A 55640-nucleotide genomic window follows, 5' to 3' on the forward strand; every position below is an offset into this window, starting at 1 on the left:
CTCGGTGGAGACGGCGGCCCGGCTCGTCGCGGCGCTGCGGTGAGTGAGGGTCGGCCACCGCTCGGCTCGTACGCGATGGACATGGGGACGGGGCGGGTCGGTGTGGTGATGGGCCACGAGGGCCCGTACGTACAGCTCCGCCCCCTCGGTGGCGGCCGCGAATGGGACTGCCCGCCCGACCGCCTCCGTACGGCCACCGCGGCGGAGCGGCTCCGGGCGGCGACGGCGCGGGCCAACGCCCGCAGCCGGGGTGAGGTTTTGTAAGCCTGACGGGATGCGACTCCTCAAAACGCGAGCCGCATCCGCTGCCTGGGTTCGCCCGGGCCGAAGTACTCGGGGTCGGGCGCGCCGGACGGCGTGAAGCCGAGGTGGCGGTAGAGGGTCACGGCGGAGTCGTTCGCGGGGTCGACCGTGAGGAGGACCTCGCCCGCCCCCTCCTCGCGGAGCAGCCGCAGCATCTCGGTCATCAGCTCGCGGCCCAGGCCGTTGCCGCGCAGGGCCGGGCTGACGACGAGGCTGAGGATCCAGCTGGAGGCGTGGAGCGGCGGGGTCGCCAGGATGTAGCCGTGGAGGGCGATGCCGTCGTCCACCACGAGCAGGTGGTCGCCCAGGGCGTCGTGGAACTGGCGGAGCGCGAAGTAGGGGTAGGGGTCGTCCGGGAAGGTCTCGCGGTCGAGCCGCAGCACGTCAGGGAGATCCGCTTCCGTGATTTTTCGCAGGAAGCGGTCTCCGTGAAGAGGAATCATTCCGTCCCCTTTCCGGTCCCCCGAGATTCGTGCGATATCCGCACTGATGCGACAGTATGCAGCCGCATCCGAGGTGTGATCGGTGCGGCTTCTCCCATGGTTACCCGCTGTTTTTCGGTCATCCAAGTAGAGATCCGGACCAAATGTGGTTGACTGTGTCACGCGAGCGAAATCGCGCGCAGTTCCGATATTGATCTTACCTCGCCCGTTGATGATTTTTGCGTGGCGTGGGTTTCGCTGTGCTCTCATGCTGCTACGCTGAGTTAATGACCTCGGGATCGCCTGCTGGCGTGAAGAAGCTGAATGGTGATGTCGCGTGGGAGGATTTCGACCCCCAGGCGTACATCGAGCACAATTACCGCGTCCTGCATCCGGATGACGAGGCGATCATCACCGTCGTCCGAGATCATTTCAGCGGGCATTTCGGCGGCTCCGGTTCGGTGGCCTCCGGGATCGACGCCGGAGCGGGTCCCAATATCTATCCGGCGCTCACCATGCTTCCCTGGTGCGACAAGATCACGCTCCTTGAGCGCTCGCCGGCGAACGTCCAGTATCTGAACTCCCAGATCGAGTCGTACGGCCCCCAGTGGGACCAGTTCTGGGACGTGCTGTGCCGTGACGAGGCGTACCCCGAGCGGGTCGAGGACCCGCGCGCGCGGTTCGCGCAGACCGTCCACCCCCGTCAGGGCAACCTCTTCGATCTTGCCAAGGGCGACGAGCGCTGGGCGATGGGCACCATGTTCTTCGTCGCCGAGTCGATGACCACTTCGCCGGAGGAGTTCCGGCAGGCCGTCGGCTGTTTCATGACCGCCCTCGAACCGGGCGCCCCGTTCGCCGCCGCGTTCATGGAACACTCCCGGGGATACCGGGTGGGGGAGAGCGATTTCCCCGCGCTCGACATCGATGAACAGGGAGTTCGTGAGGCACTCGACATTCACGCGTCGAATGTCGATACTCATCGGCTGGGAAAACCGGGTGGCCTGTTGCGCGAGGGCTACACGGGAATGATCATCGCCACGGGTCATCGGAGCGACCGGTAAATGCGGAGATCCATTCACCGTCTTCACCGTCGGGATGACATACCTGTGTGAGGGGCATGGGGATGCAGATCCAACCCAGACAGAATCTGCTGTCGATCTGGCAGGCCGTAGCACGTCACTGTTTCCCCGGTGGAGCCTGGGAATGGGGAGAAGGGGGCGGACAGAGCAGCGTCGCCGACGCCGAGCGACTGCTCTGCCTGCTGTATCCCGCGACCGAGGCTCCCGCATTCCGTCTCGACGCGCCCGACACCACCCAGCCCGACGTGGAGAAATCCCTGCGTTCGGTCGGGGACGCCACGGAGATCCCGGAGACACTGGTCCGGGTGCTCACCGAATTCATGGAGCGCCACCGCGCCGGTGACACCCCCACCTTCTCCGGCGGGAACTACTTCTCCGCCCTCAGCGACGAGGACGAACTGTCCAAGGAGCAGCGGGGCCTCGGCGTCGTCGACGCCTACAGCCTCTCCGTCACCCTGTGTCTGGCCACCCTCGGCTTCCTGAAGGTCTACCAGACCAAGACCGAACGGCCGGGCACGCTCCAGCTGATCGAGTCCCTGCGCCAGGCCACCAACGACCGGCTCACCGCCGCCATGGTCAACCTCCTGCGCGCCTTCACCGTCGACGTGTACACGGTCGACTCCCCGCAGGGCCAGGCGCTGTGCCGACTCCTCGGGCAGGGCCGCACCCCCGACCGCATGGTCCTCCAGCAGTTCCAGGAGCGCTTCCGCGCCCTGCGTGCCGTCATCCGCGAGAGCGTCGTCCTCGGCGTCGACGTCGAGGAACAGCTCGGCAACGAGAACCGCCTCTTCGAATGCGGCTGGGCCTGGAGCGTCGTCCGGGGCGCACCCTTGGTGGAGACCTCCGAGTCCATCGGCGAACAGCCCACCGGCGTCGCCCGCGCCGTGCCGTACCTCTACTTCACCGTCGTCGCCCTCGACGGCATCCAGGACCTGTTCTCCGACCGCACCCTCGTCCTCGGCCTGCTCAACCAGGAACAGCAGAAACTCGCCGAGGCGCTCCGCCTGCGCTGGACCATCACCCAGCAGTACTGGTCCGGCATCGCCCGCTTCGACGACGACCGCTGGCCCCTGGAGGACATCCCCTGGCGCACCACAGGGCAGCGCATGGAGTCCGAGTACTTCTCCCTCTGCGTCGCCTCCATCCTCGTCCACGACCTGGTCCGCCGCCGCGCCACCGAGGACGACCTCAACCGCACCGTCGGCATCATGGAACGCCTCGCCGAGCGCGGCCGCGTCACCGCGAGCATCACCCGCAAGGACTCCGCCGTCCTGCTGCACAACCCCGGACTCGCCCTGCCGCTCGCCTCCGACCACCCGCTCGGGCCGCCCATGCGGTGGACCATGACCGACTTCTCGGCCCAACTCCTCAAGCGCACCATCCAGTTGTGCGCCCTCTCGCGCAACGTCGCCGCCCACACCCGGCTGCTCCAGCTCGCCGAGCGCACCATGGACCATCTGTGGACGCGGCGCATCACCGACGGCGACGGCGTCGGCCTGTGGGACAACGTGCACGCGATCTTCCCCGACTCGGCCGACCGCCAGAACCAGCCGTCCTGGACCATCACCGAACGCATCACCGAGTGCATGGTCGCCGCCCAACAGCTCTACAACCAGTCACCCATCCGCAGCGCCGAACCCACCGCGCTCGCCCACGCCCTCCTCAGCGAGGCCACCCACCTCCTCGGCACCGAGCAGCTGGAACAGCCCGCACCCATCGCCAAGAGCCAGGAAGGGGCGGAACTCAAGGGCATCGAAGCCGACCTGCGCCGCGCCCGCTCCCTGCTCGACACCCAGCCCGGCACGTCCTGCGCGCTCGCCCTGAACGTGCTCAGCCGGCTCGACGACCTCGCCCGCGCCCGCGCGGCCGGGTCCCAGGGGGTATGAGTCGTGCTCGTCTTCGCCGCCTCCGACAAGGGAGGTACCGGACGCTCCGTCACCAGTGCCAACCTCGCCTACCGACGCGCCCTCGACGGCGACGACGTCTGCTACCTCGACTTCGACTTCGGCTCGCCCACCGCCACCGCCGTCTTCGACACCCCCGACGTCATGGAGGAGGCCGAGGGCCGAGGTCTGCACGCCTACCTCAAGGGCAAGACCGGCGAACCCCTGCGCGTCGACGTGTGGAGCCGAACCGAACACCCCGTCCTCAGCGACCGCCCCAGCGGCTCCGGACGCCTCGTCCTCTTCCCCGGCGACCGGGGCGGCGGCGAGTTCGTCACCGACGAGGACAACCTGCACCGCTGCGTCGACCTCTTCCTGCGCCTGCACCGCGAGTTCGACCTCGTCGTGGTCGACCTCAGCGCCGGGCGCAGCTACGCCATGGACCTCGCCCTGACCGCCACCGCCCGCGAGGAACTGCGGCACATCCGCTCCCGCTGGCTGCTCTACCACCGCTGGACCCGGCAGCACGTGATGGCCGCCGCCGAACTCCTCTCCGGCCGCCAGGGCATCCTCGGCTCCGGCATCGCCATGGGCCACGACCGCACCGCGCTCCTCGGCTCCGTCCGCTTCGTCCGGGCCGCCGTACCCGACCTGGAGTCCCCGCAGTGGGCCCAGATGCCCGCCGCGCAGTACGCCTGGATGCGCCAGTGCGACAAACGCCTGGAGGAACTCGCCGCCTCCCTCGGCATCGGCAAGACCCGCGCCCTCGCCTCGATCCCGCTGGAACCCGTGCTCCAGATGCGCGAGCAGCTCATCACCGACGAGGACGTGCTCGACAGCAAGATCGCCAACTTCGCCACCCGGCAGGCCCTGGTGGAACTGGCCGAGCGGCTCACCGACGACAAGCACTGGGGGCAACTGTGACGGAGGCCGCCGCCGTCTTCCGGGAGACCAGCGCCGATCCGGTCACCGCATCCGTGCCGTACTCCCATCTCTCCCTGGAACTCGGCCACTTGTACATGGAGGACTTCGCCGAGGGCGCCGACCGGCTGGTGCGCCACTTCACCGCCGTACGCCCCTGGGCCGACACCGCCCGCGCCTGGGCCGCCACCCTGCCCGACGGCAAACGGCCCCGGATCAGCACCTGTTTCCTCATCGACGACTACTTCAGCCGGCTGTCCACCCCGGCCAAGCTCGTGCCCACCCTGCTGGAGGCCGCCGAGCGGGCCGGGCTCACCATCGACTACCTCGCCCGCGAGTCCGGCTGCGCGCTCGCCGACCCGGCCCGCCCCGACCGGGCCGGACTCGCCGAGTCCGTGATGCACCGGCTCGTCGAGTCGCCCCCGCCCGGCAGCAACGGCTTCCGCCCGCCCGTCAGCCGTACCGGCTGGCTCACCAACGGCCGCCGCGCGCCCACCCGGCGCACCTCCGCCGCCCTCGACGCCGACAGCGCCTGGCAGCCGCCCGCCGAGACCGAGGCGCGCGGCCACTCCGTCTTCGTCGACGTCGAACTCTGGGACGACAACGGCCCCCACCGCACCTGGTCCTGCGCCTTCCTCGCCGCCGTCTGGCAGCTCGCCCGGCTCGGGCTGCTGCGCGACGACGGCCGCGCCGTCCTCACCCCGACCCCCTGGGAACGGGACCTGCCCTTCCCCGACGACTGGGACGCGCTGCCGCCCCTGCTCCGGCTCAACCCGGCCGCGCCGCCCTTCACCGCGTACTACACGTGCAGCGCCCTCCCGGTCCGCTTCCTGCCCGTCGAACACGCCGTACGCGTCATCCTCGGCCAGGTCCACGTCGACGCCGACGCGGTCGGCCAGGCCGTGGAGCGGGCCCGCCAGGAGAAGGTCACCCTCCCCGAGGGCGTCGCGGAACGCACCTCCTACCTCTTCCCGCCGGGGCTCTGACATGGCCGCCACCCCGGCCCTGATGTGCGGCGAGGTCCGCACCTGCCTGCTGCCCACCCGCGACGCGGTGAGCGAGCGCACCGCCGAACGGCTGCTGCGGCTGCGCCCCGACGAACGCGTCCGCCTCTCCCGGCGCCCCAACCCGCACGCCCTCTCCCCGGTCGTGCTCACCGGCGTCGACTGTCGGCTGCCCGCCGTCAACGGCGCCAAGGCCCGCGCCATCGGCACCCTCGCCGCCCGCGCCGCCCTCACCGAGGGCCGGGTGCTCCAGGCCACGGCCCACTTCGCCGCTGCCGCGAGCGGGCCCGACCGGCGCCGTCCCTGGGGGGAGTACCTGGTCCACCCCGGCGTGCTCGTCCCGCTCGGAAAGCTCCCGGTCCGGGCGGTCGCCGACGGCTTCCTGCGCGAGACGCACGCCCCCGACCTGCTCGACGCCGGCTCGGTCGCCGAAGGCATGCTGGCCCGGATCTCCCGCGACCACCGCCTCCTCGACCACGACACCCCGCTGCGCACCCCCACCACCCGGCTCAGGTGGGTCGCCCTGCCCGCCCCCGCCGGGACACCGGCCCGGCTCGTGAGCCTCACCGTCGACGACGCCGACGGGCTGCTGCGCACCGCGGAACTGAGCGTCCCCGAGGACCTGGCACCCGCCGCCGTCGCCGGGTTCTGCGAGGACCTGGCCCTGCACGACTGGCTGCTGACCACCGTCGGCCAGAAACTCGACGGGCTGCCGCTCGCCCGGGCAGACGGCGCCGCCGCCCTCAAGGTGCTGCGTCCGCTCGTCGACCACCTGCTCCACCTCTGGATGCCCATGGCCCGCGTCGACCCGGCGCTCGGCCCGCTCTGGCACACCCTGGAGCAGCACCCCGGCTTCAGCCGCCAGTGGCACAACCTCGTACAGCGCGTCCGCGACCAGATGGCCCTGCGGGCCCTGCTGCACCGGGAGGCCGCCGCCCTGGCCGCCTCCTGACTTCATGGAAGCCCACATGATCCCGACGGGGGGAGAAGCGGGATGACAGGAACGATCACCACGCGCGGCCAGCACGGCCACCATGTCTCCGACACCGGGGGCCGGGAGGACGCGGGCCGCCGTTTATTGCAGAAACTGCTGGTCACGGTCGTGGCGGGCGGCGTGGTGTACGTACTGACCACGGTGCTCGCCCCCACCGCCGAGGACGTGTGGCAGCTGGTGCTTTCGGTGCTGTGCGGGGGCGCGGTACTGATCGTCCAGTTCATGGTGACCTTCGCGCACCAGCTCAACGACCTGAAGAGTTCCGTCGACAAACGCTTCGTGGACATCGGCCGGGCCACCAAGCTCTTCAACGAGGTCGAGAAGCTGCGCGGCGACGCGGTGCCCCGGCTCGCCGAGAGCGCCACCCTGGTCGTCTCGACCGGGCCCGAGATCCTGCACGACTTCGCGCACGAGGAGATCAACCGGCTCGCCCTCCAGATGGACGACCTCACCAACCTCACCGCCGAGTGCCCCGGCGAGAACCACGACTGGCTGCTCAGCCTCACCAAGTGCGCCCAGCGGACCATCGACGCGATCAGCACCTCCGTCGACCAGAACTTCTGGAGCACCGAGCCCGCCGGCCGCTATCTGGAGTCCCAGCGCGAGGCGATCGACGCGCGCGGGATCAAGGTCAGGCGGCTGTTCGTCGTCCGGGCTCCCGAGGACATCCCGCGCCTGTCCGACGTCTTCAAGGAACAGCGGGACGTGCGCATCGAGGTCCGCGTGGTGGCCCTCTCCTCGCTCCCGCTGCACGTCAGGCGCGGCAAGATGATCGACTTCATCATCTTCGACGGGGCCCTGTCCTACGAGATCGGCGCCGACCAGCTCAGCGTGAACTCCTGGACGACCGTGAACGCCCGCGAGGACGACGTACAGCAGCGGATCAGGCGCTTCAACGAACTGTGGAACGCGGGGGAGGGTGGCGAGGGGGGCACACCGGAGCCCGACGCCGCCTGAACCACGGGGACCGGGGTCCTGAACCACGGGGACCGGGCCTGCGCGCCGGGCGCGTGCGCGAGAATGGCCCCATGAGTCTGTTCCGCGACGACGGCATCGTGCTGCGCACCCAGAAGCTCGGTGAGGCGGACCGGATCATCACCCTGCTCACGCGCGGACACGGGCGGGTGCGGGCCGTGGCGCGCGGGGTGCGGCGCACGAAGTCGAAATTCGGGGCCCGCCTGGAACCGTTCTCGCACGTGGACGTGCAGTTCTTCGCACGCGGCAGCGAACTGATCGGGCGCGGCCTGCCGCTGTGCACCCAGAGCGAGACCATCGCGCCGTACGGCGGCGGGATCGTCACCGACTACGCCCGCTACACCGCCGGTACGGCCATGCTGGAGACGGCCGAGCGGTTCACCGACCACGAGGGCGAACCGGCCGTGCAGCAGTATCTGCTCCTCGTCGGCGCCCTGCGCACCCTCGCGCGCGGCGAGCACGCCCCGCATCTCGTCCTCGACGCGTTCCTGCTCCGCTCGCTCGCGGTCAACGGCTACGCGCCCAGCTTCGGGGACTGCGCGCGCTGCGGGATGCCCGGACCGAACCGGTTCTTCTCGGTCGCCGCGGGCGGCTCGGTCTGCGTGGACTGCCGGGTCGCGGGCAGTGTCGTACCGTCCCCGCAGACCCTGGTGCTGCTCGCCGCGCTGCTTACGGGAGACTGGGAGACGGCGGACGCGGCCGAGGCGCGGCACGTCCGCGAGGGGAGCGGCCTGGTGTCCGCCTATCTGCACTGGCATCTGGAGCGTGGGCTGCGCTCCCTTCGATACGTAGAGAAGTAAGCGGCTAGCACGGCTGAGGAGACGAGAAGCATGGTCGTACGCGGATTTCTGGGGCGTCGGCAGCGCGAGTACAAGGCGCCCGAGCCGCACCCCTCGGGCGCGCGTGCGCCGAAGCTTCCCGGTGAGCTGATCCCCGAGCACGTCGCGATCGTCATGGACGGCAACGGGCGCTGGGCCAAGGAGCGCGGGCTGCCGCGCACCGAGGGGCACAAGGTGGGCGCCGAGCGCGTGCTCGACGTGCTCCAGGGCTCCATCGAGGTCGGCGTGCGCAACATCTCCCTGTACGCCTTCTCCACCGAGAACTGGAAGCGGTCGCCCGACGAGGTGCGCTTCCTCATGAACTTCAACCGCGACTTCATCCGCAAGACCCGCGACCAGCTCGACGAACTGGGCATCCGGGTGCGGTGGGTGGGCCGTATGCCCAAGCTGTGGAAGTCGGTCGCCAAGGAGCTCCAGATCGCGCAGGAGCAGACCAAGGACAACGACCTGCTCACCCTGTACTTCTGCATGAACTACGGCGGCCGCGCCGAGATCGCGGACGCCGCCCAGGCCATCGCGGAGGACGTGAAGGCGGGCCGCCTCGACCCGTCCAAGGTCACCGAGAAGACGCTCCAGAAGTACATGTACTTCCCGGACATGCCGGACGTCGACCTCTTCCTGCGGCCCAGCGGCGAGCAGCGCACCTCCAACTACCTTCTCTGGCAGAGCGCCTACGCCGAGCTGGTCTTCCAGGACGTCCTGTGGCCCGACTTCGACCGGCGTGACCTCTGGCGCGCCTGCGTCGAGTTCGCCTCCCGCGACCGCCGCTTCGGGGGCGCCGTCCCGAACGAGGACCTGCTCGCCATGGAGGCGGCGATGCGGGGCGACGACTCGGCCGACGCCTGACCGGCGCCGGGGCGGATACGGACACGGGGGGCGTGATGGAACTGGCGTACCGGCCGGTGCTGGGGGACTTCCTGGCGGCGGCCTGGCGGAGGAAGCGGGTCTGGTGGCTCGTGTTCCTGGGCGCGGCCCAGTGGGCCTACGTGGCGCAGGAGGTCTGGTCGCTGCGGACGGGGCACAGCGGTGATCCGGTGCCCTGGCTCGCCCTGCGGGCCGTCATCGGCACGCTCCTGCTGGCCGCGCCGCTGGTGACGGCCTGGTTCGACTGGCGAGGCGCCGACCGTGACGGCACGATCCGGGTGACGCTCACGGAAACCGGGGTCACGGTGGCGGCCGGCGAGCGGGTGCGGACGTTCAGCTGGGCGACCCGGCCGCGCTGCCGCGAGACCCGCCGCGTCTTCCTCCTGACCGGCGGCAAGCCACCGTCTCCCCGTCTCACGGTCCTCCCGAAGCGCGCCCTCACCCCTTCGGACACCGAGCGCCTGCGCGCGCTTCTGGAACGGCACGCGGGGCTCGGCCGAGCGTCGTAAAGGGCTCGTTTCCGAAGATCATCCAGCCTTACGATCCCCTCGCACAGTCATGGACATGGAGAGGGGTGGGGGCCGTGGAGAAGGAACCGGATACCGTCGGGGATGCCGTGGAGACGGCCGGGGACGTCGTGGAGCTGACGTACCGGCCGGTGGCGGAGGACTTCGCGTCGGCGTTGCGGGCGCGGTTGCGGGTGACTCGCCTGGGGTGGGTGTACCGCTGGCTGCCCGTCGTGCTGGCCTGCATCGTCGTCGCGCAGATCGCGCTGCGCATCGCCGGCGTCGACGAGCACCTGTCGTCGGCCGCGCTCCTGTCGATGCTGATGATCGCGGTGGTGCTCCCGCTGTCGCCCCGGCTGACGGGGCGACGGCTCGCCCGGTACACCGAGCGGCAGGGCGTCTTCCGGGTCACCGTGACGGAGGCCGGGGTCTCGATGGTGACCGACACGGCCGGCGCCTCGGTCACCTGGCAGGCCCAGCCCCGTTACTGCGAGACGGAGCGCGTCTTCGTCCTGGTCAGCGATGACAAGAACGCCACGGGCTTCACGATGCTCCCCAAGCACGGCCTGCCCGACCGCACGGACGTGGACCGCCTGCGCGCGATCCTGGACCGCCACCTCACGCGCTGCTGAGCCGGGGAGGTCCGGGGCAGGCCCCCGTCACCCGGTGCCGTAGCTCAGCAGGGCGTCCCCGCGCAGTCGGCGCAGGTGCCGAAGATCTCCACCGTGTGGGCGACGTTCACGTAGCCGTGTTCCGAGGCGATGGCCTCGGCCCACTTCTCCACCGCCGGGCCCGCCACCTCGACCGCCTTGCCGCAGGTGCGGCAGACGAGGTGGTGGTGGTGTTCGCCGGTGGAGCAGCGGCGGTAGACGGACTCGCCGTCGGAGGTGCGCAGGACGTCGACCTCGCCGGCCTCGGCGAGGGACTGGAGGGTGCGGTAGACGGTGGTGAGGCCCACCGAGTCGCCCTTGTGCTTGAGCATGTCGTGCAGGTCCTGCGCGCTGCGGAACTCGTCGACCTCGTTCAGGGCCGCCGCCACCGCTGCGCGCTGCCGGGTCGCGCGGCCCTTCACGGGCGGTCCAGCGGTCGTCACCGGGTGCCTCCTCATGTCTGCGCCTCTGACCGGGCCATTGTGCCAGCCCGTACCCCACCGGGTCAGACGCCGACCTCGTCCCCGGCCGCCCGCGTGGCCGGAATCGCGCACTCCGCCGGGTCGCCGACGGGCCGCAGCGCGCGGGCGCGTCGGCGGGCCAGCGGGGTGGCCAGCACGGCCAGGACGGCGAACGCGGCGATGGTGAGGAGCACGATCGTGGCACCCGGCGGAACGTCCACGTAGAACGAGGTGACCGTGCCGCCGAGGGACACCGCGACACCGATCGCGACCGCCAGACCGAAGGTCGCCGCGAACCCCCGGGTGAGCTGCTGCGCGGCGGCCACCGGGACGACCATCAGCGCGGAGACCAGGATCAGGCCCACCACCCGCATCGCCACGGTGACCGTGACGGCCGCGGTGACGGCGGTCAGCAGGTTCAGCGCGCGCACCGGCAGCCCGGTGACCCGCGCGAACTCCTCGTCCTGGCTGACGGCGAACAGTTGACGCCGCAGCCCCAGCGTCACCGCGACCACCAGCGCCGCCAGCACCACGATCGCGGTCACGTCGGCGGGTGCGACCGTGGAGAGCGAGCCGAAGAGGTACGTGGAGAGGTTGGCGTTGGAGCCGCCGGGCGCGAGGTTCACCAGCATCACACCGCCCGCCATGCCGCCGTAGAAGAGCATGGCGAGGGCGATGTCGCCGCGGCTGCGGCCGTACCAGCGGATCAGCTCCATGAGGACCGAGCCCGCGACGGAGACCAGCGTGGCCATCCACACCGGCGAGGAGTGCAGCAGGAAACCGAGGCCGACACCGGTCATCGCCACGTGCCCGATGCCGTCGCCCATGAGGGGCTGGCGGCGCTGGACGAGGTAGATGCCGATCGCGGGCGCGGTGATGCCGACCAGGACGGCCGCGAGGAGCGCCCGCTGCATGAAGGCGTAGTTCAGGAGGTCCATCAGCTCAGCAGTCCCGTGCGGATCGGTCCGGCGCCCTCGGGGGCGTGGGGATGTACGTGGTCGTGGCCGGGGAGGGCGTGCTGGCCGACCGCCTTCGGGGGCGGTCCGTCGTGCAGCACGCAGCCGTCGCGCAGGACGACCGCGCGGTCGATCAGCGGCTCCAGCGGGCCCAGTTCGTGCAGCACCAGCAGTACGCTCGCACCGCCCGCGACCTGTTCGCGCAGCGTCGCGGCCAGCACTTCCTGGCTGGCCAGGTCCACGCCCGCCATCGGCTCGTCCATGATCAGCAGCTCGGGTTCGCAGGCCAGCGCCCGCGCGATCAGCACCCGCTGGTGCTGGCCGCCGGAGAGCGTGGTCACCGAGTCCCTCGCGCGGTCCGCCATGCCGACCAGCTCCAGCGCCCGGCGCACCGCTTCCCGGTCGGCCTTGCGGAAGAGCCCGAAGCGGGTCCGCGCCAGCCGCCCGGAGGAGACGACCTCGGTCACGGTGACGGGCACGCCCCCGGCCGCGCTGGTGCGCTGCGGTACGTACCCGACGCGCGCCCACTCGCGGAAGGACTTCAGCGGCGTGCCGAACAGCTCCACCGAGCCCGAGGTGGCGGCCACCTGCCCGATGGCGGTGCGTACGGCGGTGGACTTGCCGGAGCCGTTGGCGCCGAGCAGCGCGACGACCTCGCCGCGGCCCACGGTCACGTCGACACCGCGCAGGACGGGGCGGCCGCCGAGTTCGGCGCGTACGTCGCGCAGGGCAAGCACGGTCTCGTCGGTGGTCATTTCGCCCCCAGCGCCTGCTGGAGGGCCTTGAGGTTGGCCTCCTGGACGGCGAAGTAGTCCTTGCCCCGGGACTTCCCGGTGATGCCCTCGATGGGGTCGAGCACGTCCGTCTTCAGGTGGACGTCCCCGGCGATGGTCTTCGCGGTCCTGTCGCTGACCAGCGTCTCGTAGAACACGGTGGTGACGCCGTCGGCCTTCGCCAGCTTCTGGAGGTCCTTCACGCGCACCGCACTCGGCTCCGACTCGGGGTCGAGGCCGCTGATGGCCTCCTCGGTGAGGCCGTAGCGCTCGGCGAGGTAGCCGAAGGCGGCGTGGGTGGTGATGAAGACCTTGGTCCTGGTGTGGGCGAGGCCGTCCTCGAAGTGGGTGTTCAGCTCGTCGAGCCGCTTGACCAGGGCGTCGGTGTTCTTCTCGTAGTCCGCCCTGTGCTTCGGGTCGGCCTTCGCGAAGGCACTGCCGACGCCCTTGGCGACCTGCGCGTAACGCACCGGGTCGAGCCAGATGTGCGGGTCCTTGCCCGTCTCCTCCTCGTCGCCGTGGCCGCCCTCGGCGTGCTCGGCGGCGTGGCCGCCGACCTCGGTGCCGTGCTCCTCCAGCGTGGTCAGCGTGGCGGCGTCGATCTTGGTCTTGACCGGCGACTCGGCCACGGCCTTGTCCACCGAGGGCTGGAGCCCCTTGAGGTAGAGGACCGCGTCGGAGTCCTGGAGGCCCGCGATCTGCCGCGGGCTGATCTCCAGGTCGTGCGGCTCCTGGCCGGGGGTGGTCAGCGTCGTCACGTGGACGTGGGAGCCGCCGATCTCGTTCGCCAGGAAGGCCATCGGATAGAAGGAGGCGACGACGTCCAGCTTGCCCGTGTTCCCCGCCGCGCTCGCACCGCCCGAGCAGCCGGTGAGGGCGCCGAGGCCCAGCGCTGTGGCAGCCGCGAGCGCGGACCCGGATATGAGGCGTCGCCGTACGTTCATGACAGTCATTTTCAACAAAGATGGAAACCGTTGTCAACAAGCTGTCCGGCGTCTTGCGATGCGGGCGCTCGCGGGAGAAGTTTGGGAAGGGGTTGGGTGACCTTGGGTGATCTTGCGCAGTCCCGGGGCGCCTGCGGGCGGGGGCCGATTTGGCCGAGGGGGAGCCTGCGCCGGTAACCTGAATCATTCGCTGGAAGCATCTCGCTTCAACGCCCGTCGTCGTAATGAAGAGAGCACCGTGGCCGCCGACAAGATCGACACCATCGTCAGCCTGAGCAAGCGCCGTGGCTTCGTTTTCCCGTGCAGTGAGATCTACGGCGGACAGCGTGCCGCCTGGGACTACGGACCGCTGGGTGTCGAGCTCAAGGAGAACATCAAGCGTCAGTGGTGGCGCTACATGGTGACGTCGCGCGAGGACGTGGTCGGTCTCGACTCGTCCGTCATCCTGGCCCCCGAGGTCTGGGTCGCCTCCGGTCACGTCGCCACCTTCACGGACCCGCTGACCGAGTGCACCTCGTGTCACAAGCGGTTCCGTGCGGACCACCTGGAAGAGGCGTACGAGGAGAAGAAGGGCCACGCCCCGACGGGCGGCCTGGCTGACCTCAACTGCCCGAACTGCGGCAACAAGGGCACCTTCACCGAGCCCAAGCAGTTCTCCGGTCTGCTCTCCACCCACCTCGGCCCGACGCAGGACTCCGGCTCCGTCGCCTACCTGCGCCCCGAGACCGCCCAGGGCATCTTCACCAACTTCGCCCAGGTGCAGGTCGCCTCGCGCAAGAAGCCGCCGTTCGGCATCGCGCAGATGGGCAAGTCCTTCCGCAACGAGATCACGCCCGGCAACTTCATCTTCCGCACCCGCGAGTTCGAGCAGATGGAGATGGAGTTCTTCGTCAAGCCGGGCGAGGACGAGGAGTGGCAGGAGTACTGGATGCAGCAGCGCTGGAACTGGTACACCGGTCTCGGCATGCGCGAGGAGAACATGCGCTGGTTCGAGCACCCGAAGGAGAAGCTCTCCCACTACTCCAAGCGCACCGCCGACATCGAGTACCGCTTCTCGTTCGGCGGCTCGGAGTGGGGCGAGCTGGAGGGTGTCGCCAACCGGACCGACTACGACCTCGGTGCGCACTCCAAGGCCTCCGGCCAGGACCTCTCCTTCTTCGACCAGGAGGCCGGCGAGCGCTGGACCCCCTACGTCATCGAGCCCGCCGCCGGTGTCGGCCGCACGATGCTGGCCTTCCTCCTCGACGCCTACACCGAGGACGAGGCGCCGAACGCCAAGGGCAAGATGGAGAAGCGGGTCGTGCTGCGCCTCGACCACCGCCTGGCCCCGGTGAAGGTCGCGGTGCTGCCGCTGTCCCGCAACGCCGAGCTGTCCCCGAAGGCCAAGGGTCTCGCCCAGGCCCTGCGCCAGAACTGGAACATCGAGTTCGACGACGCCGGCGCCATCGGCCGCCGCTACCGCCGTCAGGACGAGATCGGTACGCCGTTCTGCGTGACCGTCGACTTCGACACGCTCGAGGACAACGCGGTGACCGTGCGCGAGCGCGACACGATGAAGCAGGAGCGCGTCTCCCTCGACCAGATCGAGGGCTACCTCGCGGCCCGTCTCATCGGCGCCTGACCTCTGCATTTCCGCCCACCCTCCGGTCCGGTCCTCCGGGCCGGAGGGTGGGCTTTTTCGTGCCCGCGTTCTCGCGCCCGGAGGGCTTCTACCCGCGATCCACTGACAAATAACAGATGACAGATATTGAATTCTGTCAGTCGTCGTGCCAGGCTGGACGCATGACGATCCCCACGCGAAATCTCGGCACCACCGGCCCCCAGGTCTCCGCCCTCGGCCTCGGCTGCATGGGCATGTCCGGTATGTACGGCGAGGCGGACCGCCCGGAGGGCATCGCCACCGTGCACGCCGCCCTGGAGAAGGGCGTCACCCTCCTCGACACCGGCGACTTCTACGGCATGGGGCACAACGAACTCCTGGTCGGCGAAGCCCTCCGCACCGCCCCGGCCCACCTGCGGGACAACGCCGTGCTGAGCGTGAAGTTCGGCGCCCTGCGCGACCCGGACGGCGCCTGGCTCGGCTTCGACGGCCGCCCCGCCGCGGTGAAGACCTTCGCCGCCTACTCCCTCCAGCGCCTCGGCGTGGACCACATCGACATCTACCGCCCCTCCCGGCTCGACCCGGACGTGCCGATCGAGGAGACGGTCGGCGCCGTCGCGGAACTGGTCGAGAAGGGCTGGGTCCGGCACATCGGCCTCAGCGAGGTCGGCCCCGACACCATCCGCCGGGCGGCGGCGACGGCCCCCATCAGCGACCTCCAGATCGAGTACGCGCTGATCTCCCGGGGCCCCGAGCGCGAGATCCTGCCCACCCTGCGCGAACTGGGCATCGGCGTCACGGCGTACGGCGTCCTCTCGCGCGGCCTGCTCTCCAACCACATCACGGCCGACCGCGGCTTCGCGGCCACCGACTTCCGCTCCTTCTCGCCGCGCTTCCAGGGCGAGAACTTCCAGCACAACCTGACCCTGGTCGACGCCCTGCGCAAGATCGCCGAGCAGAAGGGCGCGAGCGTCGCCCAGATCGCCATCGCCTGGGTGCTCTCCCGGGGCGAGGACATCGTGCCGCTGGTCGGCGCCCGCACCCGCGAGCGGCTGTCGGAGGCGCTGGGCGCGCTCGACGTGACCCTGGACGCGGCCGACCTCGCGGCCATCGAGGAGGCCGTACCGGCGGACGCGGCGGCGGGGGAGCGGTACGCCCCGGCCCAGATGGCGATGCTCGACAGCGAGCGGTGAGCCGGGGGCGCGGTGCCCGGCGAAAGGACCCGTCTCCGCCGGTCACGGCCGCCTTCCCGCCAGGTACGGTCTAGGACATGGCAGCGACCGAGACCCTGACCGCCGAGCGCATCCTCGAAGCGACCGAGGAGGTGCTGCGCCGCCACGGCCCGGCCAAGGCCACCGTGGTCGACGTGGCCCGCGCGCTCGGTGTCAGCCACGGCAGCGTCTACCGCCACTTCCGCACCAAGGCCGCCCTGCGCGAGGCGGTGACCAAGCGCTGGCTGGACCGGACGTCGCTCACGCTGGCCGACATCGCCGGAGGCCCCGGCCCCGCCGAGGAGCGGCTGCGCGACTGGCTGGCCGCGCTGTTCGAGGCCAAGCGGCACAAGGCGGGGGACGACCCCGAGCTGTTCGCCACCTACAGCGTCCTGGCCGACGAGAGCGGCGCGACGGTCGGTGAGCACATCACCGACCTCACCGGCCAGCTCGCCACCATCATCGAGGCCGGCGTCGACACGGGCACCTTCCGCCCGGCCGACCCCTCCGCCGAGGCCCGCGCCGTCTTCCAGGCCACGGCCCGCTTCCACGACCCCTGCCACGCGCGCGAGTGGCAGCGGCCGGAGATCGAGACGGACTTCGAGGCGGTCGTGGGGTTGCTGATACGGGGGTTGCGGGCGGAGGGGTAGGCGGGGATCTCTGCGAGGCCGACGGAACATCGACGCCGATATCGCCCGGCGTGCCAGACTTTGCCCATGACGCACGCACTGCATCTGACTGCCGCGGTCACCCACGAGGACGAGTGGTACGTGGCTCGTTGCCTCCAGGTGGAGGTCACCAGCCAGGGCGAGAGCATCGAAGAGGCGCTGTCCAACCTCCGTGAGGCACTGGAGCTGTACTTCGAGGACGCTCCCGTCCCCGCCGTCACCGACGTGATCACCGCGCCGGTCGAGGTCCGCGTCGCATGAGCCCCGCCGTGCCCAACGGCGTGTCCGGCACCGAGATCGTCAAGGCGCTGGAGCGTGCCGGTTTCGGGCATGTCTCCACCCGTGGCAGCCACGCCGAGTACCGCAAAGACGAGCGGACCGTCATCGTGCCCCTGCATCGCTCCCTCGCGCCGGGCACCCTGCGCTCCATCCTCCGCCAAGCCGACTGGACGGTGGACGACCTCACCGAGCACCTCAAGTAGCCGTACGGCTTCAGCTAGGCGGTGATCCGCCAGAAGTCGCGCATCGCCGCGGGCGGGGTGGGGCTCGTCATGGCGACCTGGGTGAGCAGGATGGTGACCTTGGCGGTGGCCGGGATCAGGTGGGCCGTCGTGCCGCTGCCGCCGACCCAGCCGTAGCGGCCGGGGACGGTCCAGGGCTCGGTGCGGGCGACGTCCACCGAGCCGCCGTAGCCCCAGCCCTGGCCCTCCAGGAAGAGGGGGCTGGCCTCGCGCTGGGCCGGGGTCAGGCGGTCGGTGGTCATGCGGGTCACGGCTTCCGGGGAGAGCAGCCGGCGGCCGTCGGGGCTCTCGCCGCGTGCGAGGAGCATCCGGGCGAAGGCCAGCCAGTCGTCGGCGGTGGAGACCAGGCCACCGGCGCCGGAGGGGAAGTCGGGCAGCCGCTTCCAGTCGTCGGCATGGGTGTCCGCGACCTCGGCGGTGCCGTCCTCGCCCGGGCGGAAAGCGGTGGTGAACCGATGCCACTCCCGCTCGGGCACGGAGAACCCGGTGTCCTTCATGCCGAGGGGCTCGAAGATCCGCTCGGCCATGAACTCCGGGAGCGTGCTGCCGGAGGCCCGCGCGATCAGCACGCCCTGGAGGTCGGAGGCGGTGTTGTAGAGCCACGCCTCGCCGGGCTGGTTCAGCAGCGGCACCTTGGCGAGGTCGGCCAGCCACGCGGCCGGGGCCGGGTAGGAGTGCGGGACGAGGCCGTTCTGCAGGGCGAACAGCGCACGGACGGCGGGCAGCGAGAAGTCGGCGGGGAAGCCCCAGCCGGGCCGGGAACTGAGCAGATCCTCCACGGTGATGGACCGCTCGGCGGGCACCACGTCGTCCACCGGACTCTCCGGCGTCCGTACCACCATCGGCGCGGCCAGCTCCGGCAGCCACCGCTCCACCGGGTCCTCCAGAGCGACCCGCCCGTCCTCGACCAGCATCATCAGCGCGGCGGCGACGATCGGCTTGCTGGTGGAGGCGAGCCGGAAGACCGAGTCCCGCGCCATCGGCACGTTCCGGTCGCCGTCCGCGTGTCCGACGGCCACCACCTCGACGTCGTCCCCGTGCGCGACCAGCGCGACGGCGCCGGGGAGGCGGCCGTCCTCGACGTACCGGTGCAGGGTGTCGTGCAGTGCGGTCATGGGGTTCGCCCTCCGGTCGGCGTGGGTGGTCCGTGGGTGGTCACGGGCCGTCAGGTGTTACGACTCCCACGGCCGCGCGGAATCATCGCCGCGCGGGGTCGACGGTCGCCTGATGGGCCTCGGCCAGATGCGCCGCGGCCCTCTCCAGGTGCTCCCCCGCCCTGCCCCACGGCAGGAACCGCGTCCCCTCCCGCCAGCCGCAGGTCCCGCAACTGATCACCCGCCGCAGCCCGTCCTGCCGTACCCCCACCACATGCACCCGCCCGTGCCGATCCCACCGCCGCACACTGCCCGCACCCCTGCTGTCCATGGCCGGAGTGTGCAGCACGGGGGGCGAGGTGGGGGCGGGAATGGAGGACCCACTCGCCGCGAGAGCCCCGCTCCTGGAGCAGATGCGCTGGTCAGAGGCGCAGTGGCACGATGCGTAGGGCCGATAGGGTGACTTGATCATCCCGATGAAAGGCCGCGACGTGACCGAGTCCCGCCCCCACGCCCTGTTCTCCTTCGGCACGCTGCTGGACCAGCGGGTACAGATCGCTCTCTTCGGTCGCACGGTACCGACGACCGCGGCGTCGCTGGCCGGTTACACGACCAGGCCCCTGGCGATCACCGACGAGTCCGTGATCGCCACCAGCGGCCAGGACGTGCACCTGACCCTGGAGCGGAAGTTCGGCGCCACGGTCGAGGGCGCCGTCCTGCGTCTGAGCGACCAGGAGCTGGCCGCCGCCGACGACTACGAGGTGGACGACTACGCCCGGCGGCGCGTGCTCCTCACCTCGGGGGAGACCGTCTGGGCCTATCTGGACGCGCGGGCGCTGCGCGCGGCGGCACGCATCGTGATCGTCGGCGACAGCATCGCCTATGGACGCTGCGACCCTCAGGGAGGCTGGGCCGGACACTTGGCCGCTGCCCACATCGCGGCGAACGAGACCCAGCACCGCGTCTTCAACCTGGCCATCCCCGGCAGCGGTCTGGCGGATGTCGACGAGCAGACACCGCCGCTCCTGGCTCCCCGCCACCCCGACACGCTCGTCGTGGCCGCCGGGATCAACGACTCCGCCCTGCCCCTGGCCGCGTCGGACACCGACCGTGACGCGTTGCCGCACGTCGCCGACCGTCTCGTCTCGCTGGCCGCGACAGCCCGGCGGCACAACGCGCGCATGGTCGTGGTCGGACCGATCTGGGTCGACGAGACACGGCTCGGCGATTTCGAGGGCCTCCGCTTCACCACGGAGCGGGCACTCGTACTGCGTGCCGCCCTGCGGACCTGGTGCGAGGACCACCACGTCGACTTCCTCGACATGTGGGAGCCGCTCCGCGACCAGCCGCACCTGCTCGTCGACGGTCTGCACCCCGGCCCGGAAGGGCACAAGGAGCTCTACCGGCATCTGAGCGCCCTCAGCTGCTGAACACTGAGCTGTGCTGAACACGGAGCTGTGCTGAACACGGAGCTTTGTGGACCGCCGCGCGGAGGAACCGGTGAGTGCCCCCGCTCACTCTCCCCTCACCCCACCTCCCTCGGCAGCCGCAGGCTCAGCAGGCCCGTGACGAGGATGGCTCCCAGCTGGGTGACGAGCGCGGCGAGCAGGGCGTCGCGCATCCCCAGGTGGGGGATCAGGCTGAGGAAGAGAGCGCCCAGGGTGGCCACGCCGAGGGCGAAGGACGCCTGCTGGGTGGTCGTCAGGACGCCGCTGCCCACCCCGGCGCGGGCGGACGGTACCTCGGCCAGGACGATGCGCATCAGGTTCGGCAGCTGGAGGGCCTGACCGGCTCCGGCGACGGCCGCGCCCGGCAGCAGCGCGCCGAGACCCAGGTGCGGCCAGTCGAGCCACACGGCGAGCGCGATGAGCAGGACACCGATCCCCTGCAGTGCGGACCCGGTGGCGACCACCCGCGTGCCGAAGCGGGCGATCAGCCGCGGCCCGATCAGCGAGACGAGCAGGAACGACACGGCCATCGGCGCGAGCGCGAGCCCCGCCGCCACCGGTCCCAGCCCGGCCCCCTGCTGGAGGCTCAGCGCGATCACGAACATGAACCCGCTGAAGCCCAGCGAGAACGGCACGATGATCAGCAGCCCGCGCCGCAGCGACGGCGCCGCGAACAGGCTCGGCGGCAGCAGCGGGGTGTGCCCCAGCCGGTCCGCGCGGCGCTCGACGGCGTAGAACGCCCAGGCCGTGACCGGGAAGACGGCCAGCGACAGCCATGTCCACAGCGGCCAGCCCGTCGCGCGGCCCTCGGTCAGTGGGGCGAGCAGCGCGAGCAGGGCGACGGCCAGCAGGACGGTGCCGGGCACGTCCACGGGCTCCGGGTGCCGGGAGCGGGTGTCGGGGACGCGGCGGACGGCGAGGACCAGGCCGAGGACGACCACGGGCACGTTGACCAGGAAGATCGACCGCCAGCCGGTACCGGCGATGTCGGCGGCGACCAGGACGCCGCCCAGGATCTGCCCGATCACCATGGAGAGCCCCGCCGTCGCGCCGTACAGGCTCATCGCGCGGGCGCGGCGGCCGCCGGTCGTCGTGGCCTGGATGGTGGCGAGCACCTGCGGGAGCATCAGCGCGGCCGACGCGCCCTGCGCGGCCCGCGCCGCGACCAGGCTCCACGCGTCCGGCGCGAGCCCGCACGCGAGCGAGGTGACCCCGAAGGCGGCCATACCGGCGATGAACAGCCGCCGCCGGCCGAAGAGGTCCCCGAGGCGGCCGCCGAGCACGAGCAGCACGGCGTAGGTGACGCCGTATCCGGCGACGACCAGTTCCAGGACGGCCTCGCTCGCGTGGAGGCCGGCGCCGATGGCGGGCAGGGCGACGTTGACGATGAAGAAGTCGACCAGCGGCAGCGCCGCGGCCAGCAGGACGGTCAGCAGGCCCGGCCCGGTGAGGGTGGGTGCCGCCGCCGGGGCGCGCACGGTGGTCGCGCCGGTGAGGGTCTCAGTCATGTCCCCGAGCCTGCGCCGCGCCGCAGACGGGTACCAGAGTGTTCTCATCCTGGTACCGGAACTACCCGCCAATCCCCTCCGTCCGGCCCGGCAGGGCAGGCAACCTGGTACTGATTCCCGCTCGTCCTGGTAGCAGAAGTACCTGGAAACGGGGTGCGGGCGGGCGCATTCTGGAACCATGTCGACCATGGCCCAGGAAAACGCCGCGGGAATCGCCTCGGAAGCCACCGCTCCCGTGTCCAAGAGCGCGGAGATCCGGCGCCATGAGCTGGCCACGTTCCTGCGCAGCCGCCGCGAGCGCATCCCGCCCGAGCAGGTGGGACTGCCCCGGGGCGCGCGGCGCCGTACGCCGGGACTGCGCCGGGAGGAGGTCGCGCACCTCTCCGCCGTGGGCGTCACCTGGTACACCTGGCTGGAGCAGGCCCGCAACATCCAGGTCTCGGTCCAGGTCCTCGACGCCCTCGCCCGCACCCTGCTGCTCGACCCCAGCGAGCGGGCCCACCTCTTCCAGCTGGCCGGGGCCGCCGACCCCACGCCCGCCGCGACCTGCCCGAGTCTCACCCCGGCCCTGCGGGACACGCTGCGCCAGCTGGAGCCGTACCCCGCCGCCGTGCAGAACAGCCGCTACGACATCCTGGCCTACAACCGCGCCTACGCCCGGCTGCTCTGCGACCTGGACGCCGTCCCGCCGGAGGACCGCAACTGCCTCCTCCTCGCCTACACCCACCCCGACTGGCGCTCCTCAATCGTCCACCTCGACGACACCCTCCGCCTGATGGCCGCCCGTCTCCGCGCCTCCCTCGCGGGCCACCTCGGCGAACCCGCCTGGAAGATGCTGCTCAAGCGACTCCAGACCCTCCCCGAATTCCGCGAACACTGGGAGCGGTACGAGGTCGTCGGCAACCGCTCCAAGACGAAGGAGTTCCTCAACCCGTACGTGGGACACCTCACCCTGGAACACACGGACCTGTGGCTCAGCCCGGACCCGGGGCCCCGCATGGTGATCTACACGCCGAAGAACGAGGAGACGCGGGAGCGGCTGGAGCGGTTGTACGAGCTGGCGTGCGCGGCGGGGTGACCTGGTTCCGGTGAAGGCGCGGCGAGAATTCGGAGTACCGGCAGATCGTGTTCCCCATGGCTGACCTCAGCGGCTACGGAGTCAGGGTCGCTTCGTACGCCGAACTGCTCGACATCAGGGACGACCCGAGAAGCGCGTTCTTGAGCGCCCGGCTGGATCGCCTCATCCCCACCGGGCGCGTTGACGAGGGTGCGCAGCACGTCCTCATGCCCCTGCTGGAGAACGGATACCGCGAGGCCGTAGGGGAGAGGACGTTCCGGTGCTACCTCTGGTTTCTCGAATCCGGAGAGAACGCCCGGTCCTGTGTGCTGATCGACGTTCCCGAGAGCCGTCTCTCGGCTCTCAGGAGACTGGGGCAACGCGCGCTGGAGAAGGTGGTCCTGAACCTTCTCGGAGAGCTGTCGATCGAGACGCTGCCATGACGGCTCAGGCCCGCCCCGCCCCCACCGACTCCCGCACCTCAGGCGCCTCGAGCCGTTCCGCCGTGCGCGTGGCCGTACCCCGGGCCCAGCGGCCGCTGGTGACGTAGCCGAGGATCAGGACCGTCGCGCCGCACGCTGTCAGAATCCACCAGCCGGGACGCGCGGCGGAGACGAACGCGTCGCGGTACGGGGAGTCGCCGATGCCGGACGCCAGGACCGCGCCGACCACCGCGACGCCGAGGGTCTGGCCCAGCTGGCGGCTCGTGGAGGCCACCGCCGCTGCCACTCCCGCCTGGGCGCGGGGCATGCCGGAGACCGCCGTGTTGGTGATCGGGGCGTTGACAAAGCCGAAGCCGATGCCGAAGAGGACGTAGCCCGCGAGGAGGGTGAGGTTGGAGGTCTCCGCTTCGAAGGCGGCGAAGAGGACGCCGCTCAGGGTCATCGCGGCGCCCGCGAGGAGGAGCGGGATGCGGGGGCCCCGGCTGCCCACCAGGCGGCCGGAGAGCGGGGCGCACAGGAGGGTCGGGGCTGCCATCGGGAGCATCCAGAGGCCCGCGTGCAACGCGTCCAGGCCGCGGACGTTCTGGAGGTACAGCGTCGACAGGAACAGGAAACCGCCCAGCGCCGCGAAACCGCTCACCGCTATCACCGTCGCCCCGCTGAAGGGCGCCGAGCGGAAGAAGCGCAGGTCGATCAGGGGTTCCGCGCGTCGGGGCTCGTAGATCAGCAGGGCGAGCAGCGCGGCCAGTGCCACCGCGCCGAAGGGGAGCACCGTCGCCGCGCCCGCGTCCGGCGCCTCGATGATCGCGTACGTCAGCGAGCCGAACAGGGCGATCACCAGGAGCTGGCCCACGGGGTCGACGCGGCGCGGCTTCGGCGCGCGGGACTCCGGGACGAAGCGGAGCGTCAGCAGCAGGGCCGCCACGCCCACCGGCAGGTTGACCCAGAAGATCGAGCGCCAGCCGACCGACTCCACCAGCAGCCCGCCGACCAGCGGGCCCGCCGCCATGGAGATGCCGACCACCGCGCCCCACGCGCCGATCGCCCGCGCCCGCTCGCGCGGGTCGGTGAAGGTGTTGGTGATGATCGACATCGCGACCGGGTTGAGCATCGAGCCGCCGACCGCCTGGATCATGCGGAAGACGACGAGCAGTTCCAGGTTCGGCGCCAGCGAGCACAGCAGGGAGCCGAGGGTGAAGACCGTCAGGCCGGTCATGAAGACCCGTTTGCGGCCGATCCGGTCCGCCGTGGAGCCCGCGAGCATCAGCAGCGAGGCGAGTACCAGCGTGTAGGCGTCGATCGTCCACTGGAGGCCGGAGGTGGTCGCGTGCAGGTCGCGCTGCATCGAGGGGAGCGCGACATTCAGGGCGGTGTTGTCGAGGCTCACGATCAGCAGGCTCATGCAGCAGATCGCGAGCACGAGCAGCCGCCGCCGGTGGCTGAGCTCGGGCATGGGCTCCATCGTACGCTCATTTCAATAGTGCGGCTAACTAATTACCAATGCACGGATATCGGTGGAGGAGCGGCCGCTGTCGGTGGAGGAGCGGCCGCGTATCGGTGAAAGGGCGGGCACGCGAGGGACATGGGGGACAATGGACGACGGCCCACGCCCCACCGGCCCCAGCCGCACACCCGACATCCGACCCGGAGCCCCTGATGAACCAGCCCCTCTCCATCGGCCCGCACGCCGTGGCGCCGCCCGTCGTGCTCGCACCCATGGCGGGGATCACCAACGCGCCCTTCCGCACCCTGTGCCGGGAGTTCAGCGGGGGCAAGGGGCTGTTCGTCAGCGAGATGATCACCACCCGGGCGCTGGTCGAGCGCAACGAGAAGACCATGCAGCTGATCAGGTTCGACGCGAGCGAGAAGCCGCGCTCGATCCAGCTGTACGGCGTCGACCCGGCCACCGTCGGCAAGGCCGTCCGCATGATCGCGGAGGAGGGCCTCGCCGACCACATCGACCTGAACTTCGGCTGCCCGGTCCCCAAGGTGACCCGCAAGGGCGGCGGCTCCGCGCTGCCGTACAAGCGGAACCTGCTGCGCGCCATCCTGCGCGAGGCCGTCTCCGGCGCCGGTGACCTGCCGGTCACCATGAAGATGCGCAAGGGCATCGACGACGACCACATCACCTACCTCGACGCCGGCCGCATCGCCGTCGAGGAGGGCGTCACCGCCATCGCGCTGCACGGCCGCACCACCGCCCAGCACTACGGCGGCACCGCCGACTGGGAGGCCATCGCCCGCCTCAAGGAGCACGTCCCGGAGATCCCGGTGCTCGGCAACGGCGACATCTGGTCCGCCGAGGACGCGCTGCGCATGGTCCGCGAGACCGGGTGCGACGGCGTGGTCGTCGGACGCGGCTGCCTCGGCCGGCCGTGGCTGTTCGCGGACCTGGTGGCCGCCTTCGAGGGACGTACGGACGAACTGGCGCGGCCGAGCCTGAAGGAGGTGGCCGACGTCATGGTCCGGCACGCCACCCTGCTCGGGGAGTGGAGCGGCGACGAGTCCAAGGGCGTCATCGACTTCCGCAAGCACGTCGCCTGGTACCTCAAGGGCTTCGCGGTCGGCTCCGAGATGCGCAAGCAGCTCGCGATCACCTCGTCGCTGGACGAGCTGCGTGCCGGGCTCGACGAGCTGGACCTCGGCCAGGCGTGGCCCACCGGGGCGGACGGCCCGCGCGGGCGTACGTCCGGCAACAACCGGGTGGTGCTGCCGGACGGCTGGCTGAAGGACCCGTACGACTGCGCGGGCGTCGGCGAGGACGCGGAGCTGGACACGTCCGGGGGCTGAGCGACCCGCCGCGACGGCCGGGTGCCGTCCGGGTACGCGAAGAAGGGCTGAGCCGCTCGGGGGCTCAGCCCTTCTTGGTGTCGGTCTGTCCTTCTCGGTGCCGGTCTGCGGGCTCAGCCCTTCTTCGGGTGCGGGGTGGAGCCGTACGCCGTCAGGAAGCGGTCGCGGAAGGCGCTCATCTTCCACACCGGGGCGTCGTGCGCCGGGCGCAGGCCGTCGGACCAGCCCCAGTCCGCGACCTTGTCGAGGACCTTCGGGTCCTTGGCGATGATGGAGATCGGCACGTCACGGCTGGCGTGGTTGCCGCTGACGCGGGCGATGGGCTGATGGTCGCCGAGGACGACCAGCACCGTGTCCTCGCTGCCGTAGCGGGTGAGCCACTCGGTGAGCGCGGTCATCGAGTACTGGATCGACTTGCCGTACTCCTCACGGGACTTGGTGGTGTCCGCGATGACGTCGGCCGACTTGTTGCCCGCCGCCTCGATGGGCTTGAAGATCGAGCCGTCGCCCAGCTGGTCCCAGCCGACCATCTTCGGGATCGGCGCCCACGGCTGGTGGCTCGAGGTGAGGATGATCTCGGACATCAGGGCCTTGCCGTCGGTGCGCTTCTTGCCGTGGACGCGCTGCTGGAACTGCTCCAGGGTGTACTGGTCGGGCATCGTGGACCAGCTGAACTTCGGTCCCTTGTAGCCGAGTTCGAAGGCGTTGTAGACCTTGTCGAGGCCGAAGTAGCTCTGCTCCGGCCATGCCTTCTGCACACCCGGCATGATGCCGACGGTGTCCCAGGCGCCGCTCTTCTGGAACACCTTCGTCAGGCTGAGGTGGTCGCTGGCCATCACCGTGCGGTAGCGCTGCTGGTTGCTGATCCACAGGCCCGACAGGGTGGTGGAGTGGCCGAGCCAGCTGCTGCCGCCGTACGTCGCGGAGGTCAGCCAGCCGCTCTTGGCGTGGTAACCGGCCTTGGTCAGCGCCTCGGTGCGCTCGTCCAGGGTCTTGTCCACGCCGGGCGCCATGATCGGGTCCTCGATCGCGCTGCGGCCGTAGCTCTCGATGAACGTGAAGAGCATGTCCTTGCCGCGGAGGTCGGGTACGAGCTGGGCGGGGGGCGTGTCGCCGAAGGCGTCCACCTTGGCGATCTTCCCGAACTCCGCCTCGTCCTTCAGGGTTTCGCTCACCCGCTCGGTCTGGCTGTGCATCGCCGCGACGGTGGTGTCCGAGGCGAGCGGCACGCCTGCGATCTCCAACCCGAGGGAGGAGCAGGCGACCCAGGCGACACCGGCGATCAACGTGGCGCGGGTCGCGATGCGTTGATGCCGGGCGATCACGTTGCTCAGCCGTACGGCGCAGAGGGCCAGCACGGCGAACATCAGCAGCACGACCACGATCAGTCCTGCCGTCGCCGCGAGCGTCGCCGTCCGGCCGAGCGAGTCCTCCAGATAGGACTGCGCGTCCCCGAGCAGCGTCCAGTCCAGCACCATGTTGAACGTCCGCCCCAGATACTGGCGGAAGCCCATGTCCAGCCAGTTCAGCAACGTGAGCGCGGCGAGCACGACACCGGAGACGGCGGCCAGGACCACCCTCGGCCGACGCGGCAGCGCCAGCATCACTGCGGCACCGGCGATCGCCTCCCCGGGCAGGCGGAGGAAGTTGGCGGGCCCGATCCCGTAGATGCTGTTGGGCATCACGAGAGCCACGACGACGAGGACCGCGGCGATGACGGTGAGGGCGACGGAGAGGACTTGGGCGGCACCGGGGTTCTTCGCCCGCCAACGGGCGGCCCAGGAAGGGGGCTTGGCGGGCGATTCGTCACCCGGGGTGGCGGCGTCGGGCTCCGCGGTGCCGTCCTGAGCCGGGCTGTCGCCCACTTCTGCGGCACCGCCGGCCGACTCCGTCCCGTCCGTGTCCGCGTGCTCTCCGGGGGCTGCCTTCGCGCCGGTCGCGCCCTGAACAGCCGCCTCCGGACTCGCGCTTGCGCCACTGTCCGGGGCCGCACCTTCGGAACCGCCCTCGGCGGGGGACGCGTCGGGGTTCCTCGCAGGGGAGTCCGTGGCGGCGGTGGCCTTCGCGCCCTTCGGGGCGTCTCCGGTGCCTTCGGCCGTGTCCGCACTTTCGGCCTCGGGGCCGTCCTGGACGGTGTCCGCGTCCCGCGCGGGCGCGGCCGCTTCGGCCGTCGGGCCGTCCCCGGCGGAGTCCGTGTCCACGTCCTCCACGGAAGTGGCAGTCGCGCCCCCGGCCGAAGCGGAGCCCCCCGGGGCGGCCCCCGTGTCCACGGACCTCACGGAAGTGTTCGTCCCCGCCCGGCCGGAGTCCCCGTCCGCGCCCCCCGCAGGGGCCCCGCTCGGTGAATGGCTCGTGTTCTTTTGCTGAGGCAACCCGGGGGTCCTTCCGTGCGCGGGCTGGGGTGGGGGGAGGAGGCGGGCCGCGCTGGGGAGGCTGGGCGGGACCGGTCGGGACCGGTCAGCCTGGCCCGCCGTCCATTCGTACGGGCTGCCACCGGCCCACGTTCAGGGCGCTCGGCAAATACCGGGCAAACGCCCGGTCAAGGCTGATGTCACGCACCTCCGACCGCGGTGAGGAGCGCGAGCGGAGCCGCCGCCGAGCGGGATTCCCGTACGCAGGCGTGCGGGTACGGCACCGGCTCGGGGTGGGTGTCGCGGTCGTAGCCCGCCAGCACCTCGGGGAGCCGGTGACCGCCCGCCGTCGCCGCGTCCACCAGGCCGTGGGCGACCGCGCGGGCCTCGTCGTGGAGGCCGTAGCGGGCGAGGCCGAGGGCGATGAGCGCGTTGTCGTGCGGCCAGACCGAGCCCCGGTGGTAGGAGAGCGGGTGGTAGGCCGCCTGGCCGGAGGCCAGCGTGCGGACGCCCCAGCCGGAGAAGAAGTCCGGCTCGAGGAGGCGGCGGCCGACCAGCTCCCCGTACTCCTTGTCCAGCAGCCCCGACCACAGCAGATGCCCCGCGTCGGAGGCCAGCGCGTCGATCCGGCGCCCCTCGCCGTCCAGCGCGAGCGCGGGGAAGGAGCGTTCCCGCATCCAGAAGTCCCGCTGGAAACGGTCGCGGAGGTCGGCCGCCGCCTGCTCCAGGAGCGCGGCGTACGTCGCGTCGTCCCACACCGTCCGCGCCACCCACGCCGTACGGCGCAGCGCGTCGTAGGCGTACCCCTGCGCGCCCGCCGCCATCACCGCGCCGGTCGGCCGGGTGCCGTCCGCGCAGCAGATCGCGCCGGGGGAGTCCTTCCAGTTCTGGTTGGCGAGGCCGCCCTCGTCGGCGCGGTAGACCAGATAGCCGCGCGAGGTCAGCCCGCCGTGGTCCAGCATCCAGCCGATCGCCGCGCGGGCGTGCGGCTCCAGGCGCCGGGCGAGCGCCGCGTCCCCCGTGCGCTCCACGTACGCGCCGAGCAGGACGAGGAAGAGCGGGGTGGCGTCGACCGAGCCGTAGTACCGCCCGTACGGCACCTGCCCGAAGTGGGCCAGCTCGCCGTGGCGCACCTCGTGCACGATCTTGCCGGGCTGGGCGAGCGGGGAGCGGCCGGTGCCGGTCGCCTGAGTGGCGGCGAGGGCGGGCAAGGTCGCGGCGGCCAACTGCGGCCGGTACGGCAGCGCGAACAGCGCGGTCAGCAGGGCGTCCCGGCCGAGCAGGGCCAGGAACCAGGGCGCCCCGCCCGCCGGTACGCGCAGCTCCTCCCCGTCCGGCCCGGTCGCCGGAACCTGGAGCGAGGCCAGGTCGTCAAGACCCCGCGCACACGCCGCCGCCAGCTCGGGCCAGCCGGTCGGGAAGGCGACGCCCTCCACGAACCGGACCTGGAGATCCCGGAGTTGTTCCCGCACGGCGGCGGGCGAGCGCGGCACCCGCACCGCGCGCCGGTCGCCGTGCGGCCGGGCCATCACCCGCAACAGCAGCTCCGCGCTGCCGTACGGGGGCAGTTCGAGCGTCCACACCAGCCGCCGCGCCCCCGTACCGGTCTCCTCCACCGCCTCCGGCGCCGGATCGGCGGTGACGGACGTACAGGAGCGCCACTCGCCGCGCCGGTAACCGAACTCGATCCCGTCGTCCAGGACTTGGCGGGTGCGTACCGCCCCCGCCTTGGCGTACGTACGGTGGTCGGAGCGCAGCTCGAACTGGTCGGCGAAGTCGACGTCCACGGTGAGCGCGAGCCGCACCGTGGCGGTCACCGCGAGATTGCTGGTCACCTTCAGGGACTCCACGAACGCCCGGTCCCCGACGGCCTGTTCGCGCCACAGGGTGTACGGCGGCGGCTCCTGACGCCCCCCGCGCGGCACCAGGACACAGCGCGCCGTGTCCCCGTCCGCGACCGGCGTCAGCACCTCCGGCACCGCGCCGTCCACGGTGAGCTGCCAGCGGCTGAGATGCCGGGCGTCCCGCACGAACACGCCGTCCGGCGAACTCCCGCCGCGCACTCCGCCGATGTCGCCCCGGTCGCCCACGGCGGCGAACGTCGCCCCGCGCACGAACAGATGATGCCGCTCCGTCATCGGTCCCCTCCCTCGTCCGTCCTGCCGCCGCTGTGGCTCAGGAGCGTGTCGTGCGAATCGCCTTTGTCCATGCGCCCGTTGGTCCCCGGCTCCCCGTGCAGCAGGTCGAGAGTGAGGGCCGCCGTCCAGCCGAACGCCGGTGCCCCGCAGGCCGCGCCGGTGTGCGGGGCGACGTACTCCGCGAAGCCCGAGGTGTCCGCCGTGCGCAGAAAGGCGGTGCGCAGGCCGTCCGCCAACTGCCGCTCTCCGTAAGCCCGCAGCCCCCGCTCGACCAGCCACGCGGTGTTGAACCAGGCCGGGCCGCGCCAGTAGCGGTGCGGGTCGAACGCGTCGCCCAACAGGTCGTAACTGGGCACCAGTCGAGTGGTCGAGCCGAGCCCGAAGTGCGGGCCGCGCAGGGTGCGTACGAGCGCTGCGGACACCTCGCGGGGCAGCCCCGGCAACAGCAGCGGGACCAGTCCCGTCACGCCCCGCTCGCGCACCAACCCGCCGCCGCGCAGGTCCCGGCAGAGGAACATGCCGTACGACGTGTCCCACAGTCGCTCCACCAGGGCCGCCGTCAGCCGCTCGGCGCGCGCGTGGCGGGCGGTGCCGGGGGCGCCCAGCTCGCGGGCGATCTCGGCGAGGGCGTGCTCGGAGGCGATGAGCAGCGCGTTGAACGCCGGGTCCTCCACGGCGAACTCCCCGCCCCCGTCGGCGTATTCACCGTCCCGGTAGTCGGCCGCGAGCCGCACGTACCGCCCGTAGTCCAGATCCGTCGGCCGGTCCTCGGGCGAGCCGTGGGCGAGGTCCGCGCGGCGGAAGGAGCGGGCCGGGGCGGGGGAGACGCGGGCCAACGGGGCGTCCCAGCAAGGGCTGTTGTCCATCCCCTGCTCCCAGGGATGCACCACCGACACCAGTCCGCCCCCGCCGAGGTCCCGCCGGTGCAGCAGATAGCGGTGCCAGGCCGCCAGCCGGGGATAGACCCGGGCGAGGAAACCGCGCGCCCGCGACAGGCCCGGGTCGGCCCGGTGCACCAGCCACGCGGCCAGCGCATGCACGGGTGGCTGCACGATGCCGGACGTCTGTACCGTGCGCGGGGCGCCCGCGGCGCGTCCGGCGGCCGAGGAGCGCCAGAAGTCGGGGCTCGGGAAGTACGCGTCGAGCGGCACGGAGGGGTGGAAGACGATGTGCGGCACGCGCCCGTCGGCCCACTGCGCCGCAAGCAGCGTCTCCAGTTCGGTCTGGGCCCGCAGCGGCGAGAGATGGCGCAGCCCGATCGCGATGAACGCCGAGTCCCAGGACCACTGGTGCGGATACAGGCTCCGCGAGGGGACCGTTGAGGCACCCGTCCAGTTCGTCCGCAATACGCGGGCCGCCCTGACGTGCAGCGATGTCGTGGGTGGCGGATCGTATGCGATCTCGCGCTCCGTGACACGGGCAGTGAGCTGGGCAGTGCGATCCACTCGGGGCTCCCCGAAGACGTCCGGCCGGCCAGGTTTGGTTGTGTCTACCGCAGGGTTACGTCTATTTAACACGCAAAACTCAATATGTAATGCAAGCTTGAGGAACACAAGGGGGTGTGCATGACCGGACGGGTCGGCAGGACGGGAAAGACAGCCAGGGGAGGCGCTCAGTCGAGCGCCGGGGACCTGCTCGAACTGGTACGCAGCGGGCGCGCGGTCACTCGCGGCGCCCTCCAGCAGATGACCGGGCTGTCCCGCGCGACCGTCGGCCAGCGCCTGGACCGGCTCTTCCGCGCGGGCTGGCTGCGCGAGGGCGCGGGCGGTCCGGTGGACTCCCCGCTCGGCGGGCGCCCCGCCGTCACCCTGGAGTTCGACGGCTCGCACGCGGTCGTCCTCGCCGCCGATCTGGACACCCGGCACGCCCGCGCCGCCGTCCTCACCCTGACCGGCGAGATCCTGGCCGAGCACTCCGGCACCCTCGTCGTGGAGGACGGCCCCGAGGCGGTCCTCGCCGAACTCGGCCGCTGGTTCGCCCGGTTGCTCGACCAGGCGGGCCACCGCCCCGAGGAGGTCTGCGGCATCGGGCTCGGTGTGCCCGGCCCCGTGGACAGCGAGACCGGCCAGGTGATCCAGCCCCCGATGATGACCGGCTGGGACGGCTACGACATAAGGGGCCGCCTCTCCCGCGCCTTCACCGAACACACCGGCGCCCCCGCCGTCCCGGTCCTCGTGGACAACGACGCCAACCTCATGGCCTACGGCGAGCAGCGCACCGGACACCCCGACTGCGCGGCGTTCGTGCTGGTCAAGGTGTCCACCGGCATCGGCGCCGGGGTCGTCGTGGACGGCGCGCTCTACCGGGGCATCGACGGCGGCGCGGGCGACATCGGGCACATCCGGGTCGGCACCGACGCGCTGTGCCGGTGCGGCTCCTACGGCTGCCTCGCGGCCGTCGCCAGCGGGGGCGCCGTGGCCCGGCGGCTCGCGGAGGCGGGAGTGCCGGCCGAGTCCGGCTCCGACGTACGCGAACTCCTCGCGGCGGGCGACCCCCAGGCGGCGGCGCTGGCCCGCGAGGCCGGCCGCCAGGTCGGAGACGTGCTGGCCACCGTCGTCACCCTGCTCAACCCCGGCGTCCTGATGATCGCGGGCGACCTCGCGGGCACCCCCTTCGTGACCGGCGTCCGCGAACTCCTCTACCAGCGCGCCCTGCCCCGCTCCACGGCCCACCTGGACGTCGTCACCGCGCGACTGGGGGAGCGGGCGGGGGTGATCGGCGCGGGGGCTCTGGTCGTGGAGCACCTGTACGCGCCGGAGCGGGCGGAGGAGCGGTTGGCGGCGCTGGGGGTGTGACGCGTGCGTTTCCGGCCCGTGTCCCCGTCCGCATGGTGAAAATCCGGGGCCTGTGGCAGCGTGATTCTCGCCACCCTTGATAAGGGGAGCGCTCAGATGAGCGGATCTTCGGCGGTTGCACTTCTCCAAGGGGTGGCACTCGGTGCCACCTCTTGGTCGTTCAATGATCGAACTCAAACGCGCCGAAGATAGCTCAAATGAGCGCCCAGGTCCGCCTGAACGGAGGCTTGCGTTCAAGAGTTGAAAACACGAGTGGCCGTGCCCTTGCCCTGCCTTTGCTTTAGAACCTGTGGCAGACGGCTGGTTACAGGCTTATGACGCACTGCTGGACGTACCCAGATGCCTTCGATCTGGGTATGTTCCTCGCCGTCAGGGCAGCCACCGCGGCCTCAAGGAGTCGAGACCCGTGCCGGAAAACAAAGAGCCTCACGTAGCGAAGTTCGTCTACGACTTCACCGAGGGGAACAAGGACCTCAAGGACCTGCTCGGTGGCAAGGGCGCCAACCTCGCCGAGATGACCAACCTCGGACTGCCGGTCCCTCCCGGCTTCACCATCACCACCGAGGCGTGCAAGGTCTACCTCGACAGCGGGGAGGAGCCCGCGGCACTGCGTGACGAGGTGAGTGCGCACCTCGACGCGCTGGAGCAGCGCATGGGCAAGAAGCTCGGCCAGGCCGACGACCCGCTGCTGGTCTCTGTCCGTTCGGGCGCCAAGTTCTCCATGCCCGGCATGATGGACACCGTCCTGAACATCGGCCTGTCGGACAAGTCCGTGAAGGGCCTGACCAAGCAGGCCGGCGACGAGCGCTTCGCCTGGGACTCCTACCGCCGCCTCATCCAGATGTTCGGCAAGACCGTCCTCGGCGTCGACGGCGAGCTGTTCGAGGAGGCGCTGGAGCAGGCCAAGGAGGCCAAGGGCGTCCAGGTCGACACCGAACTCGACGCGGCCGACCTGAAGAAGCTGGTCACCGCCTTCAAGAAGATCGTCAAGGGCGAGGCGGGCCGGGACTTCCCGCAGGACCCGCGCGAGCAGATGGACCTCGCGATCAAGGCCGTCTTCGACTCGTGGAACGGCGACCGGGCCAAGCTCTACCGCCGCCAGGAGCGCATCCCGGGCGACCTCGGCACCGCCGTCAACGTGTGCTCCATGGTCTTCGGCAACCTCGGCCCCGACTCCGGCACCGGCGTCGCCTTCACCCGCGACCCCGCCTCGGGCCAGCAGGGCGTCTACGGCGACTACCTCCAGAACGCCCAGGGCGAGGACGTGGTCGCGGGCATCCGCAACACCGTCTCGCTGGCGGAGCTGGAGAGCATCGACAAGGCGTCGTACGACCAGCTCATGCAGATCATGGAGACGCTGGAGAACCACTACCTGGACCTCTGCGACATCGAGTTCACCATCGAGCGCGGCAAGCTGTGGATGCTCCAGACCCGGGTCGGCAAGCGCACCGCGGGCGCGGCGTTCCGTATCGCCACCCAGCTCGTGGACCAGGGCCTGATCGACGAGACCGAGGCGCTCCAGCGGGTCAACGGCGCCCAGCTCGCCCAGCTGATGTTCCCCCGCTTCGACGAGGACGCCAAGGCCGAGCAGGTCGGGCGGGGCATCGCGGCCTCGCCGGGCGCGGCGGTCGGCAAGGCGGTCTTCGACTCGTACACCGCCGTCAAGTGGTCCCGCTCCGGCGAGAAGGTCATCCTGGTCCGCCGGGAGACCAACCCCGACGACCTGGACGGCATGATCGCCGCCGAGGGCATCCTCACGTCGCGCGGCGGCAAGACCTCCCACGCGGCCGTGGTCGCGCGCGGCATGGGCAAGACCTGTGTCTGCGGCGCGGAGGAGCTGGAGGTCGACACCAAGCGGCGCCGGATGACGGTGCCGGGCGGTCACGTGGTCGAGGAGGGCGACGTCATCTCCATCGACGGCTCCTCCGGCAAGGTGTACCTCGGTGAGGTCCCGGTCGTCCCCTCTCCCGTCGTCGAGTACTTCGAGGGCCGGATGCACCCGGGCGCCGACGACGCCGACGAGCTGGTCGAGGCCGTGCACCGGATGATGGCCTTCGCCGACCGCAAGCGGCGCCTCCGCGTGCGCGCCAACGCCGACAACGCCGAGGACGCGCTGCGCGCCCGCCGCTTCGGCGCCCAGGGCATCGGGCTGTGCCGCACCGAGCACATGTTCCTCGGGGACCGGCGTGAGCTGGTCGAGCGGCTGATCCTGGCCGACACGGAGACGGAGCGCGAGGAGTCCCTGAAGCAGCTGCTCCCGCTGCAGAAGAAGGACTTCGTCGAGCTGTTCGAGGCGATGGACGGCCTGCCGGTGACGGTACGTCTCCTCGACCCGCCGCTGCACGAGTTCCTCCCCGACATCACCGAACTGTCGGTCCGCGTCGCTCTGGCGGAATCTCGCCAGGAGCCGCACGAGAACGAACTCCGCCTCCTCCAGGCGGTCCACCGCCTGCACGAGCAGAACCCGATGCTGGGCCTGCGGGGTGTACGTCTCGGCCTGGTCATCCCCGGCCTCTTCACCATGCAGGTCCGCGCCATCGCGGAGGCCGCGGCCGAGCGCAAGACCGCCAAGGGCGACCCACGCGCCGAGATCATGATCCCGCTGGTCGGCACCGTCCAGGAGCTGGAGATCGTCCGCGAGGAGGCCGACCAGGTCATCGCGGAGGTGGAAGCGGCGACGGGTACGCGCCTGAAGCTCGCGATCGGCACGATGATCGAACTCCCGCGCGCCGCGCTGACCGCCGGTCAGATCGCTGAGGCGGCCGAGTTCTTCTCCTTCGGCACGAACGACCTCACCCAGACGGTGTGGGGCTTCAGCCGGGACGACGTGGAGGCCTCGTTCTTCACGGCGTACCTGGAGAAGGGCATCTTCGGCGTCTCCCCGTTCGAGACGATCGACAAGGACGGGGTCGGCTCCCTGGTCAAGTCGGCTGCCGCGGCAGGCCGTTCGACCCGCCCCGACCTGAAGCTCGGCGTCTGCGGCGAACATGGCGGCGACCCCGAGTCGGTCCACTTCTTCCACGAGGTCGGCCTCGACTACGTCTCCTGCTCCCCGTTCCGCATCCCGGTCGCCCGCCTTGAGGCGGGCCGCGCGGCGACGGAGTCCAGGGGGAGCGACCACCGCTGATCCCTCCGGGGCGGCACCCGCCCCTCCCCAACCCCGGAGCCGTCGACGGTCCCCGACCCTCACCACCGATCGCCGACGGCTCCGGCGCCACAAAGAAGGGGCGGCACCCTGTGCGGGGGTGCCGCCCTTTCGTGCATGAGCTGGGGGGACTGCCAAGATACGTCGCTGAGCAGGCCAAATAGCGTTTGCTGGCGTTGGTTGTCGCTGAACCTGCATGGAACTGTTGTGCCCTGCGGGTGCGGCTCGGGCTTGTCACGTGTGGTGGTAGTCGCCAGGGGGGGGGCGTGCCTGCGGCCGTTCTCTACAGCCACAATTGATCACGGGCGGCCGTGACCTGCGGCCGCCTCATCGATCAACGCTCTGACCTGCTGCTGAGCTGTCGGTAGTGGTCGACGTTGGTCATCCTTGAGCGCCTTTCCACGGGCCCGAGGACGGCCTGGGACCGGCGCTTAGAAGTTGCAGGCAAGTACTCGCAGATAAGTCTGAATGGTGTGCGTCGACACCGTGCTGGGCTTGCTGAATGGTGTTGGGGCACACCCTCGCTGCCATCAGACCCGTCCCACTGGTCATCTTGGTCTCGTCCGGTCTTGTCACGCAGCACGTGCAGACATAGCACTGCGGTTCGGTGCCGTCGGCAGAAGAGCCGATTGTTCTTGGCCTGAAGTATGGCCTCGGCGTCATCGGATCGGATGGCACTCACTGCCCCACGCCTGATCGTCTATCTGACCTGTGGTGGGGGCCTTCAGGGCCGGCACCGCCCCCAACTTGCAACGGCCTCCATCCTGGTGGCTAGCTCCGGGGATGGCACGTTGCGACGATCATGATGGGAGGTGGTATGGGCTCACCTCGGCCGTGGTATAGCTCTGTTAACAGTCACTTACAGCGGGTACGATCTGGCGTTGACATGCGGCGAGCGCGGAGCTAGGGGGGGCAATGAAAGTACCGCAGAACGCCCTGTTGCCGAAGTTTGATCAAAAATCTGATTACTTTGACTATTTCTCTGGCGACGGATCGAAAGTTCGACAACTAGAAGACAAAAAGCTTGCTGCCGGGCTGCAGAAAAGCTACATCCTAGAGACTGTGGATGGCGGCAACCCGAATTCCCGTTTGTCTGTTGAAGAACTGTTTTCGAGGAGCGGACTTCAGGCGGCTCAGCTTTCCAGGGAAAGGAGTGCTTACGAGATCTCCACAGAGAACGGCGAGCGCGTTGCCCTAGTTGAGCAAGTTGACAATAGGTACCTGACGCTTTATACGTTGCTCCCATCGAATCAGTCAGACAAGCTAGTTCGCTCGGCCGTTTCGGTGAACCCCTTTCTCGATCATCTATGGCTTTCGTCTCAGTCCTTCTTGGCGTTGTGGACCAATGTCCTAGCGGGGAACAGTGGACGACGTTACGGCAAGATCACGTTCGAGCACGAGTCCATCTACGAAGTGTCGGAGGAAGAGGCCGGCGAGTATCTCCCTGATGAACGGCGAACGTCGCGCTTTACCATGGTCGATAAGCTCGAGGTAATGGCACAGAAGATGGATCCACTCCAGCAGGAGTATGCGCCACTCGCCTCTATTACGCAGATGCGCCTCCCTGCGCAGGGTCGCGGAGGTCACGACCTTTACTACGACGGCAAGGTCACAAATCGTAGCGGCTCTTTCGTCGACCACCGCAGCACGCTGCATGGCGTGGTGGAGATGTATAGATCATTGACGCGTAGTGTCGAGCGGCAACTCTGGACTTCCGTATCTCCGTCCAGCTCCTTTGGTGGGGCCAGCGTCGGTTCGGTTGCTGAGATTGTATTCAGTAAGCCTCTTGCGGAGGATATTTTTCGGCGGTGGGTCTTGAGTATCTTCAATAACCGGCGGAACAGGTTCAGGCTTACTGGCTATGCAAAGTGGCTCAATGGAACCAAGGTTCACGCGAATGCCATTGACCAGCACCTATGGCAGCCACTGGTTATGGAGTTCACGCCCGCGCGCATTGTAGCCGTCCTTCCGCACGGCACATGCGGAAATTCGGTTAATCGACTGGTTTCAAACATCCAGCGGTTCATCGATCCGAAAGTGACTGCCTACATCGGGAACAAAGAATACGGCACGCTGATCCCGACCGTTGCTGTGTAGAGCTGCACCCAAGGGGGGGAATTGCTCACTCGTGATCCTGTTTTTCAGGTCAATTCGTGTTTGTGGCTCGTCTCTGACCAGGCAGAGGGGGTAAGTGCGAGTCGACCGTACTTTGAGGCTGGATACCGGCTTAGGGCGCTGGGTCCGCGATTCCCATTCGCCACACACGTCAAAACTAAACTGGTATCCATTGGATGGAATCCAGCCCCACCTGAGCCAGACATTGTGGTCCACCATCACCAGTCCGGTGATCACCTGGTCATGGAGTGCAAGGCATCTGGGTTTGGATCTGAGTCGAGCACGGCTGGGCAGGCTCGCAAGTTGCTGGTGGCAGGTGCGGATGCCGAAGCTGCGCTTAGCATTTCAGGTGATGCATTCATTCTCTACACGCTTCCGTCCGAGGACGCTGATCTACAGATGCGGTGTCTCGAAGAGATATGTGCGGAAGTGGAAGCGGCGGGGCTCGAGACTGCGCCCTATGGGACGCTTGGTCTTGAGATAGATGAGAGTGGCCTCTGGGCAGATCTGAGACTGAGTCGCCCCTGTGATAAACCGCATCTTCTGGCGATCCTAGGGCGAATTCTCGTTTCACCTGCGGTTGGCGGCGATTCGCGTCCGTTGTATCTCATTCCGTACGATCCAACGACAGCTGAAAATCAGAATCCGGATGAGAAAGCGTACTGCTACCGCCAACTGCTGGAGAGGTTTTATCTCGCTGCTGTGCGGGCGCTCGGCACAGCGCGGGTTCCCGACTCAGTAGTGTTGATGGGTGACGACTTGCTGCGCGAGGCAACGTTCGGAATATCACCCAAATGGCATGCCAAGGAGTTGAATAAACTTAAGGGCGACCTTCTTAGAGGCATGACTACGGTGCTTGGGAAGAAGAATCTCAAGGGGAAGGTTCATTATCACTCTTCTCAGGTTGAGGTCATCTTGAATGATGACACCGAGCGGCAGTCTGCGATAAGTATGCTCCTTAAGGCGAACTCGGAGCAGTTGGCCTTGAAGGGTGTGAGCGGCCAGCTTGACATAGAAGACGGAATTGATGAGTCCTCTTCCGTTAGTGAGGTGTAAGCGCAGATAGGTTTGCAGCGGCGAGTCAAGGTCGGTCATGGTGGAGATCAGCCCCCGACCGTCGGTTCCGGGGGAGCCCGAGGGAGTGATCCTCCTGGATGACCTGGAGGTGCTGACCGAAGGGGCCATCCCGGGCTGCAACGACGACAACCCGTACCGGTAGGCAACCGGCCGCGCGGACCGCGGGGGCTTCCGGACGTTCTCCCGTCCGAAGTCCCCGCACCGCTGCCCGCCCACGCCCGCACCCGCTTCCGTGGAAGAGTGAAGCCCCATGGCGACCATCCGCATCGGCCTCGACCGGCTGCCGCCCGCCGCTCGCGCCGCCGTCGAAGAGCACACCGGGCCCCTTTTCGCGGTCGAGGAGGGCGCCGAGGGCTTCAACAGCGAGATCGCGGCCCGCGTCACCTCCGCCACGGGCACCTGGCACATCAAGGGCCTGCGCACTGATCACCCCCGTGCCTGGACCCAGTGCCGGGAGGCCGCCGTTGCCCCCTTCCTCACCGGCCTGGCTCCTGCCCTCCGCTGGCGCGTCGAGGCCGCCGGTTGGGATCTCCTTGGCTTCGAAGTTCTCGGCGGCCACCACGCCGACTACGCCCCCGGCTCCCCCGATCTCTCCGAAGTCGCCTCACTCCTGCGCCGTCTCGGCGAGACCTCCTGCCCCGGCATCGAGCTACGTCATGCCGAGCAGCGTCTGGAGCACTACGCCGCCCACCCCGACGACCTCCGCTTCTTCGCCGGGACCCACCTGCTCCACACCGACCTGAACAACGCCAACGTCCTCGTCGACGATCATGCTGCCGACGGCGATCGGGCCCGCCTGGTCGACTGGGCCTGGGCGACCCGTGGCGCGGCCTGGCTCGATGCCGGCTACTGGGTCATCTGGCTCATCGCCGCCGGTCACGCTCCCGCATCCGCCGAGCGCTGGGCCGCCGAGATCCCCTCCTGGCACACCGCCCCCGCCGAGGGCATCACCGCCTTCGCCGCCGCCAACGCCAACGTCTGGTCCGAGATCAGCGCGGCCGACCCCGACCCGTGGACCCTGCGCCTCGCGGCTGCCGCCACCGCCTGGCACGCACACCGCAGGACTGGTTGAACCGAACCCTCACGCGGTGCCTCTCGGGGCAGGTTGTGTTCAGCCGGGCCGGCTCCCCGTCAGATGCGCGAACACCACCACGTTCCCCTGATACCCCGTCGACTTGGAGTACCCGCCCCCACACGTGATGACCCGCAACTCCGGCCGCGCGGCCGCGCCGTAGACCTTCTCGTCCGGGAAGTTCTTCGCCGAGTAGACCTCGACGGCGTCGACCGCGAAGACCGCGATCGTGGCGTCCTCGCGGTCCACCTCGATCACCGCGCCCCGCTTCAGCGCGCCGAGGTCGTAGAAGACGGCGGGGCCTTCGGTGTTGTCGACGTGGCCCGCGACGACGGCGGTGCCGGTGGAGCCGGGGGCGGTGCCGGCCTCGTACCAGCCTGCCAGGTTTTTTTCCGCCGGGGGCGGGACGTCCAGGCTGCCGGAGGGGGTCAGGGCGAGGCCCATCAGGGGGGCGTTCACGTGGATCGCGGGGATGCGGACGCGGGTCGGCGGGGACGGGTCGAGGGCGGGGGCCGCGCTGTGTTCGGCGCCCGGTTCGGGGCGGCCCTCGGCGGCGGAGGGCTGGGGCGGGGCGTGCGGGCCGGTGCCGTTGCCGAGCAGCCAGACACCGGCAGCCAGCGCCACCACCGTCACGGCGGCTATCGCCGCGTCACCCAGTCTGCGCATGTGAACCCCCTTCCCGTGCACACGCCTCCCACGAGGCCAAACCCCCGTCCCCCTCCGGGCCACGAGGGGCATCGGACCCGGAGGGGGCGGGACGTGCGGTACCGGCCGACGGACAGCGGAGGGTGTCCGTCAGATCCCGTCGCCTCTCGCCCGGCGATGCAGGAGCCAGGTACCGCCCGCGGCGGCGACGGCCAGCGCCGCCACACCCGCCGCGGTCTGTGAGGGGCCGGGGCCTGGCGCCCCACCCACCCCGGTCTTCAGGCTGCCGCGCGGCTGCGTCTGCGGTCCCGCCGCGCTCAGCGCCACCTTCAGGTCGCCCCGCACCTGCCGGTCGTCCTCGGCACACCGCGCGACGATCTCGTACGTCCCCGGCTGCGCGCCCTCCGGCACCCGGAACTGGCCGATCGCCTCGCCCTCGTGCGTGCTCGGCGCCAGCGGGAACGTCCCGGACCCCACCGCGCCCGCGTCCCCGAGCGCGCCGCCCTGTCCGCCGCACGCCGCCGTGTTCACCGTGACCTGGCTGCCCGGCGTGGTCGTGGACGGGTACACCTGGAGGCCGCTCGCCGCGCCGCCCAGCCGCAGGTTTCCGGCCACGGCGGGCCGCAGCGGGGCCGCGTCCGCGTGGGCCGCCGGAGCGGTGGCGAGCCCCGCCGCGGCCGCGGCGAGCGCGGTACCTGTCAGCAGACGGGCGGTGCGACGCATGGTGCTCTCCAGGGCTTGTCCGACTCGTGGTGCGACTCGTCCAGGGGCGAGCGCCCCTGCCCTACCGAGGTAAAGGCCAGAGCGGCCGCCCCGCCTCCCGGGAACGCGGCCCCACTGCGGAGAACGGGTGGTCGTCACCGGCCCCACATGGGCTAGTGGCGGTGTATCGCAGCAGGTCAGGGGCGGGTACGGGGCGGAAGAGGAAGAGCACACGAATGGAGCGCCGGGCACAGATGAACGGGTGACCGGTCCGACGGGGCGTCAGCGGACCTCGGCCCGCTCCTCGTCATCGCCGGGACGCCGAGTGCCCGCCTTTCGTCACCGCCGCCACGCCAAGCCCCCGCTCCCCGTCACCCCCGTGACGCCAAGCCCCGTCACCCCCGTGACGCCAGCGCCCGCTCCACCCCCCGCTCCCTCGGCCCCAGGAACCGCGGATCGGGCCGGAACACCACGTCCAGGCTCGCCTTGGCCGCCGCGAAGACCTCGCGGGTGCCGCCGTAGTACCAGGTCGCGTCGTGTGGTTCGGAGACGCCGAGGCCGTACGAGCGGACGCCCGCCGCCTCGCAGAGGGCGACCGCGCGGCGGATGTGGAAGCCCTGGCTGATCAGGATCGCCCGGTTCACTCCGAAGACCTTGCGGGCGCGTACGCAGGAGTCCCAGGTGTCGAAGCCCGCGTAGTCCTCGACGATGCGGGTGGCGGGGACGCCGTGGCGGGTGAGGTAGGCGTGCATGGCGTCCGGCTCGTCGTAGTCGTCGCGGCTGTTGTCGCCGGTGACGAGGACGGCCTCGATCCGGCCCGCGCGGTAGAGGCGGGCCGCCGCGTCGAGGCGGTGCGCGAGGTACGGCGACGGCTCGCCGTCCCAGAGTCCGGCGCCGAAGACGACGGCGACCTGCTCGCGCGGTACGTCCGCGGCCGTCCGCAACCGGTCCGCCGTCGAGACGTACAGCCAGGCGGAGGGGAGCAGTGCCAGTACGCAGCCGGCCATGACGGCCTGGAGCAGACGCCGTTGCCCGCGCCGGGTGCGCGGCAGGCGGGGCGGGCGGATTTTCATACGGGCTCCCCGGGTGATCGTGTTCCGCCCAGGGAGACGCGCGGGAAGGGGATGCGGTTCACAGGGGCTGACCTGGTCGACTCGGTTCACAGCTGAACTGGTCGACTCGGTTCACACCCCACATCCCTGTACGCCGTGTGTCCGTGACGACACGGCAACGGACACGCAACGTCGCTGCGGCAGGATGCCCCCATGACGGTGCCGAATTTCCTCAGCGACGATCTCCCCGCCGACCTGGGCAGCACCGCCCACCTGATCAGCAGCATCGGCACCCAGCTCGCCCGCCGGCTGCGCGACGTCACCCCGCCCGGCTTCGTCCCGCCCGCCGACGGCGACGACCTCACCGCACTCACCCACACCGGCCCGGCCGTCGAACAACTCTCCGCCTGACACGCCCCCAAAAGACCGTCAAGCAGACAATCGCCCGCACCGCCTTCCCCGATCGTCACCGCCGCCGCTTACTGTCGAGGCATGGAAGGCACCGCACACCCCTCGACCGACGACGCCTACGACGCCGACATCGCCCACGGCTCCTACGACCCCGCGTCCACCGAGCGCTGGGCCCCCGAGCCCGACAAACGCCCCGGCCGCACCGCCTTCCAGCGCGACCGCGCCCGCATCCTGCACTCCGCCGCGCTGCGCCGCCTCGCGGGCAAGACCCAGGTCGTCACGCCGGGCACCCGCAGCCGCGCCTGGGACGCGAGCCCCCGTACCCGGCTCACGCACTCCCTGGAGTGCGCCCAGGTGGGCCGCGAGCTGGGCGCGGCCCTCGGCTGCGACCCCGACCTCGTCGAGGCCGCCTGCCTCGCGCACGACCTCGGCCATCCCCCCTTCGGCCACAACGGCGAACAGGCGCTGAACGAGTTCGCCGACGACATCGGCGGCTTCGAGGGCAACGCCCAGTCCCTCCGCCTCCTCACCCGCATCGAGCCCAAGCGCTTCACCCCCGAGGGCTCCGTCGGCCTCAACCTCACCCGCGCCACCCTCGACGCCGCCACCAAGTACCCCTGGCCGCGCGGCGCGAACCCGGCCGACCCCGCGTCCCCCAAGTTCGGCGTCTACGACGACGACCGCCCCGTTTTTGACTGGGTCCGCAAGGAGGCCCCCGGCACCCGCACCTGCTTCGAGGCCCAGGTCATGGACTGGTCCGACGACGTGGCGTACTCGGTGCACGACATCGAGGACGGCCTGCACGCCGGGCACATCGACCCCAACTGCCTCCAGGCGGAGCCCGAGAGACGCGCCGTCTTCGAGGTCGCCGTCGGCCGCTACGTCCCCGCCGACACCGATCCCGCCGAACTCGCCGCCGCCCTCGACCGCCTCCAGGACCAGGAGTGGTGGCCGCACGGCTACGACGGCACGGCGGCCGCGCAGGCCCGCCTCAAGGACGCCACCAGCCAGCTCATCGGCCGCTTCTGCCTCGCGGCGGAGGCCGGCACCCGGGAGGCGTACGGCACCGGGCGCCTGACCCGCTACGGCGCCGAACTCGTCGTACCCCGCGAGGCGCGCATGGAGTGCGCGGTGCTCAAGGCCGTCGCCGACCGGTACGTCATGCAGCGCGCGGAGCAGGAGCTGCTCCGCGCCGACCAGCGGATCGTCGTCGCGGAGCTGGCCGAGGCGCTGACCCGGCGCGCCCCGGAAGGGCTGGAGCCGCAGTTCCGGGCCCTGTTCGACGAGGCGTCCGACGACCATGCGCGCAAGCGGGTGATCGTCGACCAGATCGCCTCCCTGACCGACGCCTCGGCCCGCTCGCTGCACGCGAGACTCACCGGACGCGACTGACGGGACGCGACGGGACACGTCCGGACCGACCGGACGCGACCGGAGCGACGGGACACGGCCGACGGAGTGAGGCGGGAGCACCGGGCATATGTAGGAGGAACGTGCCTGCGGGTGGCCTGATCGGGTCACTCCCCCTTCCCGCGGCACGCCACGTGCGGGACGCTCCCCTGTGGCGGCAGGCGGCACCCTATGAGGAGGCATCAAGTGGTCGACGCGGATCAGACGTTCGTCATCGTCGGAGGCGGGCTCGCCGGGGCCAAGGCGGCCGAGACGCTCCGTGCGGAGGGCTTCACCGGCCGGGTGATACTGATCTGCGACGAACGCGACCATCCCTACGAGCGACCCCCGCTGTCCAAGGGCTATCTGCTCGGCAAGGAGGAGCGCGAGAGCGTCTTCGTGCACGAGCCCGCCTGGTACGCGCGCCACGACATCGAACTGCATCTCGGCCAGACCGTGGACGCGATCGACCGCGCCGCGAAGACCGTGCGCTTCGGCGACGACGGCACCCTCGTCCGCTACGACAAGCTGCTGCTCGTCACCGGCTCCGAGCCCCGCCGCCTGGAGGTCCCCGGCACCTCGCTCGCGGGCGTCCACCATCTGCGCCGCCTCTCCCACGCCGAGCGCCTCAAGGGCGTCCTCGCCGCCCTCGGCCGGGACAACGGCCACCTGGTGATCGCGGGCGCGGGCTGGATCGGCCTGGAGGTCGCGGCGGCGGCCCGCGAATACGGCGCCGAGGTCACCGTGATCGAGCCCGAACCGACCCCGCTGTACGGCGTCCTCGGCCCCGAGCTGGGCAACCTCTTCGCGGAGCTGCACCGCGAGCACGGGGTCCGCTTCCACTTCGGGGTCCGCCTCACCGGGATCGTCGGCCAGGACGGCGTCGTCCTCGCCGCCCGCACCGACGACGGCGAGGAGCACCCCGCGCACGACGTGCTCGCCGCCATCGGCGCCGCCCCGCGCACGGGCCTCGCCGAGGCCGCCGGGCTCGAGATCGCCGACCGCTCCCTCGGCGGCGGCATCGCGGTCGACGAGCGCCTGCGTACCTCCGACCCCGACATCCACGCCGCCGGAGACGTGGCCAGCTTCCCGCTCCCGCTCTTCGACACCCGGCTGCGCGTCGACCACTGGGCCAACGCCCTCAACGGCGGCCCGGCCGCCGCCCGCGCCATGCTCGGCCAGGACATCGCCTACGACCGGCTGCCGTACTTCTTCTCCGACCAGTACGACCTCGGCATGGAGTACAGCGGCTGGGCGCCCCCCGGCTCCTACGACCAGGTGGTGATCCGGGGCGACGCGGGCAAGCGCGAGTTCATCGCGTTCTGGGTGCGCGAGGGCCGGGTGCTGGCCGGGATGAACGTCAACGTGTGGGACGTCACAGAGCCGATCCAGCGGCTGGTGCGATCCCGGGCCGTGGTGGACACCGAGGCCCTGGCGGACCCGCACGTCCCGCTCGCGGAGCTGGTGCCCTGAGGTCTCCGCGCGCGGGGAAGGCCGCCGGACCCCCGTAGAATTCATCCGTGGCAGGACGGATCAACGACGAGGACGTGAAGGCGGTACGGGACGCGGTCCCGATCGACGCCGTGGTCTCCGAGTACCTCCAGCTGCGCAACGCGGGCGGCGGCAACCTCAAGGGTCTCTGCCCCTTCCACGACGAGAAGTCCCCGTCCTTCCAGGTCAGCCCGAGCAAGGGTCTCTTCCACTGCTTCGGCTGCCAGGAGGGCGGCGACACGATCACCTTCGTCATGAAGGTGGACCACCTCTCCTTCTCCGAGGCCGTCGAGCGCCTCGCGGGCCAGGCCGGGATCACGCTGCGCTACGAGGAGGGCGGGTACAACCCCGCCCACCAGCGCGGCGAGCGCATCCGCCTGGTCGAGGCGCACAAGATCGCCGCCCAGTGGTACGCGGAACAGCTCGCCACCAGCCCCGAGGCCGACACCGGCCGGATCTTCCTCGCCGAGCGCGGCTTCGACCAGGCCGCCGCCGTCCACTTCGGCGTCGGCTACAGCCCCCAGGGCTGGGACCACCTCACCCGCTACCTGCGCGGCAAGGGCTTCAGCGACAAGGAACTGATCCTCTCCGGGCTCGCCCAGGACGGCCGCCGGGGCCCCATCGACCGCTTCCGGGGCCGTCTGATGTGGCCCATCCGCGACATCGGCGGCGACGTCGTCGGCTTCGGCGCCCGCAAGCTCTACGAGGCGGACAACGGGCCCAAGTACCTCAACACCCCCGACACCGCGATCTACAAGAAGTCGCAGGTCCTCTACGGCATCGACCTCGCCAAGCAGCAGATCGCCAAGTCCAGCCGGGCCGTCGTCGTCGAGGGCTACACCGACGTCATGGCCTGCCACCTCGCCGGTGTGACGACGGCCATCGCGACCTGCGGCACCGCCTTCGGCGGCGACCACATCAAGATCCTGCGCCGGCTGCTCATGGACAACGGCTCGGCCCGCGTGATCTTCACCTTCGACGGCGACGCCGCCGGACAGAAGGCCGCGCTGCGCGCCTTCGAGGACGACCAGAAGTTCGCCGCCGAGACCTACATCGCCATCGCCCCCGACGGCATGGACCCCTGCGAACTCCGCCTCGCCAAGGGCGACGAGGCGGTCGCCGACCTGACCGAACCCCGCACCCCGCTCTTCGAGTTCGCGCTCCGCCAGATCGTGGCGCGCTACGACCTCGACACCCCGGCGGGCCGCGCGGCCGCGCTGGACGAGGCCGCGCCGGTCGTCGCCCGCATCAAGAACAGCGGCGCCCAGCACGAGGTCGCCGTGGACCTCGCGGGCATGCTCGGCATCCTCGACACCCAGTTCGTCGTCAAGCGCGTCGCCCAACTCGCCCGCTGGGCAAGGGATCGCGGCGGCAAGGGCGCCCCGCCGCAGGCGAACCGCGCCTCCCAGCAGCAGTGGGAGACGACCCCCCGGCCGACGAGTTCGGGACCCGCGCTCACCCTGCGCAACCCGGTCTTCGCCGCCGAACGCGAACTGCTCAAACTCGCCCTCCAGCGGCCCGAGTTGGTCTCCCCGGCCTTCGACGCCTACGGCATCGACGAGTTCACGGCAGCCCCCTATGCCGCCGTACGCCAGACCATCGCGGAGACGGGCGGTGCCGAGTACGGCGTGACCGATCCGCAGGAGTATTTGGTCCGGGTCCGCGAGGCCGCGCCCGACGACACCGTGCGCGCCATGGTCACCGAACTCGCCGTCGAGCCGATCCTGCGCCGCACCGTGGACGACATTTACGCGGGCACCGTCCTCGTCGTCATCCGCCGCCGCGCGGTCGAGCGCCGCATCCAGGACGTCCAGTCCCAGCTGGCCCGTCTCGCCAACGGCGGCGACCCCGCGCAACTGGCCTCCGTGCAGAATGAATTGTGGGTCCTCCAGCAGTACGACCAGGCGTTGCGCGCTCACGGAGCGGACGCGCTCTAGTCCCTCGGGGCCTCAGGATCACCACGCGGTCACGGACCGGACGCAAAAAGTCACCGCACGCCCCTCGTGGCGGGGATGTGTCGTACCCCACACTGGGTGCGGTGCCCCAGCCCCCCGGAGCGCAGGCCGCGACTCATCCTGGAGGTCGCCCCCGTGCGGACCCACACGCTCACCAAGACCGCAGGAGCCGTCACACCCCCCGGTGACGAGCCCGACGCGGAGACGGACGTACTCATGGCCGTACCCTCGCAGGGCGGCCCCCGCCGGGAGGCGGAACCCGAGGAGACCCACGAGCCCGCCGAACCCCCGGCGGACGCCCTGAGCGGCGACGAACCCGCATCCGAGCCCGAACGCGAACCCGCCGCGACGCGTGCCGCCGTCCAGACCGAGACCGGCGGGCCCTCCGCCGACCTGTTCCGCCAGTACCTGCGCGAGATCGGCCGTATCCCGCTGCTCACCGCCGCCGAGGAGGTCGAACTCGCCCGCCGCGTCGAGGCCGGGCTCTTCGCCGAGGAGAAACTGAGCGGCACCCCCGACCTGGACAGCCACCTCGCCGGCGACCTCGACCGGCTCGTCGTCCTCGGCCGCATCGCCAAGCGCCGCCTGATCGAGGCCAACCTCCGCCTCGTCGTCTCCGTCGCCAAACGCTACGTCGGCCGCGGCCTGACCATGCTCGACCTCGTCCAGGAGGGCAACCTCGGCCTCATCCGCGCGGTGGAGAAGTTCGACTACGCGCGCGGCTACAAGTTCTCCACGTACGCCACGTGGTGGATTCGGCAGGCGATGTCGCGTGCGCTGGCGGATCAGGCCCGGACGATTCGTGTCCCCGTGCACGTGGTCGAACTCATCAACCGCGTCGTCCGTGTGCAGCGGCGGATGCTTCAGGAGCGGGGGTACGAGCCGACTCCCGAGGAAGTCGGGGCGCAGCTGGAGCTTCCCCCTGAGCGGGTCCGTGAGGTTCTTCGGCTTGCTCAGGAGCCGGTGTCCTTGCACGCGCCGGTCGGTGAGGAGGACGAGGTCGCCCTCGGGGATCTCATCGAGGACGGGGATGCGGCTAGTCCTGTGGAGACGGCGGCGTTCTTGCTTCTGCGCCAGCACTTGGACGCGGTGCTTTCCACTCTTGGGGAGCGGGAGCGGAAGGTTGTTCAGCTGCGGTACGGGTTGGCTGACGGTCGGCCTCGTACGTTGGAGGAGATTGGGCGGCTCTTCGGGGTGACCCGGGAGCGGATTCGGCAGATCGAGTCCAAGACGCTCGGTAAGCTCCGCGATCACACGTATGCGGATCAGCTTCGGGGCTATCTGGACTGATGCCGGGTGCGGGTCCGTCGTGGCTTGTCGCGCAGTTCCCCGCGCCCCCAAAAGACAAAGGGCTGGCCGCCGCTGCTGCCTGCGGGGCCGTCGTGGCTGATCGCGCAGTTCCCCGCGCCCCTAAAAGAAAAAAGCCTGCCCGTCCCCCCGCCCCCTGCTGCGGGCAGTCGTGCCTCCCCCAGTGCCTTAAGGGCCTGGGAGGTGCCCCCAGGCGGCACGGGTGGGCGCAGCGGCACCCACCCGGCCGCCCGCAGGGCTCAGTCCACCTCGGCAACCGCCTGCGCGAACTGGGCCTTGTACAAACGGGCGTACGCGCCGTCCGCTGCCAACAGCTCCGCGTGCGCGCCCTGTTCGACGATCGAGCCGTTCTCCATGACCAGGATCGTGTCCGCGTCCCGGATGGTGGAGAGCCGGTGGGCGATGACGAACGACGTGCGGCCGTCGGCGAGTTTGGCCATCGCCTTCTGGATGAGGACCTCGGTGCGGGTGTCGACGGAGCTGGTCGCCTCGTCGAGGACGAGGATCACCGGCTCGGAGAGGAACGCCCGGGCGATGGTGATGAGCTGCTTCTCGCCCGCGCTGACGCCGGTGCCCTCGTCGTCGATGACGGTGTCGTAGCCGTCGGGGAGGGTGCGGATGAAGCGATCGGCGTGGGCGGCGCGTGCCGCCTCCTCGATCTCGCCCCGGGTGACCTCGCGAGAGGACCCGTACGCGATGTTCTCCGCGATCGTGCCGCCGAACAGCCAGGTGTCCTGGAGCACCATGCCGATGGTGGAGCGCAGCTCGTCGCGGGTCATCCCGCGGACGTCGACCCCGTCGAGGGTGATGCGGCCCCCGGAGACCTCGTAGAACCGCATGAGCAGGTTGACCAGCGTGGTCTTGCCCGCGCCGGTCGGGCCGACGATGGCGACCGTCTGACCGGGCTCGACCTTGAGCGAGAGGTCCTCGATGAGCGGCTTGTCGGGGTCGTAGCGGAAGGAGACGTTCTCCAGCCGGACCCGGCCGCGCAGCTCGTCGGGGCGTACGCCCGGCACCGGGTCCGCCTCCTGCTCCTCGGCGTCCAGCAGCTCGAAGACCCGCTCGGCCGAGGCGACGCCCGACTGCACCAGGTTCGCCATCGACGCGACCTGGGTCAGCGGCATCGAGAACTGCCGCGAGTACTGGATGAACGCCTGCACGTCACCGATGGACAGCGAGCCCGAGGCGACCCGCAGACCGCCGACCACGGCCACCAGGACGTAGTTGAGGTTCGAGACGAACATCATCAGCGGCTGCATGACCCCGCTGTTGAACTGCGCCTTGAAACCGGCCTCGTAGAGCTGCTCGTTCTGCTCGGCGAACTGCTTCGCCGACTCCTCCTGGCGGCCGAACACCTTCACCAGGGTGTGCCCGGTGTACATCTCCTCGATGTGCGCGTTCAGCGCGCCGGTGGTCCGCCACTGCTGCACGAAGTGCGGCTGCGAGCGCTTGCCGACCCGGGTCGCCACCACGAAGGACAGCGGCACGGTCACCAGCGCGACGAGCGCCAGGATCCAGGAGACGTAGAACATCATCGCGAGCACGCCCACGATGGTCAGCACCGCGTTGATCAGCTGGCCCAGCGACTGCTGGAGCGTCTGGCCGATGTTGTCGATGTCGTTCGTGGCGCGGGAGAGCACCTCGCCGCGCTGGCGCTGGTCGAAGTACGACAGCGGCAGCCGCGACAGCTTGTCCTGCACGTCCTCGCGCATCCGCAGCATCGTGCGGTTCACGGTCCGGTTGACCAGCCGCGTCGCCACCGCCATCAGCAGACCGGCGACCAGGAAGGTGACCAGGGCGAGCAGCAGGACGTCGCCCACCGCGCCGAAGTCGATCCCCTGGCCCGGGGTGAAGTCGGTGCTGCGCAGCATGTCCGCGACGGTGCCCTGGCCGTGCGCGTGCAGGTTGCTCAGCACCTGCTCCTTGGTGCCCCCGGCCGGCATCTGCCGGCCGATGATCCCGGCGAACACCAGGTCGGTGGCGTTGCCGAGGATCTTCGGACCGATCACGTTCAGCGCCACGCTGCCGACCACACAGGCCAGCAGGGTGTAGATGGTGCCGCGCTCGGGGTGGAAGCGTGCCATCAGCCGCTTGCCCGAACCCTTGAAGTCCATCGAGCGCTGGTCCGGGCCGCCCCCGGCCATCATGCGTCCCATGGGCCCGGCCATCAGGCAGCCTCCGCTTCCGTGAGCTGGGAGAGCACGATCTCCCGGTAGGTCTCGTTGCCCGCCATGAGCTCGTGGTGGCGGCCCGAGCCGACCACCCGGCCCTCGTCCAGGACGATGATCCGGTCGGCGTCCCGGATGGTCGCCACCCGCTGGGCGACGATCACGACGGTCGCCTCCGAGGTCTCCTCCGCGAGCGCGGCACGCAGCGCCGCGTCCGTCGCGTAGTCGAGCGCGGAGAAGGAGTCGTCGAAGAGGTAGATCTCCGGTCGCTGGACCAGGGTGCGCGCGATGGCCAGCCGCTGGCGCTGACCGCCGGAGACGTTGGTGCCGCCCTGCGCGATCGGGGCGTTCAGACCGCCCTCCAGCTTCGAGACGAAGTCCTTGGCCTGCGCCACCTCAAGGGCCTGCCACAGCTCCTCGTCGGTCGCGTCCGGGTTGCCGTAGCGCAGGTTGGTGGCGACCGTGCCCGCGAACAGGTACGGCTTCTGCGGCACCAGGCCGACCGTGCGCGCGAGCAGCGTGGGCTCGGCCTCGCGTACGTCCACGCCGTCCACAAGGACCTGGCCCTCGGTGGCGTCGAACAGCCGGGGGACCAGGCCGAGCAGGGTGGACTTGCCGCTGCCGGTCGAGCCGATCACGGCCGTCGTCTCGCCCGGGCGGGCCACCAGGTCCACGGAGCGCAGCACCGGCTCCTCGGCACCCGGGTAGCGGAAGCCCGCGCCCCGGATCTCCAGATGCCCGTGCCCGCGCAGCTCGGTCACCGGCGCGAGCGGCGGGACGACGCTGGACTCGGTGCCCAGCACCTCCTGGACGCGCTCGGCGCAGACCTCGGCGCGCGGCACCATCATGAACATGAAGGTGGCCATCATCACGGACATCACGATCTGCATCAGATAGGCGAGGAACGCCGTCAGGTCGCCGATCTGCATCCCGCCGCTGTCGATGCGGTGGGCGCCGAACCAGACCACCGCGATGGACGACACGTTCACCACGGTCATCACGATCGGGAACATCAGCGCCAGCATCCGGCCGGTGGCCAGCTGCATCTCGGTCAGTTCGGCGTTGGCGCGGCCGAACCGCTCGCGCTCGTAGCGGTCGCGCACGAAGGCGCGGATCACGCGGTTGCCGGTGATCTGCTCGCGCAGCACCCGGTTCACCGTGTCCAGACGGGTCTGCATCGAGCGGAACAGCGGGCGAAGGCGGCGCACGATCAGCGCCACGCAGACGGCCAGCACCGGGACGACGGCCACGAGCACCGCCGACAGCGGCACGTCCAGGCCGAGCGCCAGCACGACCCCGCCGACACACATGATGGGCGCCGAGACCATCAGGGTGAACGTCATCAGGACCAGCATCTGGACCTGCTGCACGTCGTTCGTCGTACGGGTGATGAGCGAGGGCGCCCCGAAGTGACCCAGCTCACGCGAGGAGAAGGACTGCACCCGGTCGAAGACCGCGCCGCGCACGTCCCGGCCCAGCGCCGAGGCGGTACGGGCGCCGTAGTACACGGCGCCGATGTTGCACACGACCTGGACCAGCGAGATGCCGATCATCAGGGCGCCGAAGGACAGGATGTAGCCCGTGTCGCCCTTCACGACACCGTTGTCGATGATGTGCGCGTTGAGGGTCGGCAGGTAGAGCGTGGCGCAGGTCTGCAGGAACTGCAGCGCCACCAGGAAGGCGATGGGTTTCTTGTAGGGCCTGAGGTAGGTCCGCAGAAGTCGTATGAGCACGCTGGTCTCTCGGAGTCGGCGGTGGGGCGGGGGTGCCTGCCCCTGGCCCTATCGTCGGACACTCCACCCGCGTTACCTCAACCGAATTAACCCGTCAGGCTGCCCTGTTGAGCTGTGGGCTGAAACGCCTCCGGACGGGTGAGGTTCACGACTCCGCGTCCGCGTGCCCACGCGTGAGCGGGCCTACCGGAACGCCCCCGGGTGGATCTGCTCCCGCACCGACGTGTACTGCTGGCGCACCGCCTGACCCACGGCCAGGTCGTCGCCCGGCTCAAGGACCTGCGCGGCCGCGCCCTGCCAGGCCGGCGGGGTGCGCGGGTCGAGCGTGCCCTGGGCCGCGCCGAGCGCCCACGCGGCCTGGCGGGCGGCGCCGAGCGCGGCGTAGTCGGCGGGCTGCGGTACGACCACCTGGGCGCCGAACAGCGCGGGCGCCACCGCCTGTACGGCGGGCAGTTCGGCGGCCTGCCCCAGCAGGAAGATCCGCCGCACCTCCACGCCCCGGCCGCGCAGCACGTCCAGCGCGTCCGCGAGGCCGCAGAGCATCCCCTCGAAGGAGGCCCGCGCCAGGTGCTCGGGCTTCATGGACTCGCGCCGGAGACCGGCCAGGGTGCCCGCCGTGTGGGGGAGGTCCGGGGTGCGCTCGCCCTCCAGGTACGGGAGCAGGACGAGGCCGTGCGAGCCCGGCGTGGACTTCATCGCCAGCTCGGACAGGCTCTCCAGGTCGGGCAGGCCGAGCAGTTCGGCGGTGCCGCGCAGGGCCCGTACGGCGTTCAGGGTGGTGACGACCGGCAGATGCATACCGGTGGCGTCGGCCAGAGAGGTGATCATCCCGGACTGGTCGGCCAGCGCCCCCGGGTGCACGGCCATCACGGACCCGGACGCGCCGAGCGAGACGACCGCGTCCCCGAAGCCGATGCCGAGTCCGAAGGCGGCGGCCATGGTCTCGCCGGTCCCGGCGGAGATCAGCAGCCCCTCCGGGGTCGTACCGGCCGCCTCGGCCGGACCCAGTACGTCGGGCAGCGCCACCTGGTGGCCGAGGGCCAGCTCGACCAGGTCGGGCCGGTAGCCGCCGGTCGCGGCGGACCAGTACCCGGTGCCCGAGGCGCCGCCCCGGTCGGTCGTACGGCGCACCGGGCGGCCCAGGAGCTGCCAGACCAGCCAGTCGTGCGCCTGGAGCAGCAGGGCGGTGCGGCGGGCGTTCTCCGGCTCGTTCTTGGCCAGCCAGCGCAGCTTGGTCACCGGCTGGGCGGCCTGCGGCACGCACCCGACGGCCTGCGCCCACGCCTCCCGGCCGCCGAGCGCGTCGAGCAGGTCGGCGGCGGCCACCTGGGCGCGCTTGTCGGCGCCGGTCATCGCGGGGCGCACGGTGTTCCCCTGCGCGTCCAGCGGGATCACCGCGTTCTGCTGCGCCGAGACCCCGATGGCCTGCACCCCCTCCAGCAGCCCACTCCCCGCGGCCTCGCCCAGCGACAGCAGCCACGCCTGCGGGTCCACGTCACTCGGCCGCCGACCGCCCTCGGGCACCTCGATCGGATGCGGCGCGTACCCCTGACGGATCACGGCACCCGTGTCCGTGTCACAGACGACGATGCGAGTGAAGGCGGGTGAGCTGTCCAGCCCGGCGACTATCCCCATGTCTCAAATTCTGCCGTAGCGCCGCGCCTGCTCGGGCCAGGGTGGCGGAGGAGGGGGCGGATGCGGGTGGGCTGTGGCAGGGGTGGGGGGTGTTGACGTGGGGTGGGAGGGGCTGCGGGGTGGGCGGTGGAAGGTGTGGCGGGATGTGTCTGGGGCGGGGTGTGGGGCGGGAGTTGGGATGCGGTGGTGGTTGTGGTGGGGGGTGGGGTGGTCGTGCTGAGGCCGGGGGCGAGATGTGGCGGCGCGGGGCGGGGCGGGAGCGAGTCCGGGGGGCGGCGGCGCTCCGAGGGCTCGGGCACCGGGCCGGGCGTGCCTGGGTGCAGGAGGGCGGAGCGTGGCCCCGGGGTGGATGCCCGGGGGTGAGACGGCGGGGGGACTTCGGGGCGTCTGGGGGTGGGGAGCGCGTCGGCGGAGCCGGATTCGCGTGGGCGGGGCGTGCCCGACGGCGAGTGCCAGGGACCTGGAGGTACGTAGTCCGGGGCGGGGGGGGGGGGGGGCGGCGGGGGGGGGGGGGGCCGGGGGGGGGGGGGGGGCGCCGCGGGGC

Annotated in this window: 50 protein-coding genes (1 of these 50 cut by a window edge); 32 read left to right on the plus strand and 18 right to left on the minus strand. The window is 70.6% G+C overall.

The window, feature by feature from the left end:
* Both AB0E91_RS29790 and AB0E91_RS29795 read left to right on the plus strand, forming a co-directional pair.
* Nucleotides 1–43: the end of a hypothetical protein gene (locus AB0E91_RS29790; protein WP_361788215.1), read on the plus strand. Its footprint begins 164 nt before the window's first position; 43 of the gene's 207 nt are visible here — the last part of the coding sequence; the start codon falls outside the window, past its left edge; it ends in the stop codon at nucleotides 41–43.
* A 32-nt stretch (nucleotides 44–75) separates the two neighbouring features.
* The gene (locus AB0E91_RS29795) at nucleotides 76–264 is read left to right on the plus strand and encodes a hypothetical protein (RefSeq protein ID WP_361788318.1); all 189 of its coding nucleotides are present in this window, start codon (nucleotides 76–78) and stop codon (nucleotides 262–264) included.
* Between the two features lie 20 nt (nucleotides 265–284).
* Here the strand turns inward: AB0E91_RS29795 and AB0E91_RS29800 are convergent, their stop codons facing one another.
* Nucleotides 285–746 (minus strand): GNAT family N-acetyltransferase, encoded by a 462-nt coding sequence (locus AB0E91_RS29800; protein ID WP_361788217.1) that lies wholly within the window; start codon nucleotides 744–746, stop codon nucleotides 285–287.
* A 290-nt stretch (nucleotides 747–1036) separates the two neighbouring features.
* Between AB0E91_RS29800 and AB0E91_RS29805 the strand changes: the two genes are divergently transcribed.
* From AB0E91_RS29805 to AB0E91_RS29850, 10 genes are all read left to right on the plus strand, one after another.
* Nucleotides 1037–1786, plus strand: coding sequence for an SCO2525 family SAM-dependent methyltransferase (locus AB0E91_RS29805; RefSeq protein ID WP_361788219.1), 750 nt, complete (start codon nucleotides 1037–1039; stop codon nucleotides 1784–1786).
* A 62-nt stretch (nucleotides 1787–1848) separates the two neighbouring features.
* Nucleotides 1849–3690, plus strand: a complete 1842-nt coding sequence (locus AB0E91_RS29810) for an SCO2524 family protein (protein WP_361788221.1) — start codon at nucleotides 1849–1851, stop codon at nucleotides 3688–3690.
* Between the two features lie 3 nt (nucleotides 3691–3693).
* A complete protein-coding gene (locus AB0E91_RS29815) occupies nucleotides 3694–4611 on the plus strand; it encodes an SCO2523 family variant P-loop protein (protein WP_361788223.1) in 918 nt (305 codons plus the stop codon).
* Nucleotides 4608–5594 carry an SCO2522 family protein gene (locus tag AB0E91_RS29820; protein ID WP_361788225.1) on the plus strand — a complete coding sequence of 329 codons (987 nt, stop codon included), beginning with the start codon at nucleotides 4608–4610 and terminating at the stop codon, nucleotides 5592–5594. The genes AB0E91_RS29815 and AB0E91_RS29820 overlap by 4 nt, the downstream gene beginning before the upstream one ends.
* Before the next feature lies 1 nt (nucleotide 5595).
* Nucleotides 5596–6564, plus strand: coding sequence for an SCO2521 family protein (locus AB0E91_RS29825; protein ID WP_361788227.1), 969 nt, complete (start codon nucleotides 5596–5598; stop codon nucleotides 6562–6564).
* A gap of 42 nt (nucleotides 6565–6606) precedes the next feature.
* Nucleotides 6607–7563, plus strand: a complete 957-nt coding sequence (locus AB0E91_RS29830) for a hypothetical protein (protein ID WP_361788229.1) — start codon at nucleotides 6607–6609, stop codon at nucleotides 7561–7563.
* 71 nt (nucleotides 7564–7634) lie between these two features.
* Complete coding sequence (recO, locus tag AB0E91_RS29835) at nucleotides 7635–8381, plus strand: DNA repair protein RecO (protein ID WP_161180845.1); 747 nt, start codon at nucleotides 7635–7637, stop codon at nucleotides 8379–8381.
* A 30-nt stretch (nucleotides 8382–8411) separates the two neighbouring features.
* Nucleotides 8412–9266: an isoprenyl transferase gene (locus tag AB0E91_RS29840; protein WP_361788231.1), complete on the plus strand. Its 855-nt coding sequence runs from the start codon at nucleotides 8412–8414 to the stop codon at nucleotides 9264–9266.
* A 35-nt stretch (nucleotides 9267–9301) separates the two neighbouring features.
* Nucleotides 9302–9793 (plus strand): hypothetical protein, encoded by a 492-nt coding sequence (locus tag AB0E91_RS29845; protein ID WP_361788233.1) that lies wholly within the window; start codon nucleotides 9302–9304, stop codon nucleotides 9791–9793.
* Nucleotides 9794–9867: 74 nt separating this feature from the next.
* The gene (locus AB0E91_RS29850) at nucleotides 9868–10422 is read left to right on the plus strand and encodes a hypothetical protein (RefSeq protein WP_361788235.1); all 555 of its coding nucleotides are present in this window, start codon (nucleotides 9868–9870) and stop codon (nucleotides 10420–10422) included.
* A gap of 44 nt (nucleotides 10423–10466) precedes the next feature.
* On the opposite strand, the gene AB0E91_RS29855 is transcribed toward AB0E91_RS29850, so the two are convergent.
* The 4 genes from AB0E91_RS29855 to AB0E91_RS29870 form a co-directional block, all read right to left on the minus strand.
* Nucleotides 10467–10883 (minus strand): Fur family transcriptional regulator, encoded by a 417-nt coding sequence (locus AB0E91_RS29855; protein WP_361788237.1) that lies wholly within the window; start codon nucleotides 10881–10883, stop codon nucleotides 10467–10469.
* Nucleotides 10884–10945: 62 nt separating this feature from the next.
* Nucleotides 10946–11839, minus strand: coding sequence for a metal ABC transporter permease (locus AB0E91_RS29860; RefSeq protein ID WP_361788239.1), 894 nt, complete (start codon nucleotides 11837–11839; stop codon nucleotides 10946–10948).
* On the minus strand, nucleotides 11839–12612 hold the full coding sequence (locus AB0E91_RS29865; protein WP_361788241.1) for an ATP-binding cassette domain-containing protein: 774 nt from the start codon (nucleotides 12610–12612) through the stop codon (nucleotides 11839–11841). The genes AB0E91_RS29860 and AB0E91_RS29865 overlap by 1 nt, the downstream gene beginning before the upstream one ends.
* The gene (locus tag AB0E91_RS29870) at nucleotides 12609–13574 is read right to left on the minus strand and encodes a metal ABC transporter substrate-binding protein (protein WP_361788243.1); all 966 of its coding nucleotides are present in this window, start codon (nucleotides 13572–13574) and stop codon (nucleotides 12609–12611) included. The genes AB0E91_RS29865 and AB0E91_RS29870 overlap by 4 nt, the downstream gene beginning before the upstream one ends.
* Nucleotides 13575–13812: 238 nt before the next feature.
* Here AB0E91_RS29870 and AB0E91_RS29875 point away from each other — a divergent pair, with 238 nt between their 5' ends.
* The 5 genes from AB0E91_RS29875 (at nucleotide 13813) to AB0E91_RS29895 (ending at nucleotide 17535) form a co-directional block, all read left to right on the plus strand.
* Nucleotides 13813–15195, plus strand: coding sequence for a glycine--tRNA ligase (locus AB0E91_RS29875; protein ID WP_361788245.1), 1383 nt, complete (start codon nucleotides 13813–13815; stop codon nucleotides 15193–15195).
* Nucleotides 15196–15356: 161 nt separating this feature from the next.
* Complete coding sequence (locus AB0E91_RS29880; RefSeq protein ID WP_361788247.1) at nucleotides 15357–16367, plus strand: aldo/keto reductase; 1011 nt, start codon at nucleotides 15357–15359, stop codon at nucleotides 16365–16367.
* 77 nt (nucleotides 16368–16444) lie between these two features.
* The gene (locus AB0E91_RS29885; RefSeq protein ID WP_361788249.1) at nucleotides 16445–17035 is read left to right on the plus strand and encodes a TetR family transcriptional regulator; all 591 of its coding nucleotides are present in this window, start codon (nucleotides 16445–16447) and stop codon (nucleotides 17033–17035) included.
* A 66-nt stretch (nucleotides 17036–17101) separates the two neighbouring features.
* Nucleotides 17102–17314, plus strand: coding sequence for a type II toxin-antitoxin system HicB family antitoxin (locus AB0E91_RS29890; protein WP_161180334.1), 213 nt, complete (start codon nucleotides 17102–17104; stop codon nucleotides 17312–17314).
* Nucleotides 17311–17535, plus strand: coding sequence for a type II toxin-antitoxin system HicA family toxin (locus AB0E91_RS29895; RefSeq protein WP_361788251.1), 225 nt, complete (start codon nucleotides 17311–17313; stop codon nucleotides 17533–17535). Before AB0E91_RS29890 ends, AB0E91_RS29895 begins: the two co-directional genes overlap by 4 nt.
* Nucleotides 17536–17549: 14 nt before the next feature.
* Here AB0E91_RS29895 and AB0E91_RS29900 read toward each other — a convergent pair whose 3' ends face one another.
* Together AB0E91_RS29900 and AB0E91_RS29905 are read right to left on the minus strand one after the other, a co-directional pair.
* Nucleotides 17550–18689, minus strand: a complete 1140-nt coding sequence (locus AB0E91_RS29900; RefSeq protein ID WP_361788253.1) for a serine hydrolase domain-containing protein — start codon at nucleotides 18687–18689, stop codon at nucleotides 17550–17552.
* 82 nt (nucleotides 18690–18771) lie between these two features.
* Nucleotides 18772–18999: a hypothetical protein gene (locus AB0E91_RS29905; RefSeq protein ID WP_361788255.1), complete on the minus strand. Its 228-nt coding sequence runs from the start codon at nucleotides 18997–18999 to the stop codon at nucleotides 18772–18774.
* A 160-nt stretch (nucleotides 19000–19159) separates the two neighbouring features.
* Here AB0E91_RS29905 and AB0E91_RS29910 point away from each other — a divergent pair, with 160 nt between their 5' ends.
* Entirely contained in the window at nucleotides 19160–20098 is a 939-nt protein-coding gene (locus AB0E91_RS29910) for a GDSL-type esterase/lipase family protein (RefSeq protein ID WP_361788257.1), read from the plus strand.
* Between the two features lie 95 nt (nucleotides 20099–20193).
* Here the strand turns inward: AB0E91_RS29910 and AB0E91_RS29915 are convergent, their stop codons facing one another.
* On the minus strand, nucleotides 20194–21624 hold the full coding sequence (locus AB0E91_RS29915; protein WP_361788259.1) for an MFS transporter: 1431 nt from the start codon (nucleotides 21622–21624) through the stop codon (nucleotides 20194–20196).
* A gap of 187 nt (nucleotides 21625–21811) precedes the next feature.
* On the opposite strand from AB0E91_RS29915, the gene AB0E91_RS29920 reads away from it, so the two are divergent.
* Together AB0E91_RS29920 and AB0E91_RS29925 are read left to right on the plus strand one after the other, a co-directional pair.
* The gene (locus tag AB0E91_RS29920) at nucleotides 21812–22702 is read left to right on the plus strand and encodes a helix-turn-helix transcriptional regulator (protein WP_361788261.1); all 891 of its coding nucleotides are present in this window, start codon (nucleotides 21812–21814) and stop codon (nucleotides 22700–22702) included.
* Between the two features lie 56 nt (nucleotides 22703–22758).
* Nucleotides 22759–23124, plus strand: a complete 366-nt coding sequence (locus tag AB0E91_RS29925) for a hypothetical protein (protein WP_361788263.1) — start codon at nucleotides 22759–22761, stop codon at nucleotides 23122–23124.
* A gap of 4 nt (nucleotides 23125–23128) precedes the next feature.
* Here the strand turns inward: AB0E91_RS29925 and AB0E91_RS29930 are convergent, their stop codons facing one another.
* Nucleotides 23129–24577 carry an MFS transporter gene (locus AB0E91_RS29930; RefSeq protein ID WP_361788265.1) on the minus strand — a complete coding sequence of 483 codons (1449 nt, stop codon included), beginning with the start codon at nucleotides 24575–24577 and terminating at the stop codon, nucleotides 23129–23131.
* A gap of 203 nt (nucleotides 24578–24780) precedes the next feature.
* On the opposite strand from AB0E91_RS29930, the gene dusB reads away from it, so the two are divergent.
* Nucleotides 24781–25914, plus strand: coding sequence for a tRNA dihydrouridine synthase DusB (gene dusB / locus AB0E91_RS29935; RefSeq protein ID WP_361788267.1), 1134 nt, complete (start codon nucleotides 24781–24783; stop codon nucleotides 25912–25914).
* Between the two features lie 113 nt (nucleotides 25915–26027).
* Here dusB and AB0E91_RS29940 read toward each other — a convergent pair whose 3' ends face one another.
* From AB0E91_RS29940 to AB0E91_RS29950, 3 genes are all read right to left on the minus strand, one after another.
* A complete protein-coding gene (locus AB0E91_RS29940; RefSeq protein ID WP_361788320.1) occupies nucleotides 26028–27596 on the minus strand; it encodes a CDP-alcohol phosphatidyltransferase in 1569 nt (522 codons plus the stop codon).
* A gap of 869 nt (nucleotides 27597–28465) precedes the next feature.
* Nucleotides 28466–30403, minus strand: a complete 1938-nt coding sequence (locus tag AB0E91_RS29945; protein ID WP_361788269.1) for a glycogen debranching N-terminal domain-containing protein — start codon at nucleotides 30401–30403, stop codon at nucleotides 28466–28468.
* On the minus strand, nucleotides 30400–31848 hold the full coding sequence (locus AB0E91_RS29950) for a trehalase family glycosidase (protein WP_361788271.1): 1449 nt from the start codon (nucleotides 31846–31848) through the stop codon (nucleotides 30400–30402). Before AB0E91_RS29950 ends, AB0E91_RS29945 begins: the two co-directional genes overlap by 4 nt.
* 120 nt (nucleotides 31849–31968) lie before the next feature.
* On the opposite strand from AB0E91_RS29950, the gene AB0E91_RS29955 reads away from it, so the two are divergent.
* From AB0E91_RS29955 to AB0E91_RS29980, 6 genes are all read left to right on the plus strand, one after another.
* Nucleotides 31969–33198, plus strand: a complete 1230-nt coding sequence (locus tag AB0E91_RS29955) for an ROK family protein (protein WP_361788273.1) — start codon at nucleotides 31969–31971, stop codon at nucleotides 33196–33198.
* Nucleotides 33199–33604: 406 nt separating this feature from the next.
* On the plus strand, nucleotides 33605–36325 hold the full coding sequence (gene ppdK / locus AB0E91_RS29960) for a pyruvate, phosphate dikinase (RefSeq protein WP_361788275.1): 2721 nt from the start codon (nucleotides 33605–33607) through the stop codon (nucleotides 36323–36325).
* Between the two features lie 933 nt (nucleotides 36326–37258).
* Nucleotides 37259–38440: a hypothetical protein gene (locus AB0E91_RS29965; RefSeq protein WP_361788277.1), complete on the plus strand. Its 1182-nt coding sequence runs from the start codon at nucleotides 37259–37261 to the stop codon at nucleotides 38438–38440.
* Nucleotides 38441–38701: 261 nt separating this feature from the next.
* Nucleotides 38702–39514 (plus strand): hypothetical protein, encoded by an 813-nt coding sequence (locus AB0E91_RS29970; RefSeq protein WP_361788279.1) that lies wholly within the window; start codon nucleotides 38702–38704, stop codon nucleotides 39512–39514.
* 37 nt (nucleotides 39515–39551) lie between these two features.
* Complete coding sequence (locus AB0E91_RS29975; protein ID WP_361788281.1) at nucleotides 39552–39677, plus strand: hypothetical protein; 126 nt, start codon at nucleotides 39552–39554, stop codon at nucleotides 39675–39677.
* Between the two features lie 108 nt (nucleotides 39678–39785).
* Nucleotides 39786–40607, plus strand: coding sequence for an aminoglycoside phosphotransferase (locus tag AB0E91_RS29980; RefSeq protein ID WP_361788283.1), 822 nt, complete (start codon nucleotides 39786–39788; stop codon nucleotides 40605–40607).
* 39 nt (nucleotides 40608–40646) lie between these two features.
* Here AB0E91_RS29980 and AB0E91_RS29985 read toward each other — a convergent pair whose 3' ends face one another.
* The 3 genes from AB0E91_RS29985 to AB0E91_RS29995 all read right to left on the minus strand — a co-directional run bounded on the left by AB0E91_RS29985 (nucleotide 40647) and on the right by AB0E91_RS29995 (nucleotide 43027).
* On the minus strand, nucleotides 40647–41273 hold the full coding sequence (locus AB0E91_RS29985; RefSeq protein WP_361788285.1) for a class F sortase: 627 nt from the start codon (nucleotides 41271–41273) through the stop codon (nucleotides 40647–40649).
* Nucleotides 41274–41402: 129 nt separating this feature from the next.
* Nucleotides 41403–41975: a hypothetical protein gene (locus AB0E91_RS29990; protein WP_361788287.1), complete on the minus strand. Its 573-nt coding sequence runs from the start codon at nucleotides 41973–41975 to the stop codon at nucleotides 41403–41405.
* Between the two features lie 374 nt (nucleotides 41976–42349).
* Nucleotides 42350–43027 (minus strand): ElyC/SanA/YdcF family protein, encoded by a 678-nt coding sequence (locus AB0E91_RS29995; RefSeq protein ID WP_361788289.1) that lies wholly within the window; start codon nucleotides 43025–43027, stop codon nucleotides 42350–42352.
* Nucleotides 43028–43219: 192 nt separating this feature from the next.
* Between AB0E91_RS29995 and AB0E91_RS30000 the strand changes: the two genes are divergently transcribed.
* From AB0E91_RS30000 to AB0E91_RS30020, 5 genes are all read left to right on the plus strand, one after another.
* Nucleotides 43220–43417 (plus strand): hypothetical protein, encoded by a 198-nt coding sequence (locus AB0E91_RS30000; protein WP_361788291.1) that lies wholly within the window; start codon nucleotides 43220–43222, stop codon nucleotides 43415–43417.
* Between the two features lie 81 nt (nucleotides 43418–43498).
* Nucleotides 43499–44809, plus strand: a complete 1311-nt coding sequence (locus AB0E91_RS30005) for a deoxyguanosinetriphosphate triphosphohydrolase (protein WP_361788293.1) — start codon at nucleotides 43499–43501, stop codon at nucleotides 44807–44809.
* Nucleotides 44810–45013: 204 nt separating this feature from the next.
* Nucleotides 45014–46279: an FAD-dependent oxidoreductase gene (locus AB0E91_RS30010; protein ID WP_361788295.1), complete on the plus strand. Its 1266-nt coding sequence runs from the start codon at nucleotides 45014–45016 to the stop codon at nucleotides 46277–46279.
* Between the two features lie 47 nt (nucleotides 46280–46326).
* Nucleotides 46327–48234 (plus strand): DNA primase, encoded by a 1908-nt coding sequence (gene dnaG / locus AB0E91_RS30015; RefSeq protein WP_361788297.1) that lies wholly within the window; start codon nucleotides 46327–46329, stop codon nucleotides 48232–48234.
* A 75-nt stretch (nucleotides 48235–48309) separates the two neighbouring features.
* A complete protein-coding gene (locus AB0E91_RS30020; protein WP_361788299.1) occupies nucleotides 48310–49542 on the plus strand; it encodes an RNA polymerase sigma factor in 1233 nt (410 codons plus the stop codon).
* 257 nt (nucleotides 49543–49799) lie between these two features.
* On the opposite strand, the gene AB0E91_RS30025 is transcribed toward AB0E91_RS30020, so the two are convergent.
* The 3 genes from AB0E91_RS30025 to AB0E91_RS30035 all read right to left on the minus strand — a co-directional run bounded on the left by AB0E91_RS30025 (nucleotide 49800) and on the right by AB0E91_RS30035 (nucleotide 55096).
* A complete protein-coding gene (locus AB0E91_RS30025; protein ID WP_361788301.1) occupies nucleotides 49800–51728 on the minus strand; it encodes an ABC transporter ATP-binding protein in 1929 nt (642 codons plus the stop codon).
* Entirely contained in the window at nucleotides 51728–53461 is a 1734-nt protein-coding gene (locus AB0E91_RS30030; protein WP_361788303.1) for an ABC transporter ATP-binding protein, read from the minus strand. Before AB0E91_RS30030 ends, AB0E91_RS30025 begins: the two co-directional genes overlap by 1 nt.
* A 183-nt stretch (nucleotides 53462–53644) precedes the next feature.
* A complete protein-coding gene (locus AB0E91_RS30035; RefSeq protein WP_361788305.1) occupies nucleotides 53645–55096 on the minus strand; it encodes an FGGY family carbohydrate kinase in 1452 nt (483 codons plus the stop codon).
* Between the last annotated feature and the right edge of the window lie 544 nt (nucleotides 55097–55640).

It is taken from the genome of Streptomyces sp. NPDC026659, from assembly GCF_040638245.1.
Lineage (GTDB): Bacteria > Actinomycetota > Actinomycetes > Streptomycetales > Streptomycetaceae > Streptomyces.

Coding starts and splice junctions, on each gene's coding strand:
- AB0E91_RS29885 (WP_361788249.1), top strand. CDS start 16,445: ATGGCAGCGACCGAGACCCTGACCGCCGAGCGCATCCTCGAAGCGACC.
- AB0E91_RS29865 (WP_361788241.1), bottom strand. CDS start 12,612: ATGACCACCGACGAGACCGTGCTTGCCCTGCGCGACGTACGCGCCGAA.
- AB0E91_RS29825 (WP_361788227.1), top strand. CDS start 5,596: ATGGCCGCCACCCCGGCCCTGATGTGCGGCGAGGTCCGCACCTGCCTG.
- AB0E91_RS30025 (WP_361788301.1), bottom strand. CDS start 51,728: ATGGCCGGGCCCATGGGACGCATGATGGCCGGGGGCGGCCCGGACCAG.
- AB0E91_RS30000 (WP_361788291.1), top strand. CDS start 43,220: ATGACGGTGCCGAATTTCCTCAGCGACGATCTCCCCGCCGACCTGGGC.
- AB0E91_RS29975 (WP_361788281.1), top strand. CDS start 39,552: ATGGTGGAGATCAGCCCCCGACCGTCGGTTCCGGGGGAGCCCGAGGGA.
- AB0E91_RS29965 (WP_361788277.1), top strand. CDS start 37,259: ATGAAAGTACCGCAGAACGCCCTGTTGCCGAAGTTTGATCAAAAATCT.
- AB0E91_RS29905 (WP_361788255.1), bottom strand. CDS start 18,999: ATGGACAGCAGGGGTGCGGGCAGTGTGCGGCGGTGGGATCGGCACGGG.
- AB0E91_RS29840 (WP_361788231.1), top strand. CDS start 8,412: ATGGTCGTACGCGGATTTCTGGGGCGTCGGCAGCGCGAGTACAAGGCG.
- AB0E91_RS29940 (WP_361788320.1), bottom strand. CDS start 27,596: ATGCCCAACAGCATCTACGGGATCGGGCCCGCCAACTTCCTCCGCCTG.
- AB0E91_RS29995 (WP_361788289.1), bottom strand. CDS start 43,027: ATGAAAATCCGCCCGCCCCGCCTGCCGCGCACCCGGCGCGGGCAACGG.
- AB0E91_RS29880 (WP_361788247.1), top strand. CDS start 15,357: ATGACGATCCCCACGCGAAATCTCGGCACCACCGGCCCCCAGGTCTCC.
- AB0E91_RS29990 (WP_361788287.1), bottom strand. CDS start 41,975: ATGCGTCGCACCGCCCGTCTGCTGACAGGTACCGCGCTCGCCGCGGCC.
- AB0E91_RS29895 (WP_361788251.1), top strand. CDS start 17,311: ATGAGCCCCGCCGTGCCCAACGGCGTGTCCGGCACCGAGATCGTCAAG.
- recO (WP_161180845.1), top strand. CDS start 7,635: ATGAGTCTGTTCCGCGACGACGGCATCGTGCTGCGCACCCAGAAGCTC.
- AB0E91_RS29980 (WP_361788283.1), top strand. CDS start 39,786: ATGGCGACCATCCGCATCGGCCTCGACCGGCTGCCGCCCGCCGCTCGC.
- AB0E91_RS29810 (WP_361788221.1), top strand. CDS start 1,849: ATGCAGATCCAACCCAGACAGAATCTGCTGTCGATCTGGCAGGCCGTA.
- AB0E91_RS29845 (WP_361788233.1), top strand. CDS start 9,302: ATGGAACTGGCGTACCGGCCGGTGCTGGGGGACTTCCTGGCGGCGGCC.
- AB0E91_RS30005 (WP_361788293.1), top strand. CDS start 43,499: ATGGAAGGCACCGCACACCCCTCGACCGACGACGCCTACGACGCCGAC.
- dusB (WP_361788267.1), top strand. CDS start 24,781: ATGAACCAGCCCCTCTCCATCGGCCCGCACGCCGTGGCGCCGCCCGTC.
- AB0E91_RS29930 (WP_361788265.1), bottom strand. CDS start 24,577: ATGCCCGAGCTCAGCCACCGGCGGCGGCTGCTCGTGCTCGCGATCTGC.
- AB0E91_RS29800 (WP_361788217.1), bottom strand. CDS start 746: ATGATTCCTCTTCACGGAGACCGCTTCCTGCGAAAAATCACGGAAGCG.
- AB0E91_RS29955 (WP_361788273.1), top strand. CDS start 31,969: ATGACCGGACGGGTCGGCAGGACGGGAAAGACAGCCAGGGGAGGCGCT.
- AB0E91_RS30020 (WP_361788299.1), top strand. CDS start 48,310: ATGTGTCGTACCCCACACTGGGTGCGGTGCCCCAGCCCCCCGGAGCGC.
- AB0E91_RS29970 (WP_361788279.1), top strand. CDS start 38,702: ATGGAGTGCAAGGCATCTGGGTTTGGATCTGAGTCGAGCACGGCTGGG.
- AB0E91_RS29920 (WP_361788261.1), top strand. CDS start 21,812: ATGGCCCAGGAAAACGCCGCGGGAATCGCCTCGGAAGCCACCGCTCCC.
- AB0E91_RS29985 (WP_361788285.1), bottom strand. CDS start 41,273: ATGCGCAGACTGGGTGACGCGGCGATAGCCGCCGTGACGGTGGTGGCG.
- AB0E91_RS30035 (WP_361788305.1), bottom strand. CDS start 55,096: ATGGGGATAGTCGCCGGGCTGGACAGCTCACCCGCCTTCACTCGCATC.
- AB0E91_RS29830 (WP_361788229.1), top strand. CDS start 6,607: ATGACAGGAACGATCACCACGCGCGGCCAGCACGGCCACCATGTCTCC.
- AB0E91_RS29795 (WP_361788318.1), top strand. CDS start 76: ATGGACATGGGGACGGGGCGGGTCGGTGTGGTGATGGGCCACGAGGGC.
- AB0E91_RS29925 (WP_361788263.1), top strand. CDS start 22,759: ATGGCTGACCTCAGCGGCTACGGAGTCAGGGTCGCTTCGTACGCCGAA.
- AB0E91_RS29870 (WP_361788243.1), bottom strand. CDS start 13,574: ATGAACGTACGGCGACGCCTCATATCCGGGTCCGCGCTCGCGGCTGCC.
- AB0E91_RS29945 (WP_361788269.1), bottom strand. CDS start 30,403: ATGACGGAGCGGCATCATCTGTTCGTGCGCGGGGCGACGTTCGCCGCC.
- AB0E91_RS29890 (WP_161180334.1), top strand. CDS start 17,102: ATGACGCACGCACTGCATCTGACTGCCGCGGTCACCCACGAGGACGAG.
- AB0E91_RS29915 (WP_361788259.1), bottom strand. CDS start 21,624: ATGACTGAGACCCTCACCGGCGCGACCACCGTGCGCGCCCCGGCGGCG.
- AB0E91_RS29860 (WP_361788239.1), bottom strand. CDS start 11,839: ATGGACCTCCTGAACTACGCCTTCATGCAGCGGGCGCTCCTCGCGGCC.
- AB0E91_RS29900 (WP_361788253.1), bottom strand. CDS start 18,689: ATGACCGCACTGCACGACACCCTGCACCGGTACGTCGAGGACGGCCGC.